Genomic DNA, 57,671 nt, shown 5'->3' with positions numbered 1-57,671 from the left:
CGCACCGATACGCTGCGCCGGAACCTGTTCGATGCGCTGGTTTTCCTTACCGCGCTGCCGCTGGCCGAGGTCATCAACTGGCTGCACAGCAACGGACATATGCTGAAGATCGCGCTGTTCTGACACCGGGCGCGACGGGACATCAGGAACAAGCATGCGGCGGGCTGAAAGGTCCGCCGCATTTGCATTTGGCGCAACGTCCGGAAGGAGGAACCGGCGCGATGCGTCAGAATCGCAAACGGCCCGCCAGACAGCAGGCCACGGCGTCGGGCGCCAGCAAACATCAACGATTTCAAGGAGAAGGATGGTACCGCTTCCCCGGCTCGAACGGGGGACCTCTAGATCCACAATCTAGCGCTCTAACCAACTGAGCTAAAGCGGCACTGGCGCTCTACTATAACCGGATTCCGGGGGATGCAAGCCCGACTTGCCGGAAATCTTCACCCGATGTAAGGATTTTTTCATCACCACCAACAGAAGCCGGAAGGGCCGATCATGGGCATCAACAGCGAAAGCGAAATTGCGGCGAACATCCAGATCGGGCCGACCGATCGTGGCATGGTCCGCATCTATATCGAGGCTGAGGGCGTCGACCTTCCTTTGGATTTCGATCCCGAGGAAGCCGAGGAAATCGCCGAAGAACTGCTGGCCGCAGCAGAGGCCGCCCGCGACATGGCGGGGCAGAGCGGCAAGCCGGGCAAGAAGCCTAAGCGCTGAACCCCATCGGGTCGGTCATCGCCAGCAGACGCGCGGTCGAGACCCGAGCAATATCCCGCAGGATACGGCTGCGCCGGGCTCCGGCCAGCCGAACCTCGGGGGCCATGCGCAACAGCTCGGCCCCCCAACTGTCGGCGCGGATCAGGCCGCAATCCTCGGGCAGCAGATCATCGGGGAAATCGGTGTCGACCGCCCAGAAGAAGCGGTCGCAGTAATCCAGATAGCCCTGCCACTTGCGATCTCCGATGAAATCCGCCCGGCAGCTTTTGCATTCGACCACCCAGATTTCACCCTTGGGTGAAATCGAGATCACATCGACCCGCAAGCCGCCCACCGGCACAAACTCCGGCAGCGCTGCGTGACCCAGTGCCGTCAACATCCGTGCCACGCCGCGTTGCAGCCTTTGCCCCGGTCGGGCAGTGGGCAGATCGTCGGGGATGATGGCGGGATCGGTCATGGATCAAACATGAACCAAGCGCGAACATCCTGCAAGCTTCCGCCGCCCGGCTTGCGAAGGCGCGGCCATCAGCCTATCTAGGGGGCGGCGGGTTTCTGCTCTTCGCGTGTGTGGCCTTTTTTTCCACTGGCCTATAATTTCACCGAGGGGGCTGGCTCTGACGAGGCCCTGGTTTCGTTACCTGGTCCCCACCTGGACATCCAGGCTTTCGGGGAAACCTGCGCTGCCACGGTTGCAGCGGTTCCCGCCACCCTTCCCAGACAAAAAAGGACGGCCCGAAGGCCGCCCCAGATGGTGTAGAGAGAAGGGAATTTCGGGACTTAGAACCCGTAGACCAGCGACACGCCCAGCGTGTTGTCGGTGCGGATCGCACGATCCGACACATATTCGGTCTTGTACGAGATCCGGGTCGCGAAAGCGTCCGACATCTTGAAGTTCACACCCAGTTCGTTGGTCGCGGTGTCGTTCGCGTCCGAGGTCAGGTAGTCGGTGTCGTTGGTCAGGAACACCGTTTCGTTGAAGCGGTGGTAGAAGCGCGACGACACCAGGTAGCCGACGCCGGTATCCGAGTCGGTTTCCAGAGTTTCGGCGACCGGATCGATCACGTTGACCTGCTTGGTGTAGCGAATACCGACAGCCGCCTGAACACGCCATGCGGTGGTGTCGTTATTGATGATGCGGTAGCCCGGACCGAAGCCGAAATAGGCATCCCGTTTCATCCGACCATCGAGATCTTCGAAGGAGTCGCCCTCGTCAAGGCTCACCGGATCATCGGCCAGCGCATCGGTCGTCAGGCGACCAAGGGCAAAACCATAGAAGCGGTCATTGATATTGTAGAGCCCCTCATAAATGGTCGAGGTTTTTTCGGTATCGGTGGTGCCGCTATTATCCTCGCCATATTCAAGCAGGATGCCGACCGATTGCGAGAACGCGCCCGCATTGCTGGACAAACGGCCCGACAGGCTGAAATCCTGGTTCTCGGAATTGCCGGAGCGGCCGACATAGCTTAGCGCGACCGAGCCGTAGACGCCTTCCTGCCGTTCGGGGGGGCCAAAACGCTGCGCGTCAGCGGAGCGGTCGAAATCATCGCGGACGGCTTCTTCAACGTCCTTCATGCCCTCGTGAACATCCGAAATGCCGGTTGCATTGGCGCCGGTGGCGATCTCCGACTGTGCAAAGGCGGGCGAGGTAAAGGCCATGGCCATGGCGGTTGCGCCAGCGAGATAAGCAAGTGCTTTCATCGTCTCAGTCCTTTTTCTGAACCGTGTTCGTGTCCGTGGTGCCTGTTTCATTAACCACGAGCATCTCTGCTGGGACAGAATTAGACCTGAGGGAGGGTTGCATAAAGGCTTGGGCGAAATTCCGCATATCTCTCGAAAACGTGAAAATTGCGCGTCATTTCTGCATCAGCGGAAAATGGCGCGCGCGATTTCGTGATGAAACCATTTAGTTTACTAATGTATTACATGAAATATTTTTTGATTCCGGTTAATTATGATTAACAGTGATGTTCACGCTTTGTGTGTTGATTGAAACAACCGCGCGGCGAGTGCCGCAGTGATGCGTGATTAGGCATCAGGGTGGCGTTGCATAAGCGCCATGATTGTTGCGCCAGGAACACAATTTTTCATGAAAGGCAGGGGGCGATCTGGAACCAGACGCGGCCAAGTTGTGTTGCCACGGTCGATCCGGGCATTTGTGCCACCCTTCCAGCGCCCTCCGGCAAGGCCAGATCGGAACTGGAACGATCCGTCTTTTGCATGATAGGGGCGGGCAGGCGTCTTCGGACGCATCGGTTTGCGAGGGGATATGTCGTCGGAACGATTTCTGATCGAGGGTGAGCTTTCGGCTCCGGGCTTTCAGCGCTGGCTGCAAGGTCACGCCCGGCGCATCGGCATCTCGGCGCAGATCGGCCGGGCCGATGCGGATGCGGTGCTGGTCACCGTGGACGGGCCGCCCGCGCTTCTGGACGCGATGGAGATGGCCTGCCTGCTGGGACCGATCGATGTGTGGGTCGAATCCGTCACGCGCGAGGCGGCGTAACCGGGACACGCTTCGCGGGTGGTCTGCCCAATTATTGCGCAACCCGTCGCGAGGCATCACAGAATTAATGACAAACTGCGACAGTTTGTCATGGCCTTTCTTGCGTCATTGTGATGAGAGGCGCCCTGTTCAACACGCAATAAGTTAGAGTGCCATGAACTGGACCCCTGCCGCGCTATCCCAGGACATTCCCTCAGGCAGCGCCGCGCCCGGACAGCTGGGCGACAAGGACATCGTGATCTGGCGCAGCGCCTCGGGGCGCATTGCCGCCTGGTCGGATCGCTGCCCCCATCGCGGCATGCGCCTGTCGCATGGTTTCGTTCGCGGCGAATTTCTTTCCTGCATCTACCACGGCTGGCGTTACGGCGACGGCGGCCAGTGCCACCGCATCCCGGCCCATCCCGAACTCACGCCGCCTGACGCGATCAAGGTTCCGGTTTTTGCCGTGACCGAAAGCGATGGCGTCGTCTGGGTTGCCCAGAAGGATGCCGAGCCCGAGGCCCCTCCGCCCGGGTTGGCCGGCTTTTCACCCTTGCGCACCCTGCGCCTGTCGGCCCGGCCCGAGACCGTTGCCGCGGCCTTTGGTGGCACGGGGCTTGACCTGCGCGGCGAACTTGGTGGCTGCGCGGTTGTCGTCCTGATCCAGCTGCTGCAGGGCGATCAGTGCAACCTGCATGCCCTTGCCGCCAAAGGTGCCGATACAGCGACGCTGGACCGCGTGTCCGCCGCGCTTGAAGCATTGCGCCGTCAGGCTGAAACCGCCGAGGAGATCGCAGCATGAACGGTGAAGCCATGCGCGACCAATGGTATCCCGTGGGTATTGCGGCGCAGCTGACCCCGGCAGGCCGCGACAGCCTGTTGCTGGCCGAACCTATCCACATCGCCTGTGACGCCGATGGCGCGGCTCTGGTCACTGACGGGGCAGGGCGCGTCCTGCCGGTCATCACCCGTTTCGGCCATGTCTGGACCACTCTCGGCCAGCCCGAGCGCGACCTGTTCACCATCCCCGAGGCCGATCAACCCGGTCGCCGTCTGGTCGATGTCGGCACGGTTCTGGTGCGCTGCTCGCCGCTGCGCGCGGTCGAGAATTTTCTTGATATCGCGCATTTCCCCTTCGTCCATACTGATATCCTTGGCTCGGAACCCCATACCGAGGTCCAGCGCTACGAGGTCGAGATCCGCGACGATGTCGATGAGGTCTGGGCCACCAAGGTCAGCTTCTACCAGCCGCAGGCCGCGAAATCGGCGCAGGGCGGGATCAATGCCGAATACATGTACCGTGTGCCCGCGCCGACCTGTTCGGTGCTGTACAAGACCTGCCCGGCGCGGCCCGAGGAATGGGATGTCATCACCCTGTTCGTCCAGCCGCTGACCGAGACCACCTGTCAGGTCTGGCCATGGATGGCGCTGTTCGACGAAGACAGCTCCATGACCGACATGATCCATTTCCAGCAGATGATCTTTGTTCAGGACCGCTCGATCCTTGAGAACCAGATCCCGGCGCTGCTGCCGCTGGATCCGGGGATGGAGATTCCGACCCGCGCCGACATGACCTCGATCGCCTATCGGCGCTGGCTGAAACGGCACGGCTATACCTACGGCGCGCAACTGGTGGCGGCATGAGACTTTACGATTATATCCTGTCGCCCTCGTGCTACCGCGTCCGGCTGATGGCGGCTTTGGCCGGGATCAAGCTGGACCTGCGCGCGGTCGATTTCCATCCCGGTGCCGAGCATCGCGGGCCGGAACTGCTGGCGCTGAACCCGGCGGGGACGATCCCGATCCTGACCGATGGCGATCTGGTGCTGACCCAGTCCACCGCCATGCTGACCTATATCGCGGCGAGCCACGCCCCGGAATGGCTGGGCGACGATACCCCGGCCATGCGGGCACAGGTGGGGCAATGGCTGGCCTTTGCGCAGCGCCTGACCGACAGCGCGGGCGCGGCCCGTCTGCATGACATGCTGCAAATGCCGGGCGACATCGTGGCGCTGCGCCGCGCGGCGACCCGCACCCTGCGCGAGCTTGAGGCCGCGATCAGCGCGGCGCGCCGTCGCGGCGGCATCTTCCTTGTCGGGGACCGTCCGACAATCGCCGATATTGCCTGCTTCCCCTATGTGGCGCTGGCACCGGACGGAGGTCTGCCGCTGGACGCCTATCCCTCGATCCGGCTGTGGATGCGGGCGATCCGCGGGCTGCCGGGTTTTGTCGAGATGCCGGGCATCCACCGTCTGCATGAGCTGATGCCCGAGCCCGGCCCCCAGCCCGATGTGATCCGCAAGGAACGCGCCTGACATGACTGGCACCCTGCTGAAAGATTGCGCCGCCGTCGTGACCGGGGATCAGGTTCTGCGGGATGTCGACATCCTGATTAGCGGCCCCGCCATTCACGCCATTGGCAAGGATCTTTCAGCAGCCGCGCCGCCCGGCACGCAGGTGATCGATGCGCGCGGCTGGTTTGTCTATCCGGGCCTCGTCAACACGCATCACCATTTCTTCCAGTGCTTCGTGCGCAATCGCGTCGATCTGGATTGGACGCGGCTGTCGTTGATCGAGTGGCTGGACCGGATCTATCCGATCTTTGCGCGCCTCAGCGAGGATTGCTTCTATCACGCCTCGGTCACGGCGCTGGCGGAATTGGCCAAGCACGGCTGCACCACGGCCTTTGACCACCAATATTGCTACCCGCGCAGCGCGGGCAAACGCATCATCGATCGCCAGTTCGAGGCCGCCGAAAAGATCGGCCTGCGCTTCCATGCCGGGCGGGGCGTCAACACGCTGCCGAAATCCATGGGCTCGACCATCCCCGATGAGATGCTTGAGACGACCGATGAATATCTGGCCGATTGCGAACGCCTGATCGCGGCTTATCACGACGGCGGCCGCTTCTCGATGCGGCAGGTGGCACTGGCCCCCTGCCAGCCGGTGAACTGCCACAAGGAAACCTTCACCGAGTCCCTGTCTCTGGCCCGCCAGCACGGGTTGATCCTGCATACCCATGCGGGCGAGGGCGAGAGCGAGGTCATCCGCGCCCGTCACGGTCTGCGCACCGTGGATTACCTTGAACAGATGGGCTTCTGCGGGCCTGACACCTTCTATGCGCATGGCTGGGAGCTGACCGAGGGTGAGTTGGCCCAGCTGGCCGCCTCGGGGACCGGCATCTCGCATTGCCCCGAACCGGTCTATCTGGTGGGCGCCGAGGTCACGCCGCTGCCCGCAATGCAGGCGCTGGGTGTGCGGATCGGTCTGGGCTGCGACGGCGCGGCCTCGAATGACAATTCGAACCTGATGCACTGCCTGCATTCGGCCTATATGCTGCAATGCCTTGTCGCATCGGGTCGCAGCCATCCGGTGCCGCTGCCCGCAGATTTCCTGCGCTATGGCACCTCGGGCGGGGCTTCGCTGCTGGGGCGCGCGGATATCGGCAAACTGGCACCGGGGATGGCGGCGGATCTGTTCGCCATCGACACCCGCCGCATGGATTACGTCGGCACCCGCCACGATCCCGAAAGCCTGATCGCCCGCGTCGGCATCGGCATGCCGACCGACCTGACCATGGTCAATGGCCGGATCGTCTGGGACGGCGAAGGCTTCCCCGGCCTCGACGAGATGCAAATGGCGGCCGAAGCAGAAGCCGCCCTTGCGACCATCCAATTCTGACAAGGAGATGAACCGATGACCTCCACCCTGAACCGCCGCAACTTCCTGCGGACCACTGCCGCGATGGGCCTTGCCGCTGGCTTCGCGCCCGCCATGGCACTGGCCGAAGACGGCACGCTGGGCATCACGCTGGTCCTGCCTTCGCCGCTGGGAGATGTGGGCTGGGGCCGGGCGCTGGCCAACGGGCTGGAACCGGTCAAGGCCGCCTATGGCGACAAGGTCAAGGTCACCATCCTTGAAAACATCATGGAAGGCCCGGATGCCGACCGCATCATGACCAAGACGGTCGCGGATGGCAGCAAGTTCCTGATCGCGGGTTCCTTCGGCTACCAGAACGGCGCGCTGCAGATCGCGCGTCGCAATGCCGATGTCAGCGTGTTGCACGCCTCGGGCTTCATGGTCGCGCCGAACTTCACCCCCTTCGCCGCGCGCAACTACGAGGGCACCTACCTGCTGGGCATGGCCGCAGCGGCGCTGTCGAAATCGGGCAAGCTGGGCGTGGTCTCGGCCTTCGCCATCCCGGAACTGATCACCTCGATCAACGCGTTCACGCTGGGCGCGCAGGCGATCAACCCGGCGGCGGAAGTCGCCGTGGTCTGGGTTAACTCGTGGTTCGACCCGGCCAAGGAGCAGGAATCCGCCAAGGCGCTGATCGCGCAGGGCTGCGACGTGATCTTCTCGAACGCGCAGGATACGCCCTCGGTCGTGGATGTCTGCGAGAAATCGGGCGTCTATGTCTGCAACCTGAACTCGTCGATGAAGGCCTATTCGGCGACGAAATATCTGGGTTGCGCGGCCACCGACTGGTCGCCCTTCTTCCTTGAGCAGGTGAAGGCGCATTTCGACGGCACCTTCAAGGGCCACAACGCCTTCCTCGGCATGGCCGAGAAGGTCGAGAAGGTCGTGGACTGGAGCGCCGACATCCCTGCAGATGTGATGGAAAAGATCAAGGCGCGCGAAGCTGGCATCACCTCGGGCGAGGCTCCGGTCTTTGCCGGGCCGATCGCCAAGCAGGACGGCTCCGAAGGCGTCGCTGCCGGGGCGGCCATGAAGGATGAGGAAATCGTCGCCATGGATTGGCACGTCAAGGGCGTGACCACGCCGCTGCCGAACTGATCCCATGCCCGCGCCGCTTCTGTCCCTTCGCGGGTTGACCAAGACCTATGGCACCGTCCGCGCCAATCGCGGCATCGACCTTGATCTGGCCGAGGGTTCGATCCATGCGATTTTGGGCGAGAACGGCGCGGGCAAATCGACGCTGATGAAGCTGATCTACGGCGTCGAAACCCCCGATGCCGGCGAAGTAATCTGGCGGGGGCAGCATGTCGCGCTGTCTTCGCCCGCCGAGGCCCGCCGTCAGGGCATCGGCATGGTTTTCCAGCATTTCTCGCTGTTCGAGACGCTGACCGTCGTCGAAAACATTTCGCTGATCGTGCCGGGCAGCAAGGCCGAGCTGACCGCGCGCATTCGCACGCTGGGGCAGGAATACGGGCTGGAGGTCGAGCCGCGCGCCCATGTCCATGCGTTGTCCGTCGGCGAACGCCAGCGGGTCGAGATCATCCGTTGCCTGATGACCGATCCGAAGCTGCTGATCTTGGATGAACCGACCTCGGTCCTGCCGCCGCAATCGGTTCAGCGCCTGTTCCAGACCCTGACGCGGCTGCGTGATCGCGGCGTCTCGATCCTGTTCATCTCGCACAAGCTTGAGGAAATCCGCTCAATCTGCGATCGGGCGACGATCCTGCGCGATGGGCAGGTGACCGGGAATATCGATCCGCGCGAACATGACGCGCATGATCTGGCGCGGATGATGATCGGCCGCGACATGCCCGAGACGCGCCCCGCGGTTGCGCGTGAGCCGGGCGAATTGCGGCTGGAATTGGCAGGGCTGGACCATCAGCCCGACGATCCCTTTGCCCAGTCCCTGTCGGGGATCAACCTGCAGCTTCGCGCGGGTGAGATTCTGGGCATCGCCGGCGTGTCCGGCAACGGTCAGGGCGAATTGGCCCGGCTGATCTCGGGTGAGACCACCGATCCCGCCGCCTCCGACCAGATCCGCATGATGGGCCGGCCGGTCGGGCATCTGAACGCCGCCGCGCGGCGCAGGCTGGGCTTTGCATTCGTCCCCGAAGAGCGTCTGGGGCGTGGCGCGGTGCCGGAAATGTCCCTGGCCGACAATACGCTGCTGACCGCGCATCGGCAGGGGCTGGTGCGGCGCGGCATGATCAATCGTCTGCGCGAGGCCGCCTTTACCGCGCGCTGCATCGCCGATTACGACGTGCGCACCCCCGGCCCGCAGGCCGAGGCCGGGGCGCTGTCGGGCGGCAACCTGCAAAAATTCATCGTCGGCCGCGAGATCATGCTGGCGCCCAGGCTGCTTTTCGTCTCGCAGCCGACATGGGGCGTCGATATCGGCGCGGCCAGTGCCATCCGCCGCCGCCTTGTCGATCTGCGCAATGACGGCGTGGCGGTGCTGATCATCTCTGAGGAAATCGAAGAATTGTTCGAAATCTGCGACCGCATCCAGGTCATCCGCGAGGGGCGGCTTTCTGCCGCGCTGCAGGTGTCCCAGACACGCGTGGAAGACATTGGCCGCTACATGATCGGCGCCGAAGAACGGGCAGGCGTCTGATGTCCGTTCTTTCTGCCTATCGGCTTGTCCGGCGCAGCAGCGCCTCGCGCAAGGTCGCGGTGCTGGCGCCTTTGGGCGCGCTGGTGGCGACCATCGTCCTGAACCTGTGCCTGTATCTGGCCATGGGCAAGGATGCGGGCGCGGTGTTCCATGCCATGCTGGTCGAGCCGCTGGTGTCGTGGTCGTCCTTCTCCGAGGTGCTGCTGAAGATGACGCCGCTGCTGCTGATCGCGCAGGGGCTGGCCATCGGGTTTCGCGCCAATGTCGTCAATATCGGGGCCGAGGGGCAGTTCATCCTTGGCGCGATCTTTGCGGCCTCGATCCCGGTCTGGTTCCCGCAGGCCACGGGCGGCTGGATCTGGCCGCTGATGCTGCTTCTGGGTGGGATCGGCGGCGCGCTTTGGGCGGTGGTCCCGGCCTTCTGGCGGGTGCGGCTGAACGCGTCGGAAATCCTAGTGACCCTGATGATGAGCCTGATTGCGACGCAGCTTCTGGCCTATCTGCTGGTCGGGCCGTGGAAAGACCCGATGGGCTTCAACTTCCCGCAATCGGTGATGTTCCAGATGGACGCGACCCTGCCGCTGCTGATCCCCGGCACGCGGGTCAACGTCGCGCTGGTGTTGGCGCTGGTGGTGACGCTGGCGGCATGGGTTTATATGCAGCGCAGCTTTCAGGGCTATCAACTGGTCGTCGGCGGGCTGGCACCGCAGGCCAGCGCCTATGCCGGTTTCTCGGAAAGCCGCGCCGTCTGGTTGTCACTGCTGATCGGTGGCTTTGCCGCCGGTCTGGCCGGCGCCGCCGAGGTCGCGGGTCCGCTGGGGCAGCTGCAACGCTCGGTCGCCTCGGGCTATGGCTATGCGGCGATCATCGTGGCCTATCTGGGCGGGTTGAACCCGATCGGCATCCTGTTTTCGTCGTTGCTGATCGCCATCCTTTATATCGGTGGTGACAACGCCATGGTCTCGGCGGAATTGCCGGTGGCAGCGGTGCGGGTGTTTCAAGGCTCGTTGCTGGTCTGCTATCTGGCCGCGATCACGCTGGTCCGCTACCGGCTGGTGCGAGTGAAATCCGAGGTGCGGGCATGAACGCACTGACCTTCGTTCTGGCTGGGATGCTGGCCGCCGCGATGCCCTTCCTGCTGGCCGCTCTGGGCGAGCTGGTGGCCGAGCGTTCGGGCGTCATGAACCTTGGTATCGAGGGGATGATGGCGGTCGGCGCGGTCATCGCCTTTCTGTCGGTGCATCATTTCGGCACCCATGCCCTGGGCTTTCTGCTGGCCGGTCTGGCGGGTGCGGCGTTGTCGCTGGTCTTTGCCTGGCTGGCCCTGACGCTGCGCGCCAATCAGGTCGCGGCGGGGCTGGCGATCGGCATTCTGGGGCAGGGGCTGTCCGCGCTGTTCGGCAAAAGCTACGAAAGCCGCACCGTTGCGGGCCTGCCCAAGCTCTCGATCCCCAGCCTGTCCGAAATTCCGGTGGTCGGCGGGCTTTTCTCGCAGGATGCGGTCGTCTGGCTGGGGTTGCTTGCGACCCTGACGATCTGGGCCGCGCTGCGCTTCACCAAGCTGGGGCTGGTGATCCGTGCCGTGGGCGAAAACCCCTCGGCCGCGCGCTCGCTGGGCTATCCGGTGATCGCGATCCGCTATGGCTGCGTCATGTTCGGCGGGCTGATGGCGGGTTTCGCCGGGGCCTATGCGGCGACCGTCTATACCCCGCTTTGGGCAGACGGGATGATCGCCGGGCGGGGCTGGATCGCGCTGGCGTTGGTGGTCTTTGCAACCTGGATGACCGGACGGGTGTTCTTTGGCGCGGTGCTGTTCGGGGCGGTGTCGCTGGCGCAACTGGCGGCGCAGGCGGGCGGGGTGAACCTGAACTCGCAACTGCTGGCGAGCCTGCCCTATATCGTCACCATCCTCGTGCTAGGCGTGATCTCGTCGAACCGACGCCTGCTGAAGGTGAACGGCGTGGCCTCGCTGGGCAAGACCTACATTCCCTAAGCAAAGGGGCGCGGCTTTGGACCGCGCCCTTTCGCGTCTTCAAGCCGCGCCGACAAGGATAATGTCGCTGTCGCGGCGCTGATTTTCGGCAAGGGCCGCGTAATCCGCGTAATCCGTCACGGCGAGCAGACGGCAGCTGCCACCGTCCCTTGCGGCCTTGAGGTTCTGCGCGCTGGTCTTTTCCAGATCGCCCAGATTGACCGGCAGGGCCGAGGCGATGAACAGCGACTTGACCTCGAACACCTTCGCGACAAATTCGTTGTAGCCCTCAAGCGTCCAGCTGGTCGCGGCATTGTGGCCGTCGCCGTTGACGATCAATTGCATCGACCATTCTCCACGGGCATTGGTCGTGGCCTCGACCTTCTGGGTCACGATGCGCATGCCGTCGTCGAACACATCCGAACCGCTGAGGGTCGCAATGATCTTGCCCTGCGCGATGGGCGAAAGGGTGGCGTCGACAAGGACGCCCGAGACTGTGGCTTTGTTCGGCAAGGTCATCTCATCGGGATGGCTGATCGGCGCCATTATCCGCCTTGAGGTCAGGCGTTGCGGGGATGGGGCTTGCAACGTGCGGGAAGATTTCCCGTTGAGCACCGGCCTCAGCCTGCTTCGTTGAACGTGCTCATTTTTTCGAAACGCACGCCTTATTTATTCAGCGCGATCGCTGGCGGATATCGACCGTTGCCTGCGCCAGTTGGCAGCGCTTTCCGTTTGTCTTCAGGGCAGCGGGTGAAGGAAAGTGCAGTCCAAAGTCGAGTGCCAGCGACATGGGCTGTTCCGTGGCTCGATCTTTCGCCGAATGTCCGACATCAACTCGTGACCAGGCGGAAGCCGAGCGTCCTGCCGATTGTGGGCACGCATTCTCGCTTCAGTCCCGCGATCGATCCGCGCTTCAGTCTTGTGGAGGGGATGTCGCCCAGACCTTGGAAAAAATCTGCCAAGCCTCGGACGACCCGAGGACGATCTGGGTAGATCAGCGCATTGACCTCGCCGTCTGACCTCGAACCGACACTTTCTTCTTTATATGCGTACGGACAAGGACCAGCCCGCCGGTCATTAAGCGGGTACCTCGGCCCAAGCGCTGAATGGGATTTGCCGGACTGGTAGCTAAGACGAAAGATGTGCATGCTTCGTCATGCTGCGATGCAGTATGATCAAAGTGTGATGAAGTATTTACACCTACAAGGTTCTGTCTTATCGTTTTGCTGATCTAACCGGCGCGAGCGAGGGGAATTTGACCGAATTTGAGCGGCATGAAAAGATTCTCTCGCTGCTTGATGAGCGACCTTTTGCATCGGTGCGCGATCTTCAGCATCTGATTGGCGTGTCGGGGGCGACGATCCGGCGCGATGTCGAAAAGCTCAACGAAGCGGGACGTGCGCGCAAGGTCTATGGCGGCGTGGCTGCGGTTGAGCGGGGCGGTCGTGCGGCCTCATTGCCCTTTGTCGAAAACCGCGACATCGCCGTGTCTGCCAAACGCTCGATCGCGCGCGAGGCCGAGAGGCTGGTCAAGGATGGCAGTGCGATCATCATCCATGGCGGTTCGACCTGCTTTCATTTCGGCTGTCGCATCGCCAACCGCAATGTCCGGGTCTTTACCAACTCTCTGCCGCTGGCCGCCTATCTGGGAGAGTATGGTACCTGCCAACTGACGGTAGGTGGCGGCGATCTGCACCGCGAGCCGGGAATCCTTTACGATGTCTCGGCCACGGAGCATCGTTTCTATGCCTCTCAGTTCTTTGTGGGCGCGCTGGGAATCAGCGAACATGGCATTCTTGAACAACACCCGCTGCTGGTCCGTCTGGCCGACGAGATGAGCCGCACCGCATCCGAAGTCATCCTGCTGGCGGACAGCCGCAAGTTCAGCATCCATCCGCCGACCGTTTCGCTGCCGTTCTCGCGCATTTCGCGCGTGGTCACTGATGATGGCCTGTCCGATGTCCATGCCCGCATGCTGGAGCGCGCCGGGGTCGAGGTCATCATCGCCCAGATCGAGAGGGAACAATGAGCCAGTCTCCCATTCTGGAGATGCGCAACATCTCGAAGACTTTCGGTGCCGTGCGGGCATTGAAGGATGTCAGCCTGTCGGTCCTGCCCGGAGAGTTGCATGCCCTGATGGGCGAGAACGGCGCCGGGAAATCCACACTGATGAAGATCCTCTCGGGGGCCTATACCGCCGATCCGGGCGGTACCGTGATCATCGAGGGGCATTCCCGGACCGAGGCCGCTGGCAGTGTCGCGGTGATCTATCAGGAACTGTCGCTGGCCCCGAACCTGACCGTGGCCGAGAACATGTTCCTTGGCCGCGAGATCGCCAATCGCGGCATCCTGAACCGCAGCGCCACGCTGGAGCGCGCCCAACCCATTCTGGATCGTCTGGGCGTCCATTTCGATGCGCGCAGCAAGGTCGGCGACCTGTCGCTGGGTGAGCGCCAAATGGTTGAGATTGCGCGTGCCCTGACGACGGATGCGCGGCTGATCGTCATGGATGAGCCGACCACCTCGCTTTCCGCACGCGAAACCGAGCGCCTGTTCGAGGTGATCGCCCGGCTGAAATCGCATGGCATCGCCATCATCTATATCAGCCACCGCATGGAGGAGGTCTATGCGCTGGCCGACCGCTGTTCGGTCCTGCGGGACGGTGTGTATATCGGGACTTTGGACCGGTCCGAGCTGTCGGCCCAGAAGCTGGTTTCGATGATGGTTGGCCGCGATCTGGATAGCTTTTACAAAAAGGGCCACATCGCCTCACCCGATCATACGGGCACGCCGCTGCTGTCGGTGCGCGACATGTCGGATGGCGGGTTGGTCAAGGGCTGCTCCTTTGACCTGTATCGCGGCGAGGTGCTGGGCATTGCCGGGCTTGTCGGCTCGGGTCGTACCGAACTGGCGCGGCTGATCTATGGCGCGGACCCGCGCACCAGCGGGACGGTTGCGATTGACGGCCGCGACATCGACACCTCCAGCCCGCGTGCGGCGCTTGATGCCGGGGTCGCCTATCTGACCGAGGACCGCAAGAAGCTGGGTCTTTTCCTCGACATGTCCATCTCGGACAATGTCAATGTCGGCGTGATCGAAAGGGATGCGAAATCCGGCGGCAGGCTGGATTTCCGCGCCGCGGCGCGCCGTGCCAATGACGCGATCAAGGCGCTGGCCGTCAAGGCACCGACGGCCCGGATGCCGGTGGGCGGACTGTCAGGGGGCAACCAGCAAAAGGTGCTGATCGCGCGGCTGCTGGAAACCGGCCCCAAGGTGGTGATCCTGGACGAACCCACCCGCGGCGTTGATGTCGGGGCCAAATCGGAAATCTACAAGCTGATCGACGGTCTGGCGCGCAAGGGCGTCGGCGTCGTCATGATCTCAAGCGAACTCGCCGAGATCATCGGCGTCGCTGACCGGGTCTTGGTCATGCGCGAGGGGCATATTGCCGGGCAGGTGCCCGCGCAGCTTGGACAGGCGATCAGCCAGGAAGCCATCATGGAGCTTTCGACCGGCTCGGTTTCGGAACCGGCCACGGCGACGGAAGGAGCAATGCAATGACGGATACAAATTCAGCCCCTGCCTCGGCCGCGGCCAAGCAGCGCCTGCGCACCATGATGAGCATCGTCGGGATGCTGCCGGTGCTGATCCTGCTGGCAGTGGTGTTCGAACTGATGAGCGGGCGCTTCATGAGCGTCAACAACATCTCGAACGTCATGCAGCAGGCCTCGATCAATATCGTGCTCGCCTCGGGGATGACCTTCGTCATCCTGACCGGAGGCATCGACCTGTCGGTTGGCTCGATTCTTGCCACCTCGGCGATGGTGGCGGTGATCGTCTCGTTGATCCCCGGCATTGGCTGGCTGGGTATTCCTGCCGCCATGGGGGTAGGACTGGCCTGCGGTCTGGCGAACGGTATCCTGATCTCGGCGCTGAACCTGCCACCATTCATCGTGACCTTAGGCTCATTGACCGCAGTCCGAGGCATCGCCCGGCTACTGGGCAATGACACGACCGTTTTCAACGCCGACCTGCCCTTTGACGTGATCGGCAATGGCAGCCTGTTCGGCATTCCGTGGCTGGCAATCATCGCCGTCGCCGTGGTGCTGCTGTCATGGTTCATTCTGAAGCGGACAGTGCTGGGCACGTGGATCTATGCCACCGGCGGCAATGCCGAGGCGGCGCGACTGACCGGGATCAAGGTGCCGCTGGTGCTGCTGTTCGTCTATGGCGTCTCGGGGTTGTTCGCAGGGCTGGGCGGCGCAATGGCTGCGGCACGGCTGTACGCCGCGAACGGGCTGCAGCTGGGGCAGGCCTATGAGCTGGACGCCATCGCCGCGGTCATTCTGGGTGGCACCAGCTTTGTCGGCGGCGTCGGCTCGATCTGGGGGACGCTGATCGGCGCGCTGATCATCGCCGTGCTGTCGAACGGGCTGATCCTGATCGGCGTCTCGGACATCTGGCAATACATCGTCAAAGGCCTCGTGATCATCGCGGCCGTGGCACTGGACCGTTACCGCCAGACCGGCGCGCGGACCTGATCCAATTCGAACCACGCATAAAATGGGAGGAAACCACATGCGTCTTGCGAAAACCTTGGCCTCGGCACTTGCGCTGGCGGCAGTTTCGGCGGTGCCCGTCGCCGCAAAAGACCTCAACAGCGTCGGCATCTCGGTCGGCCTGTTGGGCAACCCGTTCTTCGTTGCCACCATCAAGGGCATCGAGGACGCGGCCAAGAAGATCAATCCGAACGTGCAGGTGACCTCGGTTTCGGCCGATTACGACCTGAACAAGCAGGTCGGCCAGATCGACAGCTTCATCGCGGCGGGCGTCGACATCATCATGCTGAACGCGGTTGATGCTGCAGCCATTGCGCCCGCGGTGAAACGAGCACGGGATGCCGGCGTCGTCGTCGCGGCCTTCGACGTGTCGGCCCCCGGTTCGGACGTGACCGTGATGACCGACAACGTCATGGCCGGCACCAAGGCCTGCGACTACATCACGGAACATCTGGGCGGCAAAGGCAATGTGGTCATCGTGAACGGCCCGGCCTCGTCCTCGATCCTTGACCGGGTCAAGGGCTGCAAGGAGGCCTTTGCCAAGCACCCCGACATCAAGGTGCTGTCGGATGATCAGAACGCTCAGGGTTCGCGCGATGGCGGTCTGAATGTCGGCCAGAACCTGCTGACCCGCTTCGATAAGATCGATGGCGTCTTTGCCATCAACGATCCGACCGCGATCGGCTTTGCGCTGGCCGCGAAACAGGCCGGTCGCAGTGAGTTCATCATCACCGCGGTTGACGGGGCGCCCGATATCGAGGGCGAACTGAAATCGGGTGACGGGCTGATCAAGGCCTCGGCCTCGCAGGACCCCTATACCATGGCGGGTCAGGCGCTGGATCTGGGCTACAAGGTGCTTCAGGGCGAAAAGCCCGAAAAGGACACCGTCCTGCTTGAGCCCGAGTTGATCACCAAGGACAATATCGAAGGCTACAAGGGCTGGACCTCGCCCCGCTAAGCCAAAAGGTCGCGCGGAGAAATCCGCGCGACCGCTTCCGGAATTTTTCAAGGCGCTCCCATGACTGACGAAACCCTTCGCGCTGCCGTTCTGCAGGCCAATCTGGACACCGTGCGATACGGGCTGGTGCTGTCGACCTTTGGCAATGCCAGTGGCATCGACCGCGAAACGGGGCGCATCCTGATCAAGCCCAGCGGCGTGCCCTATGACAGCCTGACGCCCGAGGACATGGTGCCCTGCGATCTGGACGGGCGGGCGCTGGACAACCGGCTGCGGCCTTCGTCGGATCTGGCGACGCATGCGGTGCTTTACCGCGAATTTCCGGGCATCGGGGCCGTGATCCACACCCATTCCACCTATGCCACGATCATGGCTCAGGCCCGCCGCCCGATCCCGGCTTTGGGCACGACCCATGCCGATTATTTCTACGGCACGATCCCGGTGACACGCGATCTGACCCCCGACGAGATTTCCGAGGACTACGTCCTGAATACCGGCAAGGTCATCGTCGAGACATTCGCGGGTATCGACCCGCTGAGCATTCCCGCCGTGCTGGTTGCCGGGCATGGCCCCTTCGTCTGGGGGCGCACCCCCGATGAAGCCGTCCATAACGCCGTGATCCTCGAAGAGGTGGCGCGCACGGCTTGGCATGTCATGGCGCTGAACCCGGAGCCGCAGCCGATCTCGCAGGCGCTGCTGGATCGTCATTATCTGCGCAAGCATGGTGCGCAGGCGACTTACGGACAAGGAAACTAGGCGATGATCGTTGCCGGTGTCGATTTCGGCACGCTCAGCGTGCGCGTGACCCTGATGGAAACCAAGACAGGTGCGACGCTGGCGGGCGCGACCGCGGGCTATCCGTTGAAACGCAGCGCGGCCGACCCGCTTCTGGGGGCGCAGGCCCATGCCGACCACATGACCGCCTTGGCAGCCGCCATGCGCGAGGCGATTGCCAAGGCCGGTATCGACGGCAGGCATGTTGCCGCGCTGGCCTGCGACACGACAGGCTCAAGCGTGGTGATGGTGGACGCTGACCTGCAACCGCTGGCCGATTACTACCTGTGGTGCGATCACCGGGCCCATCACGAGGCCGCCGAGATCACCGCGCTTGGCCGGGCCGAAGGGCTTGAGGCGCTGAACTGGTGCGGTGGCACCTATTCCCATGAATGGGGCTATGCCAAGGTCCTGCATTTCCTGCGCCACAATCCAGACCTGCGGGACCGTTTCGCGACCGCGCTGGAACATTGCGACATGGTGGCGGCGACGCTTTGCGGCATCACCGATCTGCACGAACTGCCGCGCAGCATCTGCGCTGCCGGTCACAAATGGATGTATGGCGCGCGCTGGGGTGGTCTGCCGCCGCAGGATTTCCTCAGCCGCGTTGATCCGTTGTTTGACGGCATCAATGACCGACTCGCGGGCCGCCACGTGACCTCGGATGCGATTGCCGGGCATTTGTCGGCGGAATGGGCCGAGAAGCTTGGCCTCAGCGCCGGCATCCCGATCCCGGTGGGCGCATTCGATGCGCATTGGGACGCGATCGGGGCAGGGGCGCGACCCGGCGATATCGTGAACGTGGTCGGGACATCGACCTGCATCATCGGCATGGGACCCGAGGGCTTTCCGCCGGTGCCTGGTCTTTGCGGCGTCGTGCCGGGCAGCGTGTTGCCCGGCTGGACCGGGATCGAGGCCGGGCAATCCGCCACCGGCGACGTGTTCGAGGCGATCGCCCGGCGTGCCGGCAGCGATGTCGCGACGCTGTGCGAAGGGCTGGAATCCGTGCCACCGGGCGGCAGCGGGCTGATGCGGCTGAACTGGGACAATGGCGATCGCACGGTTCTGGTCCGCTCGGACCTTGGCGCCGTCACGCTGGGCTGGGACCTCAACCACACCGCCGCCGATGAAATGCATGCGGCCATCGAGGGCATGGCCATGCATGTGCGCATCGTCACCGAGCGCATCGAAAGCGGCGGGGCCCCAACCGCGCGCATCGTCAATGCGGGCGGCATTCCGCAAAAGAATGCCGTCCTGAACCAGATCTATGCGGATGTGCTCAATCGCGAGGTGCATGTGCCCGCGACCTCGCCCGTAGGCACTGGTTCCTGCATCTTTGCCGCCGTGGCGGCGGGCGCTTTCGAAAGCTTCGAGGCCGCCCAGCAGGTGCTATGCCCGCCCAGTCGTGTCTTTAGCCCCCGCCCGGAAGCCCGCCTTGGCTATGATGCGCTGTTCGCGCTGTTCCGCGAACTCTATTTCGGCTTTGGCGAGGGCAGGCCCGTTGATCTGGGTGCGGTGCTGCCGCAACTCCGCGCAAATCGTCTGGCCGGAACTGCGCGGATCTGACCGGTCTCAGACCCGCGCGGCATCAAAGCGTGGCGGCCTCGACCTTCCAGATATCGGCCATATAGCCCCGGATCGTGCGGTCGGACGAGAAGAAGCCCGATCGCGCGATGTTCAGGGCGGCCATCCGGTCCCAGTCGCGGGCATCGCGATAGGCGGCGTCGACCTTGCGCTGGCAGGCGAAGTAGCTGGCGAAATCCGAGGCGACCAAGAAGGGGTCGTCGTTCCATGTCCGGTCGAGCAACGAGAAGTAATGCTCGGCCCGGCCGAAGCGCCCCTCGGCGATCAGTTGCAGGGCAATCTTCATGTCTTCGCTTTTTTCGATGGCGGCGCGGGCATGGCCGGGCTTGGCCTTCTCGGTGGCGGCCTCGTCGGCGGTCAGGCCGAACAGGAAGAAGTTCTCGGGTCCGACCTGCTCGCGGATTTCGACATTGGCACCGTCCAGCGTGCCGATGGTAAGGGCGCCGTTCATGGTGAATTTCATGTTGCCGGTGCCCGAGGCCTCTTTGCCGGCGGTCGAGATCTGCTCGGACAGGTCGGCGGCGGGGATCAGATGCTCGGCCATCGAGACGTTGTAATTCGGCGGATAGGCGATCTGCAGATAGGGCGCGGTCACCGGGTCCTTGTTGATGGTTGCGGCCACGTCATTGATCAGGTGGATGATCGACTTGGCCATCCAATAGCCCGGCGCGGCCTTGCCGCCAAAGATCTTCAGGCGTGGCGTCCAGTCGCCGTTCGGGGATTCGTGGATGCGGTGCCATAGTGCGATCGCCTCAAGGATGTTCAGAAGCTGGCGCTTGTATTCGTGCATACGCTTGACCTGCACATCGAAAATCGCATCCGGGTCGGCCTTGATCCCCAGCCCGGCCAGCAGCCCGTTCGACAGCGCCACCTTGTTCAGGCGTTTGGCGGCGCGCAGGGCGTGAAGGAAGGCGGGGTCATCGGCATGGGCCTCAAGCCCTTTGAGCTGATCCAGATCGCCGGTCCAGCCGGTGCCGATGGACTGGTCGAGCAGCTTCGCCAAGGGCGGATTCGCCATGCGCAGCCAGCGCCGCGGGGTCACGCCGTTCGTTTCATTGACGATGCGGTCGGGATGCAGCTTGTGCAGATCGGAAAAGACCGTGCTGCGGACAAGGTCGGTATGCAGCGCCGAAACCCCGTTCACCTTGCCCGCCATGATGAAGGCCAGCTCCCCCATCAGCACCTGATCATGTTGCAGGATGCTGACATGGGTGGGGCGGCCTGTCGTCGCGCGATGCTCGGCGTCGATCATCTCGATGATCTGCAGGTGGCGGGGCAGAACATGGCCCATCAGCCAGGTCGACCAGCGCTCGAGCGCCTCGGGCAGCAGGGTGTGGTTGGTGTAGTTTAGCGTCCGCCGGGCAAGGCCAAGGGCCTCGGTGAAGCCGAAGCCGTGCTCATCCATCAGGATGCGGATCAGTTCGGGGCCAGCGATGGCGGGGTGGGTGTCGTTCAGCTGGATGGCGACCTTATCGGGCAGGTGGGCCAGATCCTCGCCATGCTCGGCGACGAAGCGGCGGATGATGTCCTGCAGCGCGGCCGAGGTCAGGAAATACTCCTGTTTCAGCCGCAGCTCCTTGCCGCTTTCGGTGGTGTCGTCGGGATAAAGCACGCGCGAGAGGGTGCGGGCCAAGGCCTCGGGCTCGGCGGCGGCGGCATAGTCGCCCGCATTGAAGCGATGCAGGTCGAACAGGTTCGTCGGCTGCGCGCCCCACAGGCGCAGGGTATTGGCCCAGTTCCCCTCCCAGCCGATGACCGGCGTATCATAGGCCCGCGCGATGACGCTTTCGCCGGGCCTCCAGACGCTTTTGCCGTCGACGGTCTCGACATGGCCCTTGAAGCCGACCGTGTAGCTGTAATCGACCCGGACGAATTCCCATGGATGGGGCTGGTTCAGCCAGTCCTCGGGGGCCTCGACCTGTTGGCCGCCCTCGAAGCGCTGGCGGAACAGGCCGTGTTCGTAGCGGATGCCATAGCCAAAGGCGGGGACGCCAAGGCTGGACAAAGATTCCATGAAACAGGCTGCAAGCCGGCCAAGGCCGCCATTCCCCAGCGCGGCATCCGGTTCGTCCTCAAGGATCTCGGTGCGGTCCAGACCCAGCGTGGCCAGCGCCTGATCCATCTGCGCATCAAGACCCAGATTGATGATCGCGTCGCCCAAGATTCGGCCGATCAGAAACTCCATCGACAGGTAATAGACCCGCTTCAGCTTGCCATCGCGCGATGCGCGGTGCCCGGCCATCCAAGGCGTGACGATCAGGTCGCGGATGGTGTAGCTGACCGCCAGCCGCCAGTCGAAGACCGTGGCGAATTCCGGCCCCCGGCCCTGAGTATGCGTGAGGTGATGGAGGATCTGCTCGGACAGGTCTTGCGCGGTAGGAAGCTGGGACAATTCTGGCCTCATGGCTGAGAGGAAGACAGATCGCGCGGGCAGCAGCCCGTATCTTGGTGGCAGCTTTCCGGGGCATTGCCTAGCAAGGCGTGGGCCGGGGCTGGGCTGGGTCGCATATTGCCCGGATTTTGATGTGATTGCCCGCCAATGAGGCCCCTTCATTACCGCCCCGGCGCATCGGAAAGGACAAAGGCCACCACACTGTCGGCGGCGACGGTCTCGGTGTCGCGGGCGGGTTCGTCCACCGGGCCAAAGCGGCTGCTGTCAAGCTGCCTGCGCCAATTGCCGCGCTGGCTGGTATCGGGCAGGTGCACTTCGGTCTGGGGTCCGGCGTTCAGGACCAGAAAGACCGCACCGCGCAAGGCGGCATATTCTGGCGTGCCCGATGCCATGCGCATTTCCGCCGCGACAAGGCGCAACTCTGGGTCGGACCAGTCCTCGACCCGCATTGGTTGACCATCGGCGCGGCGCCAGAACAGGTCGGGAATGCCGTCCTGTTCGCGGGCATGACTGTGCAGGAACCGCTTCTGCCGCAGGATAGGATGGGCCTTGCGAAAGGCGACAACCCGCTGGCAAAACTCAAGGAAACCGGCATCGGCATCGTCCCAGTCGATCCAGCCGATCGGGTTGTCCTGACAATAGGCATTGTTGTTGCCCTGCTGGCTGTTGCCCAGTTCGTCCCCGGCAAGGATCATCGGCGTGCCTTGCGACAGCAGCAACGTCGCCATCAGGTTGCGACGGCGGCGGGCGCGGCGCTCGGTGATGTCGGGGTCACTGCTCGGCCCCTCGACCCCGCAATTGTCGGACAGGTTGTGGTCGTGGCCGTCGCGATTGTCTTCGCCATTGGCCTCGTTGTGCTTCTGGTCGTAGCTGACCGTATCCATCAGCGTGAAGCCGTCATGCGCGGCGATGAAATTGACCGAGGCGGTTGCCGCCCGCCCGTCATGGTCAAAGCGCGCCGCCGATCCGGCGATGCGCTTGGCCAGCTTGCCGATCAGCCCCGGATCGCCCCGCCAAAAGCCGCGGATCTGGTCGCGGAAACGGTCGTTCCATTCGGCGAAGGGGGCAGGGTAGTTGCCCAGCTGATAGCCGCCCTCGCCGATGTCCCATGGCTCGGCGATCAGCTTGACGCGGTTCAGGACCGGGTCCTGCCGCACCGCGCGAAAGAAGGACCCGTCCCGGTCAAAGACCCCATGCGAGCGGCCCAGAACCGAACACAAATCAAAACGGAAGCCGTCGACATGCATGACCTGAACCCAGTAGCGCAGCGAATCCATCACCAGCCGCAGCGCGAAGGGGTTATCAAGGTCCAGCACGTTTCCCGTGCCTGCGTCGTTGACGTAGAAGCGGCGATCCTCGGCCAGACGGTAATAGGCGGCATTGTCGAGGCCGCGAAAAGACAGGGTGGGGCCGCGTTCGTTGCCTTCGGCGGTGTGGTTATAGACCACGTCGAGGATCACCTCGATCCCGGCCTGATGGAAGCGCGAGACCATCTGCTGGAACTCGGCAATGTCACCGTCGCGCATGTAACGTGGCTCGGGGGCGAAGAAGCCATAGGACATGTAGCCCCAGTAGTTCCGCAGGCCCTTCTCGACCAGAAAGGCGTCATCGGTGAAGGCTTGGACGGGCATCAGTTCGATCGCGGTGATGCCAAGGCGGGTCAAGTGGTCAAGGATCGGGTCCGAGGCCATGGCCAGAAAGGTACCACGATCGGGAATGTCGGCGCGCGCTGCCGTCAGGCCCTTCACATGGGCCTCATAGATGATGGTCTCGGTCAGGGGAAGGCGCGGGGGGAAGTCGTTGCCCCATGAATAGCTGGGATCGATCACCACCGAGCGCGGCATGAAGGGAGCGCTGTCGCGCGGATCAAAGCTAAGATCGGCACTGGGGTCGCGGGTCTTGTAGCCGAAGATCGCGTCATGCTGGATCGGGCTGCCGGTCAGGCGCTTGGCATAGGGGTCGATCAGCAGTTTGTTGGGGTTGAAGCGATGGCCCTCTCGCGGCTTGTAGGGGCCATGCACGCGATAGCCATATTGCTGCCCCGGCCGCAGCCCCGAGATATAGCCGTGCCAGACGTGGCCGTCGCGCTCGGGCAGGTCCAGCCGGGTCTCGCGGCCCTTGGCGTCGAACAGGCACAGCACCACCCGCTCTCCATGCTGCGAGAACAGCGCGAAATTCACCCCGGCCCCATCGAAGGTCGCACCCAGCGGCGAGGCGTATCCGGCAGTGATCGCGTGTCCTGCGGTCATTTTCCGGCCGCCAGCCGGTGATAGAGCCGGGCGTATTCCCGCGCCGACTGGTCCCAGCCGACCGGCTGGCTCATGGCGTTACGTTGCATTCGGGCCCAGATCTTGGGCTGGGCGTAGAGGTCGCAAAGATGCGCCAGCGCGTTCCTGAGTGCCTCGACCGTGACCGGGGCGAATTGCAGCCCGGTCGCCACACCCTGCGCCATCGCGGCGGGTGAGGCATTGATCACCGTATCGGCCAGTCCCCCGGTCAGCGCCACCAGCGGCAGCGTGCCGTAGCGCAGCCCGTAAAGCTGGGTCAGGCCGCAGGGCTCGAAGCGCGAGGGGACAAGGATCGCGTCGCCCCCCGCCATCATGCGATGCGACAGGCCCTCATCATAGCCAATGCGGACGGCGACATTCGGGTCCTGCCCGGCGGCATTGCGAAAGGCATTTTCAAGCTCGCGTTCGCCCGAACCCAGCAGCGCCAGTTGCCCACCGCGTGCGGTCAGGGCGGGCAGGGCCTCCAGCAGCAGGTCCAGCCCCTTCTGAAAGGTCATGCGCGAGACGACGATGCAAAGCGGTCCGGCGGCCTCGGGCAGGCCGAATTCGGCGCGTAGGGCGGCCTTGTTCGCCAGCTTGCCCGCGGGCTTCTCATAGGGCGTGACCAGCGGGTCTTTGGTCGGGTTCCAGACCTCATGATCGATGCCGTTCAGGATGCCGCTGAGATCGTCGCGGCGATGGCGCATCACCCCGTCCATGCCCATGCCGAATTCCGGCGTCATCAGTTCCTCGGCATAGCGGGGCGAGACGGTGGTCAGTGCATCGGCCCCGACCAGCCCGGCCTTCAGCGCCGAGATCATGCCCCAATACTCAAAGCCGTCATGGGTGAAGCGCGACGGGTCCAGCCGCAGCGCGCCCAGACGATCCGCGCCGACATTGCCGTGGAAGGCGATGTTGTGGATGGTCAGCACGGTTCGGATCGCGGGGGCATCCATACCGCGCAGATATTCGGTCATCAGCCCTGCCTGCCAATCATGGCCATGCAGGATCTGCGGGTGCCAATCCCCGGCACCATGCGCCGCCACATGGGCCGCGACCCATGACAGCGCGGCGAAGCGTTCGGGATTATCGTGCCAGTCGGTGCCGTCCGGCGCGTGATAGGGACCGCCCGCCCGATCATAAAGATGCGGGGCGTCGATCACCAACAGGTCCAGCCCCGCAGCCATGCCCGCAAGCAGCCGTGCGGGCCCGCCGAACAGATCGTCGAAATCGATGACCGGTGCCACGTCCTCCAGCGCCGCCATGACAGCGGGATAGCCGGGCAGCAGGACGCGCATCTCGACGCCCTCGGCGGCCAGCGCGCGGGGCAGGGCACCAGTGACATCTGCCAGTCCACCGGTCTTGACCAGCGGCGCGCATTCCGAGGCGACGGACAGAACCCGCATCAAAGGCTTGCCGCCCGCTTGTCCAGCATGTCCTGCGTGATCAGCGTCACCCCGCGAGGGCTGACGCGGAACCACTTGGCATCCTCCAGCGGGTCCTCGCCCACGACCAGCCCCTCGGGGATCACCACGCCCCGGTCGATCACCACCTTGCGCAACCGGGCCGAGCGATGGACCGTGACATAGGGCAGCACCACCGCGTAATCCAGAACGGCATAGCTGTTGGTATGGACCTCGGTGAACAGAAGTGAGTTGCGGATCTCGGTCCCCGAGACGATGCAGCCGCCCGAGACCATCGAGGAGATCGCGACGCCGCGCCGGTCCTTTTCGTCATGGATGAACTTGGCCGGGGGCACGCTGATCGCATTGGTCCAGACCGGCCATTCCCGGTCCCACAGGTTCAGCTCGGGGACGAAATCGGTCAGGTCGATATTGGCCTGCCAGAAGGCGTCGATGGTGCCGACATCCTTCCAATAGGCGGGCGCGCCTTCGTCCCGAACGCAGGAGACATCGAAGCGATGTGCCATCGCCTTGCCCTTGGCGACGATGTCCGGGATCAGGTCATTGCCGAAATCATGGCTGGAATTCGGGTCCTCGGCATCCTTCAGCAGCAGGTCGCGCAGGAAGGCCCAGTTGAAGACATAGATCCCCATCGAGGCCAGCGCATGTTTGGGATCGCCCGGCATGGCGGGGGGATCCTTCGGCTTCTCAAGAAAGGACGTGATGCGCCCGGTTTCATCCACCGCCATGACGCCAAAGGCGCTGGCCTCGGCCAGAGGCACGGTCAGGCAGCCGATGGTCACGTCCGCGCCGCTTTGGACGTGCTGGCGCAGCATGATCTCGTAATCCATCTTGTAGATGTGGTCGCCCGCCAGAATGATGATGTGATCGACATCGTAGCTGTCGACGATGTCGATGTTCTGGGTCACGGCGTCCGCCGTGCCGCGATACCAATGTTCGTCCGAGGTACGCTGCGAGGCGGGCAGGATATCCAGAAACTCATTGCGTTCGGCGCGAAAGAAGCTCCAGCCGCGGTGGCAATGCCGGATCAGGCTATGGGCCTTGTATTGCGTGGCGATGGCGATCTTGCGGATGCCGGAATTGACCGCGTTCGACAGGGCGAAATCGATGATCCGGGTCTTGCCGCCGAAATAGACGGCGGGTTTCACGCGGCGGTCGGTCAATTCGTGAAGTCTGCTGCCGCGCCCACCGGCCAGCACGAAGGCCATTGCCCGGCGTGTCAGTCGCCCGTTCTCGACCATTGAACAATCCTCCCCAATTCCCTGATAAACATCACTCTTCGGCTATCAGCACCACAACCGAAAGCGGCGGCAGGGTCACGCTGGCCGAGGCCGGTTGGCCGTCCAACGATTTCGCCTCGGCCGTGACACCGCCAAGGTTGCCCTGACCGCTGCCACCATAGATCGTGGCATCGGTATTGATGGCCTCGCGCCAAGCGCCTGCGTGGGGCAGGCCGATGCGGAAGCCGTGGCGCGGCACCGGCGTCATGTTGCACAGCACCGCGACCGGCGGATGTCCCGCCCCGCCAAGGCGCAGATAGGCAAGGATCGACTGCTCGGCATCGCTGCGCAGCCACTGGAACCCCTCGGCTTCAGCATCCAGCAGATGCAGCGCGGGCGTGTCGCGGTAAAGGTGGTTCAGATCGCGCACCAGTCGGCTCAGGCCCGCATTCAGCGGTCGTGCGGCGGCCTGCCAGTTCAGCTCACCATTATGGTTCCATTCCTCGGGCTGACCGAATTCGCAGCCCATGAACAGCAGTTTCTTGCCGGGATGGGTCCACATGAAGCCGTAATAGGTCCGCAGATTGGCAAATTGCTGCCATTCGTCGCCCGGCATCTTGCGCAGCATGCTGCCCTTGCCATGCACCACCTCATCATGGCTGATCGGCAGCACGAAGTTTTCGGAAAAGGCATACATCAACCCGAAGGTCATCTGGTCGTGATGGTATTTGCGATGGATCGGCGCGCGGGACATGTAGCGCAGAGTGTCGTTCATCCAACCCATGTTCCATTTGTAGCCAAAGCCAAGGCCGCCCGCATCGACCGGGGCCGAGACCTTGGGAAACGAGGTGCTTTCCTCGGCCACGGTCATGATGCCGGGGGCCTCGGCGTAAGCGGCGATGTTCATGTCCTGCAGGAAGGCGATGGCCTCATAATTCTCGCGCCCGCCATCCTTGTTCGGGACCCATTGGCCGGGCTTTCTGGAATAGTCGCGGTAAAGCATCGAGGCCACCGCATCCACCCGCAGCCCGTCGACGTGATATTCCTGAAGCCAATAGACGGCATTGGCGATGAGGTAGTTTTTGACCTCGGTCCTGCCGTAATTGTAGATCAGCGTGTTCCAATCCTGATGGAAGCCTTCGCGCGGGTCGGCATGTTCATAAAGCGCGGTGCCATCAAAGCGGACAAGGCCATGCGCATCCGTCGGGAAATGTCCGGGCACCCAGTCCAGCAGCACGCCCAGCCCGGCTTGATGCGCGGCATCGACCAGATCGCGGAATTCATGCGGCGGGCCGAAGCGGATGGTCGGCGCGTAAAGGCCGACCGGCTGATAGCCCCATGACCCGTCAAAGGGAAATTCGCTGACCGGCAGAAGCTCAAGATGGGTAAAGCCCATCTCGACCGCATAGGCGACCAGTTCCTTGGCGAGTTCCTTGTACGAAAGATACCGTCCACCTTCGTCACGCTTGCGCCGCCAACTGCCCAGATGCACTTCGTAGATCGAGATCGGCGCGCCGCGGTCCTGCGCCTTTGCCCGTCGGTCCATCCAAGCAGCGTCATGCCAGCCATAGCCCGCGATGTCGCGCACCATGCTGGCCTTTTCCGGCGGGTGCTGGCTGCCAAAGCCCACGGGATCGGCCTTCAGGATCAGGTCGCCCTGCGCATCCAGGATTTCGAATTTGTAAAGCGCGCCTTCGCCGATGCCGGGCAGGAAGATCTCCCAGATGCCGCTGCCGTCGCATCGGCGCATGACATGGCGCCGCCCGTCCCAATTGTTGAAATCGCCGACCACCGAGACCCGCCGGGCATTGGGCGCCCAGACCGCGAAATGTGTGCCGGACGCGTCCTCATGCGTCCTGATATGCGCGCCAAGTGCTTGCCACAGGCGATGATGCGTCCCTTCGCCGATCAGATGCAGGTCGATCTCGCCCAAGATAGGGCCGAAGCGATAGGGGTCCTCGAATTCCCATTCCCGACCCGCGCCGTCCTGCGCCCGCAAGCGGTAGGGACCGGGCGGGATCGGGCCGGAAAACACATCCCCCTTGAGGCGTGGCAATTCCTGCGGCCCGTCGGCGCAGATCGCATGCACCGCCGCAAGGTCGGGATGAAAGACGGTCAGCCGCCGTGCTGCGTCGGTCACATGCGGACCAAGGATGCGAAATGCGTCGCCGCATCGCCCCTGTTGCAGGGCGATCATGTCGTCATTGCTTGGAACTGTAGGCGATTTCAGCTTTCCCATTGCGATCACTCTAGCAAGGCCGAAGATTCGGGCAATCCACTCAGACAATTAGACAAGATGTTTTGCGCAACGGCCGTGTCATGTTTCAGTGGCGGCAGGATCCGGGATGAAAAAGAGGGCAGAGATGGCGGAGTGGTGGCGCGATGCGGTGATCTATCAGATCTATCCGCGCAGTTTTCAGGACAGCGACGGCAACGGCATCGGCGACCTGCGCGGGATCACCCGACGGTTGGATCATGTCGCGGGCTTGGGCGCGGATGCGATCTGGCTGTCGCCGATCTTCACCTCGCCGATGAAGGACATGGGTTATGATGTGTCGGATTACACGGGTATCGACCCGGTCTTTGGCAGCCTTGACGACTTCGATGCGCTGATCGCGCGGGCGCATGAACTGGGCCTGAAGGTCATCATCGATCAGGTGATCAGCCATTCCAGCGACCAGCATCCGTGGTTCGTCGAAAGCCGCAAGGACCGCACAAACCCCAAGGCCGACTGGTATGTCTGGGCCGATCCCAGACCGGACGGGACGCCGCCCAACAACTGGCCCTCGGTCTTTGGCGGCCCGGCTTGGGAGTGGGAACCGCGTCGGCGGCAATATTACCTGCATAATTTCCTGAACGAGCAGCCCGACCTGAACATGTGGAACCCCGACGTGCAGCAGGCGCTGCTGGACGCGATGCGCTTCTGGCTGGAACGCGGCGTGGACGGGTTCCGGCTGGACACGGTGAATTACTACTTCCACGACAAGGAGTTGCGCGACAATCCTGCGAACCGCAAGCATACCGGCCCCGACACCTACGGCTTCCAACGCCATATCCATTCGAAAAACCAGCCCGAGAACATCGCATTTCTGCAGCGCCTGCGCGCGCTGACCGATCAATATGACGACCGGATGATGGTGGGCGAGGTGGGCGATGGCGGTCAGGCCGCGATCGACATCATGGCCGAATATACCGCCGGTTCAGGGCGGCTGCACATGTGCTACTCATTCGAGATGCTCAGCCCGGAATTCACGGCAAAGCACTTTCGCCGGGTCATCGAGGGCGTCCGCGATGGCGCGCCGGACGGGCATTCCTGCTGGAGCTTCTCGAATCACGATGTCGTGCGTCATGTCACCCGCTGGGCTGAATACGGCGTCGGGTCATCGGAACTGGCGCAGCAAGCCATCGCAATGCTGGTCTCGTTCCCCGGCACCATCTGCCTTTATCAGGGCGAGGAGCTCGGCCAGACCGAGACCGAGCTGCTTTACGAGGAACTGACCGATCCGCAGGCATTGCGCTTCTGGCCCGAGATCCGGGGCAGGGACGGCTGCCGCACACCGATGGTCTGGGAAAAATCGGCGCCCAATGCGGGTTTCTCGACCGCGCGTCCCTGGCTGCCAGTCAAGCCCGAGCAGGCGGCCCGGGCGGTGGATACCCAATCCGCCGATCCCGACAGCGTGTTGTCAGCCTATCGGGCCACCTTGGCGTTTCGCAGGTCGCAACCGGCGCTGCGCTGGGGCGAGATCGAATTCATTCGCACCCGCGAACCACTTCTGGCCTTTCGCCGCAGGTTCGAAGGGCAGGAGGTGACCTGCGTTTTCAACCTGTCGAAGATGCCAGCGCAGTTTGTCGCGGGCGAAGGCACACGCCTTCTTGGACCATCCCGCGCCACATTGGACAAGAAGCGGTTGAAGCTGCCCGGCAATGGTTTCGCCTGGCTTGAGCCAGGGGAGGACATGTAGCGCTCGGGTTATTGTATCGGCATAGAGCCTCGAAAGCGAAAGTACTCCCGGGGTGAAACCTGTTTGCTCAAGCTGGCCTACATTTCACACCGGCCAGTTTCGTATCCGTGGTGTGTAACCGTCTCCTGACAATGCCGCGCCGGATGTGCCACGAACAACCGGGAGAGTATGAATGTCATTGGAGCGTCTCTGACTGCTTCAAGGCACCGCCACTGTTCTGGCAACATTCTTCCCGCCTAGCCTTCCCGGACGCGCGGTCCAGATCGCGCCGTCTTCGATCTCTCCGGTGGGCTGGCGATCTATGTTCAGCCGATCGATGCCTGACTTAAACTTGCCGTCGACCAGATCAACCAGAAGGGCGGGCTGCTGGGGCAGCAGATCGAGGTCAGACCCGCAATCGAGCATCTGGCTTTACACCCAATACCGTACCGAGGCTGCGACCGCGTTGCAGGCAGTAGCTGAAATCACCCCCGGAAACTGTCCAAGGATCGGGGCGTAGCTCACTTTGTGCTTCTTCCACTCTTTCGTTAGGCACGAGAGCCTGGCGCAACAGGGGTTGGTTGCCGTCCAGAGTCTTTTGACGCCGCCCCATTTACGAACAAGTGCCATGCGCGCTCAAACCAGATCGTTCGGTTCTCTTCCGTGGACAGTGTCGTCCCTCCCATGAGGGCTTCGTTGCTGGGTCCCAGCACGACGGCCGCGATCAACTGCCGCGCCATGAATTCCGGATCGGGTGCACAGAGTTCGCCTGCCTCATGTGCCTTTGACACCGCATCGGCAAGCAAGGGCGTGAACCGATCATCGCCGACAAGAGGCCGGGCGCGCATTGCCTCGATCAAGGCCTCGCGCTGCAACGCCAGCAACTCCTCGTCCAGATTGGCATCCAGAAACCAGCGTGCCAGATGCTTGACGCGCGCGAGCGGCGCTGCGGGGCTCGCGGCATCGGCTTCGTTGAACCAGGCCAGGGCGCGCTGGCGCGCCTTGTCGGCGATACAGGCAAACAGCGCCTCCTTGGTGGGGTAGCGGCGATAGAGCGTGTCCTTGCCAATGCCGCAGGCGTCGATCACCTGCTCCATCGTGGTGGCTGCGAAGCCTTGAGTGACGAACAGGTCCCGCGCGGCAGTCTCGATCTCGGAGGCGATGCGTTCGGAATCCTCTTTGGTCGGCCTTCCGCTGCGGGTGGTGCGCCGAGTCGTGGTCGTCATGTCTGTCCGAACTTTCTCTAGGTCGCCGGTATTATGGGCAAAATTACCGGATCTCTTCAACCACTGGGAATTGTTAAGTGAATTAATCAGAAAATATCTGGACGTAAACGTCCCGTTATTGCTAAAGCGGCGCCAAGCGAATTTTGGAGATCCCGCATGAAACGCAAGGCCGCAGCATTGAGCACCGCAATGGGCATCGTGGCTTCGGCCGCGGCTGCACAGGTGGTGAAGCTTGACACCATCGTGCTCGAAGCCGACGTGGCGGAGACCGCAAGCTCATACGCCCTGCCTGAAATGCGTTCAGCGACAAAGACCGATACGCCGGTGGTCGAGACTCCGCAGGCCCTGACGGTGGTGACGCGCAAGCAGTTCGACGACCAGAATACCCAGACGGTGGGTCAGGCGTTGCGCTATACATCGGGCGTGCTGTCGGAAATCGACGCCTCGACACGTTATGACAGCGTCTTCCTGCGCGGCTTTGGCGGTTTTGGCACCTCGTCGCAATTCGTGGGCTTTCTTGATGGATTGCGTCTGCCGCGGGGTCAGGGATTTGCGCAATCCGCGATCGATCCTTTCCTGCTTGACCGAGTGGACGTGCTGAAGGGCCCCTCGGCGCTGCTCTATGGCCAGTCGGGTCCGGGCGGGCTGGTGAACATGGTAAGTCGCAGCCCCGATGGCAGCACCGGAGGCGAGGCTCGTCTGGAATTCGGCAACCATGACCGCGTTCAGGCCGGTTTCGCCCAGCAAGGCGTGCTGGATGAAGAAGGGACCCTGCAATACAGTGTCTCTGCCATGGGTCGGGTTGCGGGATCGCGCTACGATCATGTCGACGAAGACCGTTTCGCAATCGCGCCCAACCTTGTCTGGACGCCCAGCGATCAGACACGCTTGACCGTCGGTGCCTATTGGCAAAAAGACCCGGAAGGCGGCTATTTCAACTCGATCTATCCGACCCAATTGGCCCCGGAATTCGCGGGCGATCTGGACCGCGATCTGAATGTCGGCGACCCGAATTTCGACTCATTCGAGCGCGAGCAATGGGGCGTCTATGCCGGGATCGAGCATCTGATTTCGCCCTCGCTGACCCTGCGTTCGAAACTGCGTTTCAGCGGTGTCGATGCGGATATGCAGGGCATCCAGATGGCTGCGCCGATTTCCCCCGAGGGTGTTCTGACCCGTCTCGCCGTCCGTTCGCATGAGGAAGTGCGCGGCTTTGCCTGGGACAGCAATCTGGAATACGGGCTTCGGACCGGGGCCGCCGAGCATCGCCTGCTGGCCGGGGTCGATTTGCAATGGAACGAAAGCGACTGGCAATACGAATACACGCTTGCGCCGCCGCTTGACGTGACCAACCCGGTCTATGCGGGCGTGTCGGGTCCGTTCTTCCCGCTGACTGACAGCAAGCAGACCGTCCGCCAGAACGGGGTATACCTCTCGGACCAGATCACCATGGGTCGCCTGCATGCCGTTCTGGGCGCGCGCTACGACTGGATCGAGACGGAAAGCGAGAACCGCCTTGCCGGAGCCACGACCAAGCAGGACAGCGAGGCTGCTTCGTATCGCGCGGCGCTGCTTTACCATTTCGACAATGGGGCCGCCCCCTATCTTAGCTATGCGACCTCGTTCGAGCCGGTGATCGGCGTCGATGCAGCGGGCCAACCCTTTGAGCCGACCCGCGCCAAGCAATGGGAGTTGGGCCTGAAATACCAGCCTCAGGACGTCGAGGCGCTGTTTACCGTCGCCGCCTTCGACATCCGGCAGGAAAACGTCCTGACCCCAGGCGAGATGCCGGGCTTCTCGCAGCAGACCGGCGAGATCCGCTCGCGCGGGCTGGAGTTCGAGGCGCGTGGTCAGGTGACGCCACAGCTTGAAGTCATTGCCGCCTATACGCTGCTTGATACCGAAATCGCCCGCACGACCGTTCCCGGCGTCGAGGGCAACCGCCCGCAGGCCGTGCCCGAGCATTTCGGCTCGATCTGGCTCAACTATGCCTTTGCCGGCGCGATGGAAGGGTTCGAGCTGGGCGGCGGCGTCCGCATGGTTGGTTCCAGCTATGGCGACGATGCCAATGAGCTGAAATCCGATGGCTACACGCTGGTCGATCTTGCCATGCGGCAAGATATTGGCGCGACGAACCCCGCTTTGGAAGGGCTAGAGGCCACGCTGAACGTGCGCAACCTGCTGGATGAGACCTATTACTCCAGCTGCAGCTACAACTTCTATTGCCAATACGGAGAGGGCCGCACGATCACCGCGGGTCTGCGCAAGACATGGTGACGCGGCGCACGGTTCTGGGGCTGGGGACGGCGCTTGTCGCGGCCCCTCGTTTTGTCTGGGCCGGGGGCATTCAGGCGACGGATGTGCTTGGCAATGCCATCTCGCTGCCAAAAGCGCCCGAGCGGATCATCTTGCTTGACGCGACGGACCTGCTGACCATGGCGGCCCTGCTGCCCGATCCGGGGGCGCGCGTCGTGGGCATGGCCAGCGCCGCACGGCTGGATCTGGGGCTGCTGACCCCGAAATTCGTCGGCCAAATCCCCGAGGTGGGGCAGCTGTCGCCGGATACGGTCTCGGTCGAGGGGATCATCGGGTTGAAACCCGATCTGGTGGTCGCCAGCGCCTATATGCTGCCGCCCGAGGGATCGCTGCTGGTCCAGCACCTGCAAGCGGCGGGCATCCCGGTCGCCTGGACCAGCGGGCATGACGGTGCATTGCCCGCAGCCGAACAGTTGACCCGCGCCATGGGCTTCTGGGGCGCGGTCCTGCAACGACAGGATCGGGCGGCGGAACTGACCCGGTTCGGCCTGTCGCGTCTGGATGCGGTCCGGGCTTGCGCGCAGGGCGCTGACCGGCCGCGAGTCTATATGGAGATCATGTCCACCTTTGACGATTGCTGCTGGTCTGCCGGGCGGGCCTTTTGGGGCGATCTGATCGGCATGGCCGGGGGTGACCTGATCGCCAGCTCCGACGGTTGGAGCGCGAAGCTATCGACCGAAGGATTGCTTGCCCAGCAACCGCAGGTCTATGTCGCCACCGGGGCAGGCTTCGCGCCGGATATGCAGCCGGGAATCGGGCCGGGGCTGGACCCCGCAAAGGGCCGCGAAGGATTGCGCAGGGCGGCCATGTGCCCGGCCATTGCCGGATCGGCGGCGCTGCGTGACGGGCGCGTCCACGGCATCTGGTCCGGGCTGATCACCTCGCCGCTGCTGGTCCCGGTTCTGGCCGAATGCCTGGGCAAATGGCTGCAACCCGGTAGCTGTGCCGCGCTGGACCCGGAAAAGACGCTGGCTGCGCTGAACGCCTATCTGGTCCATCCGTTGCCGGGGCCGCTCTGGCTCTCACTCGGAGACGACTGATGCAGGCCCATGCCAGGATCGCTTTCCCAGCCGTCGAAGACTATTTTCAGACCATCCTCGACGCGCTCGACGCCCATATGTTGCCCACCCGCCGCATCGGCCCGCATGAGGCCGTGGCTGGCACACAGGACGAAATCCACCTGTGCATTCAGGACGGCCGTTTGGACGTGGACATCCGCTCGGATGACCCGGCTCAGCTCAATTCGATGCGTTACTCGGTCACCAGCCTAATCGATTTCAACGCGCGCGAGGCGGCTTTGACCATCGCGTGGCAGGGCGACATGGCGGGCGACACGCTGCCCGCCGAATTGCAGGTGCTGCATGTCGTTGGGACCGAGACCCTTGGCCCCAATTTCCGCCGCATCTGGTTCACGGGTGCGGACCTTGCCCGCTACGACACGGTCGCGCAGCTGCATTGCCGGCTTCTTTTCAAGCGGGGACGAGGGGTGCCCGAAGCATGGCCGATGATGACGGATGCGGGTCGCATCCGGTGGCCCGAGGGTCGCGCCCTGCTGGATACCCGCCTGTTCACCATCCGCCATGTCGATCTGGCAGGGGTGCGGCTGGCGGTGGATTTCCACCTTGGCAGCCATGCTGGCCCCGCGACCGACTGGGCACGCGGGGCCCAGCCCGGCGACGGCGTGGGCTTCATCGGCCCGGCCGCGCAGGGCTTGGTCGAGGCCGAGTTCCACGTCTTTGCGGGCGATGAAACCGGCCTGCCGGGCATCGCCAGATGCCTCGCCGCACTTGGGCCGGAGACAAAGGGGGCCGCCCTGATCGAAATCGACGGCCCGCAGGACGAGCAGATCATCTGGGCACCGCCGGGCTGTGATATCCGCTGGCTCCATCGGCAGGGTGCTCCTGCAGGCACGACCCGCCTGCTTGCCGATGCCTTCGCCAATATAGACTGGCCGCAGGATCTTGCCCGGGCGGCCTTCTGGTGCGGTGCCGAAAGAGATGCATTCGTGGAATTGTCGCGCGCAGCCCGCGCGCTGGGGTTGCCCCGTGACAGGATCACCGGCTACGCCCATTGGCGTCGCGGCATGAGCGAGCCGGAAATCGCCGCCGCGGGAAGCAGCGCCATCCGCGAATGAGGCATTGAGCAAGCTGGCCAGCACCTGCCCACGCCTTTCCCTTGGTAAAGATAAAGGTCACATCACGCGCGCTGCACTCACCGGCAGCTTTCAGACTGCATCCAGACGCGCCCGCTATAAATGCGAAGATCCCCCGCCACCGGCAGCAATCCGCCCGGCTGGATCGTGCCCCTCAGCTTTTTACTGCGCACCGCCTGAGTGACCGGTCCACGCATCGCAGCTGATCTGACCTCATTTGCCGCGCTGGTCGAGGCGGTCAGGGGAAGCGCAGGCTGGGCCGTGCTGCCTGATTTCATCGCCCGTCCCGCAGGGCTCGTGCCGGGACTGATTGACCTGCCGCCCCTCGCGCCGAATCTATGGCTTCGGGCCATGAACAGGCTCTGGCCCTGTAGGGTCCAGTGGGTGAGAGATTCTGTTGCCGCTACGCTGACGCCAAGATTTTCTGCCTGAGCATCGCAGGATGAACGGCAGCAAGGACCGTCACGCTGCAGACCCAGAATGTCCGCCCGGTCACCCGGGCCTGTCAAAGCAGAGCGGCCCCGAAGGGCCGCCCGAAGATTACGCCTGATGGTCAGTCAGGATCATGTCGGCGGCCTTTTCGGCCACCATGATCGTCGGTGCATTGGTATTCCCCGCCATGACGAAGGGGAAAATCGACGCATCCGCGACGCGCAACCCTTCGATCCCGCGCACACGCAGCTTCGGATCGACCACTGCCGCCTCGTCCACACCCATTTTGCAGGTGCCGTTCTGGTGGTGATAGGACATCACCGCCGAGCGGGCGTAATCCGCAAGCTGCTCGTCGCTTTGTACCTCCGCACCGGGATAGATCTCGCGCCCGCGCCATTCGTCCAAAGCCGATTGCTTCGCGATCTCGCGCATCTGCTTGATCGAGCGGACCAGGATATCGACGTCATATTGTGTCTGCAGCACCTGCGGATCTATCTGCATGACGTCATCCGGATCGGCCGAGGTCAGGCGGATCGCACCGCGCGAGGTCGGACGCACCCCCGATGCCATCAGGCTGAACCCGTTCATCGTCGGCTTCTCTTGTTCGGGCGCGTAATAGGGCACGAAGAAGAACAGCGGCTGCATGTCGATGCCCGGCAGTTCCGGATCGGACTTGGCGAAAAGATGCGCGTGCAAAGGCGTGATCGTCAGATCCGTGGGAGCGGGCAGTTCCTTGGCACCCTCATAGATCACCGGGCAAAGCGTGTGGTCATGCAGATTCTTGCCGACGCCCGGCAGGTCCAGCTTCACCGGAACACCGATTTTCTCAAGCTCCTCCTTGGCACCGATTCCGGACAGCATCAGGATGCGCGGGCTTTCGACTGCCCCGCCCGAGACCACAACCTCGCGCGCGGCCGCGACTGTATGCAGCTTGCCGTCTTGCATATAGGTCACGCCGGTCGCGCGATTGCCCTCGATCTCGACGCGGTGGACGCGAGCATTGGTAATCAGCGTCAGGTTCGGACGCTCCAGCGCCGGGCGCAGGAAGGCCACCGCGGTCGAGGCGCGCTTACCGTCCTTGGTGTTCAGATCGACATAGGCGACGCCGTCCTGTGCCCGGCCGTTGGTATCGTCGTTATATGTGTGGCCAGCCTGGATGGCGGCCTCGACGATGGCCTTGGTGACCGGATGCGGTTCGTAATCCGCGGTCACATGCAAAGGTCCTCCCGCACCGTGGAACTCATCCTCGCCGCGCGAGAAATCCTCGGATTTTCGGAAATAGGGCAGGACCGATGCATAATCCCAACCCTCGCAGCCGAATTCATTGGCCCACTGATCGTAGTCCGAGGCATTGCCACGAACATAGATCATGCCGTTCAGCGAGGAGGAGCCGCCCAGTGTCTTGCCACGTGGCCAGTAAAGCACGCGGTCATGGGCATGCTGCTGAGGCACGGTGCCATAGCCCCAGTCGTATTCGGTTCCCCAAAGCTCGATCAGGCGCATCGGCGTCGAAATCATCTCGCTGCTGTCGGGTCCACCCGCCTCGATCAGCAAGACCGAAGCACCATTCGCCGACAGTCGGTTCGCCAACACACACCCTGCCGAGCCCGCGCCGCAGATAACATAGTCGTAGGATTTTTCCGTCGCATCGGCAGGGTTCACGCTGGCACCCCACAATCCGCCGCCAAGGCTAAGAACGCCCGAAGCCACGGCAGTGCGCCCAATGAAGCCGCGCCGGCTCATCCCTTTTTCTGTGCTGTCCCTCGTCATCCGTTCCTCCTGCGATTGACACTCTGCGGCCTGCGGCAGGATGGGACGGGGGCAGGTCTTGAGTCTTGGTTCATCGCGCCAACTGGATTGGCCGTGCGCGCCAGTCTGAGCGTGGGGTCACCCCTGCTTTCAAATAATCAAAAAACAGTCGGAGCGACGCCAGCTTTGCGAGGTACTGGCGGGAGACAGCAAGTGCTTCTGGCCAATCCGGACACGGCAAGCGTTTTTCCCTGCTCCGCTATCAAGATGCATGTCACGGACATACGTGTCACGGTGATGCGGGTCCTATCGCCGACGACCAGCACCGCTCATCACGCTGCCATGATCGAACCTGTCGGCGCGGTCATGTGATATGGCGCAGTCGGCATCGCGCTCGTCGATGCTGGCGAGCGCCGACGATAGATCTGCGAGGTAGACCACTAGGCGTTGCATTTCCTCGTGCGGTTTCAGGTAGCGGTCGGCATGGCATTCGCTGCGAAAACCCAACTCGTCGGTGATCAGGTCATGGCGGATGGCGGTCCTGCATGAGAGTGCGCGGCATTCTGTGTGTGGCTGATTGGGTCCATGCTTCTTGAGGGGGGCAAGGGCGATGACAGAACGAACTGCTGGACGGGTCACTGAAGGGCTGCAAGCGACCTGAGTATATACTGAGCGACACAGGGCTGATGAAAGAGCTGAAGGTCCGGCTGATAACGCAGATGCCGGGGGCCGAATTGACGGCATCTGGGCTATGAGGCCGACGCGGGCCGCCCCCTGAACAGACCGACCGGCGGATGGTGTTGCCACGAAGCGGGTGAAGTGCCGCTTTCGGTGCTTCGCGACCGGGACGGCAGTTTCGAGCCGGAATTGGTTCAGAAGGGCCAGACCCGGATCGACGATCTCGACGACAAGATCATCGGTCTTTACGCTGCAGGGCTGTCGGTGCGCGTAAGGGTGGCGGAACCGCGCCTGAGCCGTTCATCAGCGTGATCGGTGGTTTGCTACCGTCCCAGATCAACGACGTGCCCGATCGGCGACGCATCTCCCAGAGGGCTGGTTTGTCTCGCGACCAAACCCGGCCTTCGCTGCATTGCCACTGATATGCGTCCCTCCATGCAGGGTTCTGGTGCAGAACTCAGGTTGGACATTCGACGAAATTTTCCACCTCGATCCCCGGACTTGATACCTCAATCGCCGCGCCGCTGGGCGAACTGAACAGCCGTTTCAGCGGCGAAGTATCCTGACAATCTGGCCATGGCCTTCATGGGCACGTTCGAGGCAAGGCTACAGATTCAGCGCCACGGTCGAAGCGCTGTATTGCTGCTCGCACGGCGTCCGTGGTCGTGTCGCTTCGCGACGGACTTGTCCCATATGGCTTCCATTCATTCGAAAGGATCGCACCATCAAACCGTGGGACAATACCTAGCTTGCCGAGCCTTCGGGGGCAGCGAGACCGGCAATGCCAAATTTTTCTTTCTTCCGATTAGAGCAAGGACATGGTGATACGATCGACATTACCGCGCCTGAAAGGCTTCGGTTTTCCTCGTCAAATCATCGCCTATGTCGTCTGGCTGTATCACCGCTTTGCGCTAAGCGCTGCCGATGTCGAGGACCTGCTTGCGGAGGCGATGTGACGGTCAGCCGGGATACATTCGCCAATGGGTAAACTGCTTCGGCCGCCATTTTGCTGCCTGCATCAGGCGCGACAGGCTCGGTGCGGCTGACAAATGGCATCTCGAGGAGGTCGTCCCCGATCAACTGGCGGAAATGCTGGCTGTGGCGGGCAATGGATGCGAGCGGGGCGTGCTGGATATTCTTGTCTAGCCACAGCGCAATGCCAAAGCCGCAAGGCGCTTTCTGACAAAGCTGATCGCCCGGTTCAGCGAGCCACGTGTTTTCAAACCGGTTCGTGAAATTGTGCCAGGTGCGGGTCGTCGCGCGCACAAGGGCATGAACAACCGGATCGAGGGATCGTACAGGCCAACCCGAAGGCCCGAGAAGATCATGGGGCGGTTCAACTTACCCAGGCAGGCCCAAAGGTTTCTGGCAGCTCACGACCAGATCAACACCGTCTTTCGCCCGCTGCCTCGTACCGTCATGCCAGAGCCGATGCTTTCGGCCTCTGGAGCGGCTATGCGGCCGAAATGAGCGCCCTGACAGACCGGAGGCTCACGCGGCTCAATCATGCCCAAAAAAGCTTGCCAATCCCTCTTCTCGACGTCGTTCATCTGGGGAGTTCGGGCGCGATGCAGGCCAGCGCGGCACGTAAGGTCGGCCTTCTCATCGCAGCCTGCCCGCGCCCGGATCAAACTCCATCGTTTGTCGCTTACGCCGTCGGCCTCGCCGCTTGCCATTTTGGCAGGTAGCTGAGCGCGTTCAACGCCTCGGGGCCCGTGGGCTGGATGCCCGCCTTGGCCAGCACCGGCAACAGATCACCGCGATCATGCTGGGCCAGCAGATCGGTTGCGCCGCCGATATGGGTCCCGCCGATGAAGACTTGTGGGATCGTCGGCTGCCCGGTCTGCTGGTGCAGGGCCCGCCGAATTTCGGAAGCGCTGGCTTGCATCTCGACCGAGTCGAGATCGACCGAACGATAGGTCACGCCAAGATCCTGCAGGAAGCGTCGGACCGACCACGAAAACTCGCACCATTCCAGCGCGAACATTACCACGGGCTGATCGCGCGAGGTGATCGCGGCCTCGACGAAGGCGCGCGCCTGCGCCGAGGGGTGCGGGATCGGCTGGGCGGCGATTGCGGGCCGCGCTGCGGGCGCGCCGAAACGGCATAGCGGCGTCGATTCCGAAATCGCCCGTTCTTCCTTGTCCATCTCTTGCCCGATCTGTTCGAAAAGCGGGGTGGACAGGTAGCGTTCTCCGGTATCGGGGACCATGAACAGGATACGGCTGCCCGGCTGCGCCGTCCGGGCCACGACCAATGCCGCGGCAAGCGTCGCCCCGGCCGAGATGCCGCAAAAGATCCCCTCTTGCCGCGCCAGTTCGCGCGCAAGCCGGATCGCCTCGGTCCCCGAGACCGGCTGGACCGCATCGACCCATCCGGCCGCGATCGCGTCGCGAGTCAGGTCGGGGATGAAATCCGGCGACCAGCCTTGCATCGGATGGGGGCGGAAATGCGGATGGCTCTCGGGCCTGCCATCCGGGCGATAGGGTTGGGCCAGTCCGCTGGCCAGCATCGGGGCGTTTTCGGGTTCGGCCAGAATGATCCGTGTCGCCGGGCTTTCCGCCCGCAGCACCTTGGCCACACCTTTCAGCGTGCCGCCGGTGCCGGACCCGGTGACGAAATAATCCGGTCCGTTTCCGCCGAAATCCCGTAAAATCTCGCGGGCGGTGGTGCGGCTATGGGTCTGGGCATTGGCCTCATTGTCGAATTGCCGGGTCCAGAACCAGCCATGGGTGGCGGCCAGCTCGCGCGCCTTGTCGACCATGCCCGAGCCCTTTTCCGAGGCCGGCGTCAGCACCACCTTTGCGCCCAGAAAGCGCATCAGCCGACGCCGCTCGACCGAGAAGTTTTCGGCCATGACCACGACCAGCGGATAGCCCTTGCGGGCGCAGACCATGGCAAGGCCGATGCCGGTATTGCCGCTGGTCGCCTCGATCACGGTCTGACCGGGGCGCAGGGCACCGGTCCGCTCGGCCTCATTGATGATGCCCAAGGCCATCCGGTCCTTGACCGAACCGAGGGGATTGAAGGCCTCAAGCTTGGCATGGATTTCGACGCCCTCGGGGGCCAGCCGCGCAAGGCGCACGACCGGCGTGTTGCCGATGGTGTCCAGAATGGATGCATGCAATCCGGTCATGTCCTGTTCCTTTCGATCAGATGTCCGGTGGAATCAGCGATTGTGGAAACTGCTTCCGATAAGTTCCGAGCGATGAAGGCCGATATCCTTCAGCCCCATATCCGAGAGCCGCGAAAGGGTGCGCCGGGTCGCCGCGATCTGATGGCGGTGTCGCCAGCCTGCCCATACCCGTGCCAACAGACCGAAGCCGGGTAGGGACATCTTGGCAGACGCGCCACCCGCAACCACCGCCCCGATGGAAAGCAGGCCCGCGCCGCCCGCCTGCCAAGGGCCCGGCGCTTCATGCAGGACCAGCGCGGCGATGATGACCGAAAGGCCGGGCACAAGCGCCGCAAAGACCGAGGCCCGCGCCGCGCCCAGCAGGTGGACGGCGCGGCTGAAGCAGTAAAGCGCCGCGATTGCGGAAAGCAGGGATTGATAAACGGCCTGCAACATCAGGTCGGATGGCGCGGCGGCCATCAGGGTTCCGGGTCCGCGCAGGATCATCCAGCCCGGCAGATACAGCAGCAGCGAGGCCAGACAGACCACCGCCGCCGCGACCATCGCCGGCAGGCCCGAGCGGCGCATCGCCACGGCATAGCCCGACCACATCATGGCCCCGAGGATGAAAAGCCCCAGCCCCGCGCGGCCATGCGGGCCACCTATGCTTTGCAATGCAATACAGGCGACGCCGGTCAGAATGCAGCCTAGCCCCGCGACTTGCCCGCGTGTCATCCGCTCGCCCAGCAGGGGCACGGCCAGCGCGGCCGTGAACAGCGGCATCAGCCCGACGGTGACCGCGCCTCCGGTTCCGGCCGAGGCCAGCCTGACCCCCGTTGCCGCCACCAGCGCATAGGGCGCGCCAGCCCCGACGGCCATGAAGAACAGGTTCGCGGCACCCGCCTTGCGGATCTTCAGGCGCATGCGCCAAGCCAGCGGCAGCAGCAGCACCCCCGAGATGCCAAAGCGCAACGCGGCAAGGTCGGGGGCGGGCAGGCCGTCGCTTGCGCCGATGCGGGTGACGGTCCACCAACCGCTCCAGATCACGGCGGCGCCAAGGCCCCATAGCCAGCCTTCAGGCCGCGACCTGCGGCACGCTGCTGGCGGGACGGGTTCGAGAACCGGAACGGCAACCGCCACGCCTGGGATGACGGGAAATGATGGTCGAACATGACGGGTCATCGGGATATCCTGTCGCTGTGCAACGCGGCCCTGCCGCATGCCCAAGGACCTACATCCGGGCCTCGCCCAGCGTCCTTATCAGCGCCTGATCTTTGGCGTATCATCAGCGCATGGGTCCGCCCGCCCGGGACAATCGCCATGATCCACAGTTTCGGCGCCTTCGAACTGGACGAGGACGCGCGCAGCCTGCGCCTGAATGGGGCCGACCAGAAGGTGCAGCCCCTTGTCTTCGACCTGCTCGCACATCTGTTGCGCAATGCGGGCCGGGTCGTACCCAAGGATGAGCTGATGGACGCGCTGTGGCCGGATGTCATCGTCACCGAGGCCTCCTTGCAGCGCTTGGTCAGTCTGGCGCGCCGCGCGCTGGAGCCGGGCGGCATGGGCGATGCGATCCGCAGCTTCGTGCGCCATGGCTACCGTTTCGCGCTGGATCGGCCCGGGCTGGCGCATCTGGAGGCGATGACCGACCCGGTTCCGGACAACCGGATTGAGGCCGCAGACCTCGCCCGCCTGCACGACTGGGCCGGACTGGTCCATCGGTTCGAGGCGCTGGACGGGCAGGGCGGTCTGGGCGGGGCGGATCTTGATCTTTGGGCCTTCGCGGTGGAATGCCGGGGCCGCCCCTTCGAAGCGATCCCGGTGTTGATCCGCGGGGTTGCCGCGCATCTGTCCGAGAACCGCCCCGAGCTTGCCGCGCGGGCAGCGGTGACCATCGCGAAGCTGGAACTTGAGCGCAGCGCCGCCGCCGCCGCCGCGGGCTGGCTTGATCGGGCCGAGGCGCTGACGGGCAGCCATCAGGATCCGCGTCTGGCCGCCTATCTGCTGTGGATGCGCTCGCGCCTTGCGACCTTCTCGGGCCGCGCGGATGAGGCCTTGTCGCTGTCGATGCGCGCCAGCGAAGCCGCCCGCATCTGTGGCGATGCCGGTCTGATCGCGCTGACCCTGACCTATGAGGGCTTCTACAACATCGCGCTTGGCGATACCGCGCAAGGGATCGACCAGCAGAACCATGCCGCCGCCATCGCGCTGTCCAGTCAGGTCGATCCCGTGACCGGCAGCCTTGTCTATTGCAATATCCTGTGGAGCTGCCGGACCTTCTCGGATTGGGCGCGGGCACGGCAATGGAGCATTGGCTTTGAAAGCTGGTGCGCCGCCAGCTTTGCCGAGGTGCCCGGCTCATGTGATTTGCACCGCGCCGAGATCCTTGGCACGCAGCGCCGCCTGCCCGAGGCCTTGCAGGCGATCGAAACGGCGATCCCGAAGCTTTCCGACGAAGAGGCCTTCTCGATCGGGGAAGGTTACCGCGTGCGCGGCGATCTGCGCGCGATGATGGGCGATCTGGACGGGGCGCGGGCCGATTACGCCGCCGCCTATGCCAGCGGCTGGGATGCCGAGCCGGGCAATGCCTTCCTGCTGGCCGAAACCGGTCAGCACGACCCGGCATTGGCCGCGCTGGATCGCACGCTGTCGGGGGCGACGTGGTATCACCTGCAACGGCGCGGCATGCTGCTGGCGCATAAGGCGCGGATCGCGGCGCTTGCTGGTCGCGGTGATGTGGCGCGTGCCGCACTGGATGAGTTGCAATCCCAGCCGGGCCGCTGGAGCCAGCCCGCCGCGCATGCGCTGATGAACGAGGCCCGCCATTGGCTGGACCCCGAAGACCCCGAGGCCGCGCGTTTCCTGATGCTGGCGCGCCAGCTTTGGACCGGCGCCGGGATTGAATATCACGCGGCACGGGTGCGGCTTGACCTTGCGCGGCTGTATCTGCGCGCGGGCGACGAGACGGCGGCGCGGGCTGAAATCTCGGCCTGTCTGCGCAGCGCCGAGCGCATCGGCTCACCCCGGTTGCAGGTCGAAGCCGCGTCGCTGGCGGCACCTGTCACGAACTGATGCCCGCAGGCGCGCCGAGCAGGATCGGCCAAGGATCAGCCGGCGATAAGGATTAGCGGCGGCCCTCGCTGATATTCTGGTCTCTCGCGTCAATGGCGCGGTTGAACCGCAACGGCCGGAATTTCCGGCCCGACAAGGGAATAGTCACATGCAGCTATACGTCATCCGCCGCCCCAGTGCTTGGGCCACTCTTGCGGATCTGGAAATGGCCGGGGCAAAATCGGCCCGGATCGGCAATGATGAGATGTCCGATCAACTGCGCTGGATCCGCAGCTATGTGGTTCACGAACCAGACGGGCGCATCGGCACCTTCTGCATCTATGAGGCGATGAACGGCGAGGCGATCCGCGAACATGCCCGCCGCGTCGGCATGCCGGGCGAGGAGTTCTATCCGGTGGCCACCACCGTCATCGTCCGTCCCGACCCCGCCGAGTCCGTCCCGGCCTGAGAGCAATACGCCTAACCATTATCTGCTTGCCATGCGGGGGGTCACCTTCCCGCGTGGCAGGAATTGGATTGTCCTCGACACATTTTTGTTCCGGAGGCGACCTGACCGGCATGCTGGTCAGCAGATCGCCAATCCGTCACCCTGACCGGTAGGAATTCAGAAGCAGGGTGGTCTGTCGTCTGACCACCGATTTCAGCGCCTCGTTCCGCGCTGAGGTGATCTCGGTCCAGCCCAGCATGTCCTCGACATGATCGCGGGCCAGATGAACGATCATCAGCTGGCCATTGACCGTGGTCGAGACGATCTTACTATCCTCAGAAGAAAGGCGACCGTCAGCAATCCGCGCGACCACGGCGGCGCAGCAATCCTGAATCCGACGACCGGTGGCCTGCTGACCCGAAGGCGTGCTTTTCTGCCAGTTCGTCAGGGCGCGGTGCTGGGCCACGAACAGCGCACGGCTGCCAGCGTCGGGCATGGCGAACAGGAAATCCGCAAGCCTTTCCAAGATCCGGCAATAGCCGTCGATCAGCCTGTCGCTGTCGGCCTTGTCCGCCAGCAGGGTTTCAACCGCGGCAATGACCGGGCCGACCGCTTCCCAGGCGGACATGTGCAGATTGTCGACACAAGCTTGGTAAAGCCCTTCCTTGTTCTCGAAATAATACTGGATCGAGGGGGCAGGCACACCCGCTGCACCGGCAATCTCACGGGTCGAGACGCCCGCAAAGCCCTTCTCTCCAAAAAGGGTGATCGCGGTCTGGATGATCTTTGCCCGCGTTTCCTCGCCACGAGCATAGCCGCTTTCGGCGTTGCGTCTTCTTAAACTCGTCATGACACCTCCTTGCAGGGAGAAGGGTAGCACGGGCCGAGAAATTATTCCAAGTGGAAAACTTTTGCCAATTGACAGAAATGTTCCAACTGGAATAATTCAGCCGATCCCGTCAATGTCAGGCCAACCGCAGATGAACGCAAACCCATCCCCGCAATCCATCACTGCGGCCCAGACGGCGATTCCGCAAAAACGCAGCCGGGTGCGGCAAGTTCTGGCCGTCCTGCTGGTCCTTGCCGTGATGATCGGCGGGTTCTTCTTCTATGATTGGTACGCGAACGGGCGCTTCATTGAGCGCACCGACAACGCCTATCTGCGGGCCGACAAGGTTTCGATGGCGCCGGTGGTCTCGGGCAAGATCGACCAGATCTATGTCGCGGATAACCAAGAGGTGGTCGCAGGCCAGCCCTTGCTGAAAATCGACCCGCGTCGCTACGAATTCGCAATGCGCGAGGCTAGGGCCACCGTCGATGGCCGCAAGGCCGAGCTGGTGAAAAGTCAGGCCGATCTTGCAAGTCAGGCGTCGGTCATTGCGCAGGCGCAGGCCGATCTGGAAAGCGCCGCCGAGGATGCCAAGCTGGCCCAAAAGGATTTCGACCGGATGTCGCCTTTGGCGGCCCGTGGGGTCGAAAGCCAGCAAAAGGTCGAGCGGGCACGGACGGCGCTGGATCAGGCCGGGTCCATCACCCATCTGAAGCAGGCCGTATTGGACGAGGCCCGCCAGCAGACCACAGCCCTGAAGGCGCAGGTCGAGAAAGCTCAGGCCGACCTTGCCGCTGCCCGCGAAAGCCTTGGGCGGGCCGAGATCGACCTTGAGGACACGGTCCTGCGCGCTGCCATCTCGGGGAGGTTGGGCGACCGTACGGCGCAACTTGGGCAGTTCGTCCAGCCCGGCACGCCGCTGCTGACCATCGTGCCGACCGACGACATCTATCTGGTCGCGAATTTCAAGGAAACGCAGATCGCGGATATGCGCGCGGGCCAGCCCGTCCGCATCGACATCGACGCCTATCCCGATCTGAAACTGACCGGGATCGTTGACAGTTTCGCCCCCGGAACCGGGGCGCAATTCGCGCTGCTGCCGCCCGAAAATGCCACCGGCAATTTCACCAAGATCGTCCAGCGCGTTCCCGTCCGCATCAGGCTTGAGCCCGGCCCGACCGGTCTGCCGCCGTTGCTGCCGGGCCTGTCGATCGAGGTCTCGGTCGATACCGGCGCGACCGAGCATGTGAAGCTGGCATCAGGACAATGACCGGGCAGATGACCGCCCCGACCGGGCCCGGTCCCGAAACGGCGGGCCTGACCGATTGGATCGCCGTCGTCGCCGGAGCCGTCGGCGCGCTGATGGCGACGCTGGATATCTCGATCACGAACACCGCCTTGCCGCAGATCCAAGGCGCGATCGGGGCCAGCGGCACCGAGGGCACGTGGATCGGTACCGGCTATCTGGTCGCCGAGGTGATCATGATCCCGCTGACGGCATGGTTCACACGCCTGCTGGGGCTGCGGACGCTGCTGTTGGTGACCACCACGGCCTTCGTGCTGTTCTCGATCTTCTGCGGGCTGTCGGGCAGCCTGCTTGCGATGATCATCGGGCGCATCGGGCAGGGCTTTTTCGGCGGCGCGCTGATCCCGACCGCGCAGGTCATCGTCCGCACCCGGTTACCCGCGCGCCAGATGCCGGTCGGGATGAGCATTTTCGGCATCATCGTCCTGATCGGCCCCATCCTTGGGCCGGTGCTTGGCGGCTATCTGGCCGAAGAGGTTAGCTGGCGCTGGTGCTTCTTCCTGAACCTGCCGGTCGGCATCGCGCTGGCCGTACTGCTGCTGGTCGGCCTTCCCCGGCAAAGGGCCAATCTGGGCCTTTTGGCGAAGGCGGATTGGTGGGGCATTCTTGGCATGACGCTGGCCTTCAGCTGCCTGACCGTCGTTTTTGAAGAGGGCCAGCGCGAAGGCTGGTTTGAATCCCCGACCATCCTTGGCCTGACGCTGGCCTCGCTGCTGGGTTTCGCCATTCTTCTGCTGGCGCAAAGGACAAGCGCCGACCCGGTCATCAAGCTGTCCCTTCTTGGGAACCGCGCATTCTCCAGCGCCGCGCTGATCGCGATGGCGGTCGGTGCGGCCTCCTATGGCGCGACCTTCATCCTGCCGCAGTTTCTCAGCACCATCGCCGGGTATAATCCGCGGCAGGCCGGTGCAATCATGGCGCTTTCGGCAGTTCCGGTGTTCCTGCTCGTGCCCATTCTGCCCCGCGTCATCGGCCGCTTCGATGCGAGGGTCATGGTCGCGCTGGGTCTGGTCTGCTACGCGGCAAGCTGCTTTGTCGATATCGGGCTTAGCCCCGACAGCGCCGGGTCGGATTTCACCGTCTCGCAATTGCTGCGCGGGATCGGCCAAATTCTGGCCTCGATGCCGCTTAATCAGGTGTCCATGGCCGCCATCGGACGCGAGAATGCCGCCGACGGGGCAGGCATCTACAGCATGGCGCGCAATCTGGGCGGCTCGATGGGCCTGGCGTTAAGCGGCGTCGTCATCGACCAGCGCAGTGCGGTTCATTCGGATGCCATTCGCGAGACGCTGACCGCGAATTCGCTGGCCGGACAGGCGCGGCTGGCCGCGGACGGGGTAAGCCAAGGCATCGACGCGGCCACCGCGAAGCTGCGCGCCGTCGCCCAACTGTCCAGCCTGATCGAGCGGCAGGCGCTGGTCATGACCTATAGCGATTGCTTCTGGCTGATGGGGGTCATGATCCTTGCGATGACACCCGTGGTCTTGCTGCTCCGCCGTCCGAAATAGTCGCGTGATTTCTGTTGGCTAAGCCGTGGGCCATATCGCCGGAGTGGCCGTTTCTTATTCCAGACCTTCCGCGACGAATCCGGTCGTCGAGCGGACATCGTCCACAATCTTGTCGGCAAGGTTTTGGGCGGCGGGCGACAGGCGCTGATTTCGCAGCGTGATCAGCGCCATGCTGCGGGTGATGGTCGGCTCGGTGATATCAAGGATCACCGTTGCCTTGAGATTGCCCTTGGCAAGACGCGTCGCGGGCTGGACGGCAACCCCAAGACCAGCCTCGGCCATCGCCATGATCGTCTCGGCCTGAATGAACTGATAGCGTGTCGGCAGGTCCAGACCCTTGGCGCGCATGGCCGCGTCCAGCATTCTGCGCACTGCCGTCGCCTGAGTTTGCACGAGCATCGGCAGTTGTGAAAGCTCGGCCAAGGTGATGCTGTCGCGCGGCCCGTCAAGGAAGTGATGCGGTACCAAGGCCTGCAACGGCTCGACCATGATCGTGGTGAAATCGAAGGCCTCGTCCTGATCCTCGGGGCCGACGGCGAAATCGACCTCTTTCTGCCGTAGCGCCTCATACAGGTCTTTCGACGTCAGTTCCCTGACGGTGACGGCAATGCCGGGATAGGTCCGAACGAATTCGGTCAGCACCGGGGGCAGGTGGATCGAGGCCATATGCGACGAACAGGCCAGGGACAGCTGGCCACGCTTGGCATCGTTTTCCTCGCGGATGCGGCGCAGGCCAAGATGGATCTCGTAGAACGCCTTTCTGGTGCTGTCGCGCAGATGCGCTCCTTCCGGCGTCAGCTTCACGCTGCGCGTCGTGCGTTCGAACAGGGCGACGCCAAGCTGGGCCTCGATCTGCATGATCTGAGCGCTGACCGCCGAATGCGAACGGTGCAGCTTCTCGGCGGCGGCGCGGAAACTGCCTTCCTCGGCCACCACCAGAAACGTCTGCAACACCTTCATGTTGACATTGCCGATGATGTCCACGGGGCCCCCATTCTATTGGTTTGCAAACCAGACCAATCGTGATGATTTTGTGGTTTGTTCTGCCAGAAGGCAATCGCTAGGCTTCATCTTGTCGCGGGTGTCCGCGAATTGTCATTCGGTCGAATGTGCTGGGAGGAGAAACCGGCGGGGGCGTTCGACCCGGGAGGAAAACATGGGTTCGAACATGAGGGGCGTGACCCGTCGCGCATTCGCGATCGGTTGCGCAGCACTTCTGACGGCATCGCAATTTGCGATCACCGCCGCGCAGGCATCCGACTATCCGGCCAAGGACATCCAATATGTCGTGACCGCCGGCGTTGGCGGCGGCAGCGACATTCTGGCGCGCACGCTGGCCAAGGTCATTCAGGAAAAGCAGCTTATTCCGGTGAACATTCTGGTCGAGAACCGCACCGGCGGGTCGGGTGCGGTCGGCTACAGCTACATCAACGCGCAAGAGGGGAATTCCTATACGCTTGGCGGCGTCGGCGTCAGCTTCTTCACCACGCCATTGCTGGGCAAGATGCCGATCAACTACAAGAATTTCACGCCGCTCGCGGCCATTGCGCGCTCGCCCTATATCCTTGCGGTGGCCAATACCTCGCCGATCAAGACCATCGACGATCTGAAGGCCGCCAAGGGGCTGAAGATCGGCACGGCGGGCGCCGTCTCTGACCCGGCAATCCTTGCCCATATCACCAACAAGCAGCTCGGCACCGATATCAAGGTGGTGCCCTATGATGGCGAGGGCGAGGTTATTGCCGCGATCCTTGGCGGGCATCTTGATCTGCTTTACGGCAATCCGAACGAGATCCTTGAGCAGGTTAAGGCGGGCACGCTGCGGCCTCTGGCGGTGACCTCGCCCGAGCGGATGACCTCGCTTGCCGAGGTGCCGACCTTCAAGGAACTGGGATATGACATCGTCCACACGCAGCTGCGCGGCATCATCATGCCCTCAGGCGTGCCCGCCGAAACCGTCGCCTATTGGGAAGGCATCTTGAAGACCGTCGCCGAAAGCCCGGAATGGCAGGCCCAATATGTCGACCGCTTCAACGAAACCCCGCTTTATCTGAACAGCGCCGAATTCGGAGCCGCGATGGTCGAGACCAGCGCCCGCTATGAAAGCGTCATGCGCGACCTTGGACTGGCCAAGTAGGCCGGACAGGATCGAAGCGGCCGGCCAGCTTGGCCGGTCGTCACCGCAGGGAGGATAACATGGTCAAAATTCGTCACGCCGACATTGCCGTTTCGGCGCTGCTCATCCTGTTTGGCGCCTATGTCGCCTATCAGGGCATGGGCTACGGCTATATCGAGGAAGGCAACCCATCCGCGGGCTTCTTTCCCTTCTGGATCGGGCTTGGCATTCTGATCTTCTCGGGCGCAAATCTGTTCAACGCAGTCCGGCGCTTGGAGCTGATCGAAACCATCGGCAAGGCCGAGATCGTCCGGGTCGCGCTTTGCACCGTCGCGATGATCGCCTTTGTCTGGCTGTCTGGCCTTATCGGCATGATCGCTGCCGGGTTTTTGCTGATGCTTGCCATTGGCGCGATCTTTGGCCCGCGAAATTCAAGGTTCTACAGCATTCTGGCCGTCGTCTCGGCGGCGATGACCGCAATCCTCTACGTCGTTTTCGGCAGCCTGCTTGCCGTCCCCCTGCTTTAAGCGCGGAAGGTAGACCATCATGTTCGAGGCTTGGGGACTTCTTTTCAACGGGCTGGCGGCCGCGTCCGAGCCCTCCATCCTGCTGGCCATCTTCATCGGCTCGGTCATCGGCCTGTTCATTGGTGCGCTGCCGGGACTTGGGCCGACTGCCGGCGTCGCGATCCTGTTGCCGGTCGCCGTCGGATTTGACGGGACGGCAGCCATCGCGGCACTTGGTGCGGTCTATTACGGCGCGCAATATGGCGGTGCGGTGACCGCGATCCTGCTGGGTATTCCCGGCGATGCCTCGGCGACGATGACCGTGATCGACGGCTACCAGCTTGCGAAGCAGGGCAAGGCGGGACCGGCACTTGGCATCAGCATTGCCGCATCCTTCGTGGGTGGCCTGATCGGGCTGCTGCTGCTGACGGCCTTCGCCACGACCATTGCACGCGCCGCGATTGCCTTCGGCCCGATCGAGATGACCGCGCTGATGATCTTTTCGCTGTCGCTGGTCAGCGTGCTTGGCGGAAGGGACCCGATCAAGGCTGGCGTTTCGCTGTTTGGCGGGCTTTGGATCGGAACGATCGGCCTTGATCCGATCATGGGCGTGCCCCGTTTCGAATTCGGCAGCATCTACCTGTTCGATGGCATCGAGTTCTCGATCCTTGCCGTCGGGTTGTTCGGTCTGGCCGAGATGTATGCCACAGCCCCCCTATCGGAGGATGAGACAAATCGTGCCCGCTTCCGGTTCCGCGAGCTTTTGCCGAATGTGCGCGAGACCCTGCGCTGCTGGCGCGAGCTGATCTCGGGTTCGCTCATCGGCTTCTTTGTCGGCGTGCTTCCGGGTGCGGGCGCGACGGCGGCGACGATGATTTCCTATGCCTTCGCCAAGCGCTTCGCCAAGAATCCTGAGCGTTTTGGCAAGGGCGCGATGGAGGGCGTGGCCGCGCCCGAGGCCGCCAATAACAGCGCCTCTTACGGCAATATGATCCCGATGTTTGCCCTGGGCATACCGGGCTCGGGGACGACTGCGGTGCTGATGGGGGGCTTGCTGATGATCGGGCTGCAGCCGGGCCCGATGCTGTTTCAGACCCAGTCCACGTTCGTCTGGACGATCTTTGGCAGCTTCTACATCGGCAATCTGGCGTTGGTCGCCATCACCATTCTGCTGACGCCGATCCTTGCCACCGCCGCCTTCGTGAAACCGGGTTTCCTGTTCCCTGCGGTGATGTCGATCGTGATGTTCGGCATCTATTCGATCGACAATTCGATGTTCCAGGTCCTGCTGGCCATTGGTTTCGGGGTCGTCGGTTATATCATGATGAAGCTGGATTATCCGCCGGTGCCGCTGGTGCTTGGCATGATCCTTGGTCCCATCCTTGAACGCGGCATCCGCCGCACGTTAATCGGCTCCGACGGCGATGTCGGCGTGTTTTTCCAAAGCCCGATTGCGCTGGTCATCTTCGCGCTTACGGCCGCCTTGATCATCCTTCCGTGGTGGATGAACCGGCGCGCACGGCACGCGCCTGCCGACCACCCTGAACTGACGCCGAAGGTCGGTCCCTGACCGTCCTTCGCTTCCCGATCCCCCTCATCTGAAACCAGAGCGGAGACCGATGCCATGGTCTATCACCACCTTTATTCGAAATTCGCCAAAAAGGACCATGTCCGTGCGGGCGTCATCGGTGCGGGAAATTACGGCACCGCGATTGTCACCCAAGATCCCCATACGCCGCTTCTTTCCGTTGTCGTGGTTGCAGATCTGTCGCTTGATGCCGCCAAGGGCGCTTATCTGAAGGCCGGGTTCGATCCGTCCTTGCTGGTCTATGCCGACAGCGCCGAGGCCGCCCAATGCGCCATCGATGACGGCAAGCGGGTCTATACCGACAAGCCATTGTTGGTGGCGGACCTGCCCTCGGTCGATATCGTCTGCGAAAGCACCGGCATCCCCGAGGCAAGCGTGGTCTATGCGCTGCGCGCGATCAAGAACGGCAAGCATGTCGCGATGATCACCAAGGATTGCGACGTGACGGTCGGGCCGATGCTGAAGAAATTGGCGAAGGAAGCGGGCGTCGTCTACACCCCCGTTGACGGCGATCAGCACGGTCTGCTGATCCAGCTTTACGAATGGGCGAAATCCGTCGGCCTGTCGGTGATCAGCGGCGGTAAGGCGACGGATGGCGAGTTCATCTACGACGCCGAAACCGGCGAGGCCCGCATCATGACCGACAAGCCGATCCACGCGCCCTATCAGGCCTCAATCATCGTCGCGCCCGAGGATCGCGAATTCCTGCAGATGATCCCTCAGGGGCGCACGGCCGAATATGTCGCGCAGCGCGCCAGAATATTGGCCAAGCTGCCGCAGCCCGGCTCATATGATCTGTGCGAAATGACGATCGCCGCCAATTATACCGGGCTGGAACCGGCGGTGGATACGCTTGTTCATGCGCCGCTGCGCGTTACGGAAATTCCGGTCGCCTATTGCGAGCAGGCGCATGGAGGGGTTTTCGACCGGGCGGGCAAGATCGACCTTGCGACCTGTCTGCGCGCGCCTGCCGAGTCGGGCCTTGGCGGCGGTGTCTTTCTGGTGGTGCGCTGCGACAATGCCTATTCGAACCATGTGCTGACGACCAAGGGCCAGATCGCTAATTACGACGACACCGCTGCCGTCATTTACCGGCCCTATCATCTGTGCGGCGTCGAGACATCAAGTTCGATCCTGATGGCCGGGTTGCTTGGTATCGATACCGGCTCGGACGACTATCTGCCGCGCTACGATCTGGTGAAGGTGGCCGCGCGCGACATCAAGGCGGGCGAGATCTTCGGCAATGACCACAGCCCGCAACTGACAGCCCGCATCGTCCCCGCAATTCCGGTCGCAATGGGCAATGCGGCCTGCGCGCATCTGCTGGTCGGCAACCGCGCCATCAGGGACATCCCCGCAGGCACGCTGATCACCTATGACATGGTCGAGGAACCCGAAGCTTCGCCGCTTTGGGCGCTAAGACGCCAGCAGGATCGGACCTTCCTGACATCCGCAACAATGGCCCCGACCGACCCGTTGGAGACCGCCTGATGCCCGCCCCGCGCATTGTCCTTTTTCACGCGACGCCTGTTGCAATGGAGCCGGTGAACCAAGCGATGGCGCGGCACTGGCCCGAGGCCGAGGCAGTAAACCTGCTCGACGACGCATTGAGCATCGATCGCGCCAAAGAGGGGGCCGACCTGTCCGAGGGGCTGATTGGCCGCTTCGTCGATTTCGGTCGCTATGCGCACCGGATCGGTGCGGATGGCATTCTGGTGACCTGCTCGGCCTTCGGTCCGGCGATTGATCGCATGGCTAAGGCGCTGCCGATCCCGGTGCTGAAACCCAATGAGGCGATGTTTCGTGCGGCCATTGCGGCGGGGGGCAACATCGGGATGCTCGCGACCTTCGCACCGGCGGTTCCGACGATGATGGCTGAGTTCGAGGCCTTCGTCTGTGAGGTTGGAAGCAAGGCGATGCTCAACACCATCGTCGTCGGCGAAGCCATCGATCATCTGAAAAATGGCGATGCCGCAAGCCATAACCGGCTGGTGGCGGCGCGCGCGCATGAGTTGGAGCGCCATGACGCGATCATGCTGGCGCATTTCTCGACCTCGCGCGCGGCCGAGGCGGTGCGGGCGGTCGTGAGCGTGCCGGTGCTTTCTGCCCCCGACGCGGCGGTGACCCGCATGCGCGGGTTGGTGACAGGGGACTGACCATGCTGCTGGGGGTCATTGCCGACGATTTTACCGGAGCTGGCGACATCGCCAATACTTTGGCCAAGGGGATGCCCGACGTGACGGGTCAGGCTGGGGGGCTGGTCGTGGCGCAATATATGGGCGTGCCGGACAGGCAGGCCGATCCGGCAATCGAGGCCGGTGTGGTGTCCCTCAAGACCCGGTCGATCCCCGCCGATCAGGCAGTGGCGCAGTCGCTGGCGGCGCTCAAATGGTTGCAGGCCCAAGGCTGTCGGCAGATTGTGTTCAAATATTGCTCGACCTTCGATTCAACGCCAGAAGGCAATATCGGTCCGGTTGCCGAGGCACTGGCCAATGCGCTCGGCGTCGCGGGCGTCATTGCCTGTCCCGCTTTTCCGACGCTTGGCCGCACCGTGCATCAAGGCCATCTTTTCGCGCACGACCGCCCGTTGAACGAATCCGGCATGCAGAACCATCCACTGACGTCCATGCGCGACGCCGATATTCGCCGCTGGCTTGGCCGTCAGTCAAAGGCCCCGGTCGGGCTGGTGCCTGCCGCTGTCGTGCGCGCCGGTCCCGAGGCTGTCGCCACGGCCCTGCGCGCGGCGGCCACGAAGGGTGAAACGCTTGCCATCGCCGATGCTGCCACCGACGAAGATCTGGTCACATTGGGTCGGGCGGCGGCCTGGGCCCCCTTGATCACCGGCGGCTCGGGTATCGCCATCGGTCTGCCCGCGAATTTCATCCGGGCCGGGCTGGAGGCAGGGACGGCGACCCGCTTCGAAGGCGTGACCGGTCCCGAGGCCATTCTCGCCGGCTCCTGCTCGGGTGCCACCCGCGACCAGATCGAGGTTCATCGGCGCGACCATCCGGCTCTCGCCATTTCGGTCGACGATGTGATGAATGGCATCACGACGAGCCATGATCTGATCGGTTTCTTTCGCCAGAATGTCGGCAAGCAGCCATTGGCCTTTTCCTCTGGCAATCCCCATGAGGTCGCCGCTACCCAGACGCGATATGGCCGGGAAGCCGTCGCGGGCAGGTTGGACGAGCTGTTTGCCGACACGGCCCGGCAGCTCGTTGACGGCGGAGTCAGGCGCCTTGTCGTCGCCGGTGGCGAAACCTCTGGTGCCGTGGCCCAAGCGCTCGACCTTGGCGATCTGCGCATCGGTCCCGAGATAGATCCCGGCGTGCCGATCCTGATCAGCCAGAAACGTGGCATCGCACTGGCATTGAAGTCCGGGAATTTCGGCAGGACCAGCTTTTTCACCCATGCGCTAGATGCACTTAGCGGCAGCGCATCCGATAGGAGACAATGACTATCGCGATCCAAGCGAGAGCATGGCCCAGAAGCGGATGCATTTCAGACTCTTGCGATATGAACGCCGCTTGGCTCATACCAACGCAGGTGGCCTCACGGTTCGGCTCACTCTCCTCATGTCGACCAACTCCTGCCTAGGCTTCGACGACGCTCAACACATCTCCAAGAAGACCTTCTCTCACCTCGCCCTCTACCGGGATAGTAATGTCGATCCTTGATGGAGGGTTTAGGTTGGCAGGGAAGCGTGCCCCAAAATATCCTCACCAAAATGCACGCAGTGAAACTGCTGCTGCCCCGCCAACCGATTTGGGAACGCCGGGAACTGGAGTTTCCGGGCTTCTGCGCTGCTCCCCGCCCTTGGACCGCCGGATGCTGGAGTTCTTCCGGCTTTGCCCTGCCTACCAATTTTGGACCATCTAAAGCCGGAGTTTCCGGCCTTGGTCATGGCGGCGGGCTGGTGACGCCGCCGGGAAAGTGCAGCGCGCTCGGGACGTTGTATCCGATGGCGCTGTGGGGTCGGTCGTCATTGTAGTGTCTGCGCCAATCCTCCAGCTTTTCGGCCGCGTCCGCAAGGCTCATGAACCAGTGTGCG

The 57,671-nt window shown here is 63.2% G+C and carries 47 protein-coding genes, 1 tRNA gene and 2 pseudogenes (1 of these 50 running past the window's edge); 33 read left to right on the top strand and 17 right to left on the bottom strand.

Annotation, left to right across the window (positions count from 1 at the left end):
- Positions 1 to 123: the end of an isoprenylcysteine carboxylmethyltransferase family protein gene (locus IB235_RS17510; protein WP_192337780.1), read on the top strand. It extends 504 nt beyond the left edge of the window; only the last 123 of its 627 coding nucleotides appear in the window; its start codon lies beyond the left edge, outside the window; the stop codon is at positions 121 to 123.
- A gap of 182 nt (positions 124 to 305) precedes the next feature.
- Here IB235_RS17510 and IB235_RS17505 read toward each other — a convergent pair.
- Positions 306 to 382 (bottom strand) — tRNA-His (locus IB235_RS17505).
- A 113-nt stretch (positions 383 to 495) separates the two neighbouring features.
- Between IB235_RS17505 and IB235_RS17500 the strand changes: the two genes are divergently transcribed.
- Complete coding sequence (locus IB235_RS17500; protein WP_192337779.1) at positions 496 to 717, top strand: DUF6324 family protein; 222 nt, start codon at positions 496 to 498, stop codon at positions 715 to 717.
- Here IB235_RS17500 and IB235_RS17495 read toward each other — a convergent pair.
- Both IB235_RS17495 and IB235_RS17490 read right to left on the bottom strand, forming a co-directional pair.
- Entirely contained in the window at positions 707 to 1,174 is a 468-nt protein-coding gene (locus IB235_RS17495; RefSeq protein WP_192337778.1) for an MmcB family DNA repair protein, read from the bottom strand. The genes IB235_RS17500 and IB235_RS17495 overlap by 11 nt on opposite strands.
- Before the next feature lie 320 nt (positions 1,175 to 1,494).
- Entirely contained in the window at positions 1,495 to 2,415 is a 921-nt protein-coding gene (locus tag IB235_RS17490; protein WP_155040560.1) for a YdiY family protein, read from the bottom strand.
- A gap of 568 nt (positions 2,416 to 2,983) precedes the next feature.
- Here IB235_RS17490 and IB235_RS17485 point away from each other — a divergent pair.
- The 9 genes from IB235_RS17485 (at position 2,984) to IB235_RS17445 (ending at position 11,502) form a co-directional block, all read left to right on the top strand.
- Complete coding sequence (locus IB235_RS17485; protein WP_155040559.1) at positions 2,984 to 3,217, top strand: acylphosphatase; 234 nt, start codon at positions 2,984 to 2,986, stop codon at positions 3,215 to 3,217.
- A gap of 154 nt (positions 3,218 to 3,371) precedes the next feature.
- Positions 3,372 to 3,998, top strand: coding sequence for a Rieske (2Fe-2S) protein (locus IB235_RS17480; protein ID WP_192337777.1), 627 nt, complete (start codon positions 3,372 to 3,374; stop codon positions 3,996 to 3,998).
- On the top strand, positions 3,995 to 4,840 hold the full coding sequence (locus tag IB235_RS17475) for an aromatic ring-hydroxylating dioxygenase subunit alpha (protein ID WP_192337776.1): 846 nt from the start codon (positions 3,995 to 3,997) through the stop codon (positions 4,838 to 4,840). Before IB235_RS17480 ends, IB235_RS17475 begins: the two co-directional genes overlap by 4 nt.
- On the top strand, positions 4,837 to 5,511 hold the full coding sequence (locus IB235_RS17470) for a glutathione S-transferase family protein (protein ID WP_192337775.1): 675 nt from the start codon (positions 4,837 to 4,839) through the stop codon (positions 5,509 to 5,511). The genes IB235_RS17475 and IB235_RS17470 overlap by 4 nt, the downstream gene beginning before the upstream one ends.
- A gap of 1 nt (position 5,512) precedes the next feature.
- Positions 5,513 to 6,877 carry an amidohydrolase gene (locus IB235_RS17465; protein WP_192337774.1) on the top strand — a complete coding sequence of 455 codons (1,365 nt, stop codon included), beginning with the start codon at positions 5,513 to 5,515 and terminating at the stop codon, positions 6,875 to 6,877.
- A gap of 15 nt (positions 6,878 to 6,892) precedes the next feature.
- Entirely contained in the window at positions 6,893 to 7,993 is a 1,101-nt protein-coding gene (locus IB235_RS17460) for a BMP family ABC transporter substrate-binding protein (protein ID WP_192337773.1), read from the top strand.
- Positions 7,994 to 7,997: 4 nt separating this feature from the next.
- A complete protein-coding gene (locus tag IB235_RS17455; protein WP_192337772.1) occupies positions 7,998 to 9,509 on the top strand; it encodes an ABC transporter ATP-binding protein in 1,512 nt (503 codons plus the stop codon).
- A complete protein-coding gene (locus IB235_RS17450; RefSeq protein WP_192337771.1) occupies positions 9,509 to 10,594 on the top strand; it encodes an ABC transporter permease in 1,086 nt (361 codons plus the stop codon). Before IB235_RS17455 ends, IB235_RS17450 begins: the two co-directional genes overlap by 1 nt.
- Positions 10,591 to 11,502, top strand: coding sequence for an ABC transporter permease (locus IB235_RS17445; RefSeq protein WP_192337770.1), 912 nt, complete (start codon positions 10,591 to 10,593; stop codon positions 11,500 to 11,502). Before IB235_RS17450 ends, IB235_RS17445 begins: the two co-directional genes overlap by 4 nt.
- A 39-nt stretch (positions 11,503 to 11,541) precedes the next feature.
- On the opposite strand, the gene IB235_RS17440 is transcribed toward IB235_RS17445, so the two are convergent.
- Positions 11,542 to 12,027, bottom strand: a complete 486-nt coding sequence (locus IB235_RS17440) for a hypothetical protein (protein WP_225612430.1) — start codon at positions 12,025 to 12,027, stop codon at positions 11,542 to 11,544.
- Positions 12,028 to 12,736: 709 nt separating this feature from the next.
- On the opposite strand from IB235_RS17440, the gene IB235_RS17435 reads away from it, so the two are divergent.
- From IB235_RS17435 to IB235_RS17410, 6 genes are read left to right on the top strand one after another with little or no spacing between them, the layout of a single operon-like run.
- Positions 12,737 to 13,510, top strand: coding sequence for a DeoR/GlpR family DNA-binding transcription regulator (locus tag IB235_RS17435; protein ID WP_155040550.1), 774 nt, complete (start codon positions 12,737 to 12,739; stop codon positions 13,508 to 13,510).
- Positions 13,507 to 15,042, top strand: coding sequence for a sugar ABC transporter ATP-binding protein (locus tag IB235_RS17430; RefSeq protein WP_155040549.1), 1,536 nt, complete (start codon positions 13,507 to 13,509; stop codon positions 15,040 to 15,042). Before IB235_RS17435 ends, IB235_RS17430 begins: the two co-directional genes overlap by 4 nt.
- Positions 15,039 to 16,022, top strand: coding sequence for a ribose ABC transporter permease (locus IB235_RS17425; RefSeq protein WP_155040548.1), 984 nt, complete (start codon positions 15,039 to 15,041; stop codon positions 16,020 to 16,022). Before IB235_RS17430 ends, IB235_RS17425 begins: the two co-directional genes overlap by 4 nt.
- 37 nt (positions 16,023 to 16,059) lie before the next feature.
- On the top strand, positions 16,060 to 16,998 hold the full coding sequence (locus IB235_RS17420) for an ABC transporter substrate-binding protein (protein ID WP_192337769.1): 939 nt from the start codon (positions 16,060 to 16,062) through the stop codon (positions 16,996 to 16,998).
- Between the two features lie 60 nt (positions 16,999 to 17,058).
- Positions 17,059 to 17,754 carry an L-ribulose-5-phosphate 4-epimerase AraD gene (araD, locus tag IB235_RS17415; protein ID WP_155040546.1) on the top strand — a complete coding sequence of 232 codons (696 nt, stop codon included), beginning with the start codon at positions 17,059 to 17,061 and terminating at the stop codon, positions 17,752 to 17,754.
- Positions 17,755 to 17,757: 3 nt separating this feature from the next.
- Positions 17,758 to 19,338, top strand: a complete 1,581-nt coding sequence (locus tag IB235_RS17410; RefSeq protein ID WP_192337768.1) for a ribulokinase — start codon at positions 17,758 to 17,760, stop codon at positions 19,336 to 19,338.
- A 22-nt stretch (positions 19,339 to 19,360) separates the two neighbouring features.
- Here the strand turns inward: IB235_RS17410 and IB235_RS17405 are convergent, their stop codons facing one another.
- From IB235_RS17405 to glgB, 5 genes are all read right to left on the bottom strand, one after another.
- Entirely contained in the window at positions 19,361 to 21,760 is a 2,400-nt protein-coding gene (locus IB235_RS17405) for a glycogen/starch/alpha-glucan phosphorylase (protein WP_192337767.1), read from the bottom strand.
- A 149-nt stretch (positions 21,761 to 21,909) separates the two neighbouring features.
- Complete coding sequence (glgX, locus tag IB235_RS17400) at positions 21,910 to 23,997, bottom strand: glycogen debranching protein GlgX (RefSeq protein ID WP_192337766.1); 2,088 nt, start codon at positions 23,995 to 23,997, stop codon at positions 21,910 to 21,912.
- On the bottom strand, positions 23,994 to 25,424 hold the full coding sequence (gene glgA, locus IB235_RS17395) for a glycogen synthase GlgA (protein WP_225612428.1): 1,431 nt from the start codon (positions 25,422 to 25,424) through the stop codon (positions 23,994 to 23,996). The genes glgX and glgA overlap by 4 nt, the downstream gene beginning before the upstream one ends.
- The gene (glgC, locus tag IB235_RS17390) at positions 25,421 to 26,680 is read right to left on the bottom strand and encodes a glucose-1-phosphate adenylyltransferase (RefSeq protein ID WP_155040541.1); all 1,260 of its coding nucleotides are present in this window, start codon (positions 26,678 to 26,680) and stop codon (positions 25,421 to 25,423) included. Before glgC ends, glgA begins: the two co-directional genes overlap by 4 nt.
- A 31-nt stretch (positions 26,681 to 26,711) precedes the next feature.
- The gene (gene glgB, locus IB235_RS17385; protein WP_192337764.1) at positions 26,712 to 28,856 is read right to left on the bottom strand and encodes a 1,4-alpha-glucan branching protein GlgB; all 2,145 of its coding nucleotides are present in this window, start codon (positions 28,854 to 28,856) and stop codon (positions 26,712 to 26,714) included.
- A 166-nt stretch (positions 28,857 to 29,022) separates the two neighbouring features.
- Between glgB and IB235_RS17380 the strand changes: the two genes are divergently transcribed.
- Entirely contained in the window at positions 29,023 to 30,621 is a 1,599-nt protein-coding gene (locus tag IB235_RS17380; protein ID WP_192337822.1) for an alpha-glucosidase family protein, read from the top strand.
- A gap of 527 nt (positions 30,622 to 31,148) precedes the next feature.
- On the opposite strand, the gene IB235_RS17375 is transcribed toward IB235_RS17380, so the two are convergent.
- Positions 31,149 to 31,826, bottom strand: a complete 678-nt coding sequence (locus IB235_RS17375; RefSeq protein ID WP_192337763.1) for a TetR/AcrR family transcriptional regulator — start codon at positions 31,824 to 31,826, stop codon at positions 31,149 to 31,151.
- Between the two features lie 156 nt (positions 31,827 to 31,982).
- Here IB235_RS17375 and IB235_RS17370 point away from each other — a divergent pair, with 156 nt between their 5' ends.
- Genes IB235_RS17370 through IB235_RS17360 form a run of 3 tightly spaced genes read left to right on the top strand, consistent with a single transcriptional unit; the run spans position 31,983 to position 36,276 of the window.
- Entirely contained in the window at positions 31,983 to 34,103 is a 2,121-nt protein-coding gene (locus IB235_RS17370; protein WP_192337762.1) for a TonB-dependent siderophore receptor, read from the top strand.
- Complete coding sequence (locus tag IB235_RS17365; RefSeq protein WP_192337761.1) at positions 34,100 to 35,182, top strand: ABC transporter substrate-binding protein; 1,083 nt, start codon at positions 34,100 to 34,102, stop codon at positions 35,180 to 35,182. The genes IB235_RS17370 and IB235_RS17365 overlap by 4 nt, the downstream gene beginning before the upstream one ends.
- A complete protein-coding gene (locus IB235_RS17360) occupies positions 35,182 to 36,276 on the top strand; it encodes a siderophore-interacting protein (RefSeq protein ID WP_192337760.1) in 1,095 nt (364 codons plus the stop codon). Before IB235_RS17365 ends, IB235_RS17360 begins: the two co-directional genes overlap by 1 nt.
- 558 nt (positions 36,277 to 36,834) lie before the next feature.
- On the opposite strand, the gene IB235_RS17355 is transcribed toward IB235_RS17360, so the two are convergent.
- Positions 36,835 to 38,469: a GMC family oxidoreductase gene (locus IB235_RS17355; RefSeq protein ID WP_192337759.1), complete on the bottom strand. Its 1,635-nt coding sequence runs from the start codon at positions 38,467 to 38,469 to the stop codon at positions 36,835 to 36,837.
- 825 nt (positions 38,470 to 39,294) lie between these two features.
- Here IB235_RS17355 and IB235_RS25205 point away from each other — a divergent pair.
- Both IB235_RS25205 and IB235_RS17345 read left to right on the top strand, forming a co-directional pair.
- Entirely contained in the window at positions 39,295 to 39,465 is a 171-nt protein-coding gene (locus tag IB235_RS25205) for a transposase (RefSeq protein WP_370576925.1), read from the top strand.
- A gap of 506 nt (positions 39,466 to 39,971) precedes the next feature.
- Positions 39,972 to 40,628 (top strand): annotated as a pseudogene (locus IB235_RS17345) (transposase); the annotation flags it as partial.
- Between the two features lie 173 nt (positions 40,629 to 40,801).
- On the opposite strand, the gene IB235_RS25200 reads toward IB235_RS17345, so the two are convergent.
- From IB235_RS25200 to IB235_RS17335, 3 genes and pseudogenes are all read right to left on the bottom strand, one after another.
- Positions 40,802 to 41,140: a glutaredoxin gene (locus tag IB235_RS25200; RefSeq protein ID WP_225612439.1), complete on the bottom strand. Its 339-nt coding sequence runs from the start codon at positions 41,138 to 41,140 to the stop codon at positions 40,802 to 40,804.
- Between the two features lie 123 nt (positions 41,141 to 41,263).
- Positions 41,264 to 42,289, bottom strand: a pseudogene (locus IB235_RS17340) (PLP-dependent cysteine synthase family protein); the annotation flags it as partial.
- Positions 42,290 to 42,322: 33 nt separating this feature from the next.
- Positions 42,323 to 43,450, bottom strand: a complete 1,128-nt coding sequence (locus IB235_RS17335; protein WP_192337757.1) for an EamA family transporter — start codon at positions 43,448 to 43,450, stop codon at positions 42,323 to 42,325.
- A 138-nt stretch (positions 43,451 to 43,588) separates the two neighbouring features.
- On the opposite strand from IB235_RS17335, the gene IB235_RS17330 reads away from it, so the two are divergent.
- Both IB235_RS17330 and IB235_RS17325 read left to right on the top strand, forming a co-directional pair.
- On the top strand, positions 43,589 to 45,340 hold the full coding sequence (locus tag IB235_RS17330) for a winged helix-turn-helix domain-containing protein (protein WP_192337756.1): 1,752 nt from the start codon (positions 43,589 to 43,591) through the stop codon (positions 45,338 to 45,340).
- Positions 45,341 to 45,488: 148 nt separating this feature from the next.
- Positions 45,489 to 45,788 (top strand): nickel-binding protein, encoded by a 300-nt coding sequence (locus IB235_RS17325; protein ID WP_192337755.1) that lies wholly within the window; start codon positions 45,489 to 45,491, stop codon positions 45,786 to 45,788.
- A gap of 136 nt (positions 45,789 to 45,924) precedes the next feature.
- Here IB235_RS17325 and IB235_RS17320 read toward each other — a convergent pair whose 3' ends face one another.
- Entirely contained in the window at positions 45,925 to 46,617 is a 693-nt protein-coding gene (locus IB235_RS17320; protein WP_192337754.1) for a CerR family C-terminal domain-containing protein, read from the bottom strand.
- A 130-nt stretch (positions 46,618 to 46,747) separates the two neighbouring features.
- Here IB235_RS17320 and IB235_RS17315 point away from each other — a divergent pair, with 130 nt between their 5' ends.
- Both IB235_RS17315 and IB235_RS17310 read left to right on the top strand, forming a co-directional pair.
- Positions 46,748 to 47,866 carry an HlyD family secretion protein gene (locus IB235_RS17315; RefSeq protein ID WP_192337753.1) on the top strand — a complete coding sequence of 373 codons (1,119 nt, stop codon included), beginning with the start codon at positions 46,748 to 46,750 and terminating at the stop codon, positions 47,864 to 47,866.
- Between the two features lie 8 nt (positions 47,867 to 47,874).
- Entirely contained in the window at positions 47,875 to 49,410 is a 1,536-nt protein-coding gene (locus tag IB235_RS17310; protein ID WP_192337752.1) for a DHA2 family efflux MFS transporter permease subunit, read from the top strand.
- Between the two features lie 54 nt (positions 49,411 to 49,464).
- Here IB235_RS17310 and IB235_RS17305 read toward each other — a convergent pair whose 3' ends face one another.
- Entirely contained in the window at positions 49,465 to 50,394 is a 930-nt protein-coding gene (locus IB235_RS17305) for a LysR family transcriptional regulator (RefSeq protein WP_192337751.1), read from the bottom strand.
- A gap of 172 nt (positions 50,395 to 50,566) precedes the next feature.
- Here IB235_RS17305 and IB235_RS17300 point away from each other — a divergent pair, with 172 nt between their 5' ends.
- From IB235_RS17300 to otnK, 6 genes are read left to right on the top strand one after another with little or no spacing between them, the layout of a single operon-like run.
- On the top strand, positions 50,567 to 51,547 hold the full coding sequence (locus tag IB235_RS17300) for a tripartite tricarboxylate transporter substrate binding protein (protein ID WP_211595114.1): 981 nt from the start codon (positions 50,567 to 50,569) through the stop codon (positions 51,545 to 51,547).
- Between the two features lie 59 nt (positions 51,548 to 51,606).
- On the top strand, positions 51,607 to 52,053 hold the full coding sequence (locus IB235_RS17295; protein ID WP_192337750.1) for a tripartite tricarboxylate transporter TctB family protein: 447 nt from the start codon (positions 51,607 to 51,609) through the stop codon (positions 52,051 to 52,053).
- Positions 52,054 to 52,072: 19 nt separating this feature from the next.
- On the top strand, positions 52,073 to 53,602 hold the full coding sequence (locus tag IB235_RS17290) for a tripartite tricarboxylate transporter permease (protein WP_192337749.1): 1,530 nt from the start codon (positions 52,073 to 52,075) through the stop codon (positions 53,600 to 53,602).
- Between the two features lie 54 nt (positions 53,603 to 53,656).
- Positions 53,657 to 55,111 (top strand): NAD(P)H-dependent oxidoreductase, encoded by a 1,455-nt coding sequence (locus tag IB235_RS17285; protein WP_192337748.1) that lies wholly within the window; start codon positions 53,657 to 53,659, stop codon positions 55,109 to 55,111.
- The gene (locus IB235_RS17280) at positions 55,111 to 55,776 is read left to right on the top strand and encodes an aspartate/glutamate racemase family protein (RefSeq protein WP_192337747.1); all 666 of its coding nucleotides are present in this window, start codon (positions 55,111 to 55,113) and stop codon (positions 55,774 to 55,776) included. The genes IB235_RS17285 and IB235_RS17280 overlap by 1 nt, the downstream gene beginning before the upstream one ends.
- Positions 55,777 to 55,778: 2 nt before the next feature.
- Complete coding sequence (otnK, locus tag IB235_RS17275) at positions 55,779 to 57,077, top strand: 3-oxo-tetronate kinase (protein WP_192337746.1); 1,299 nt, start codon at positions 55,779 to 55,781, stop codon at positions 57,075 to 57,077.
- 443 nt (positions 57,078 to 57,520) lie between these two features.
- Here otnK and IB235_RS17270 read toward each other — a convergent pair.
- A partial coding sequence (locus IB235_RS17270; RefSeq protein WP_192337745.1) for an integrase core domain-containing protein occupies positions 57,521 to 57,671 on the bottom strand: 151 nt, incomplete at its 5' end.

Source organism: Paracoccus sp. PAR01 (assembly GCF_014851995.1).
GTDB lineage: Bacteria > Pseudomonadota > Alphaproteobacteria > Rhodobacterales > Rhodobacteraceae > Paracoccus > Paracoccus litorisediminis.
This window is presented reverse-complemented; position numbering and strand designations above follow the sequence as displayed.

Bases quoted from the DNA above. Each gene is read 5' to 3' on its own strand.
- IB235_RS17500 (WP_192337779.1), top strand. From the start codon at position 496: ATGGGCATCAACAGCGAAAGCGAAATTGCGGCGAACATCCAGATCGGG.
- IB235_RS17495 (WP_192337778.1), bottom strand. From the start codon at position 1,174: ATGACCGATCCCGCCATCATCCCCGACGATCTGCCCACTGCCCGACCG.
- IB235_RS17490 (WP_155040560.1), bottom strand. From the start codon at position 2,415: ATGAAAGCACTTGCTTATCTCGCTGGCGCAACCGCCATGGCCATGGCC.
- IB235_RS17485 (WP_155040559.1), top strand. From the start codon at position 2,984: ATGTCGTCGGAACGATTTCTGATCGAGGGTGAGCTTTCGGCTCCGGGC.
- IB235_RS17480 (WP_192337777.1), top strand. From the start codon at position 3,372: ATGAACTGGACCCCTGCCGCGCTATCCCAGGACATTCCCTCAGGCAGC.
- IB235_RS17475 (WP_192337776.1), top strand. From the start codon at position 3,995: ATGAACGGTGAAGCCATGCGCGACCAATGGTATCCCGTGGGTATTGCG.
- IB235_RS17470 (WP_192337775.1), top strand. From the start codon at position 4,837: ATGAGACTTTACGATTATATCCTGTCGCCCTCGTGCTACCGCGTCCGG.
- IB235_RS17465 (WP_192337774.1), top strand. From the start codon at position 5,513: ATGACTGGCACCCTGCTGAAAGATTGCGCCGCCGTCGTGACCGGGGAT.
- IB235_RS17460 (WP_192337773.1), top strand. From the start codon at position 6,893: ATGACCTCCACCCTGAACCGCCGCAACTTCCTGCGGACCACTGCCGCG.
- IB235_RS17455 (WP_192337772.1), top strand. From the start codon at position 7,998: ATGCCCGCGCCGCTTCTGTCCCTTCGCGGGTTGACCAAGACCTATGGC.
- IB235_RS17450 (WP_192337771.1), top strand. From the start codon at position 9,509: ATGTCCGTTCTTTCTGCCTATCGGCTTGTCCGGCGCAGCAGCGCCTCG.
- IB235_RS17445 (WP_192337770.1), top strand. From the start codon at position 10,591: ATGAACGCACTGACCTTCGTTCTGGCTGGGATGCTGGCCGCCGCGATG.
- IB235_RS17440 (WP_225612430.1), bottom strand. From the start codon at position 12,027: ATGGCGCCGATCAGCCATCCCGATGAGATGACCTTGCCGAACAAAGCC.
- IB235_RS17430 (WP_155040549.1), top strand. From the start codon at position 13,507: ATGAGCCAGTCTCCCATTCTGGAGATGCGCAACATCTCGAAGACTTTC.
- IB235_RS17425 (WP_155040548.1), top strand. From the start codon at position 15,039: ATGACGGATACAAATTCAGCCCCTGCCTCGGCCGCGGCCAAGCAGCGC.
- IB235_RS17420 (WP_192337769.1), top strand. From the start codon at position 16,060: ATGCGTCTTGCGAAAACCTTGGCCTCGGCACTTGCGCTGGCGGCAGTT.
- araD (WP_155040546.1), top strand. From the start codon at position 17,059: ATGACTGACGAAACCCTTCGCGCTGCCGTTCTGCAGGCCAATCTGGAC.
- IB235_RS17410 (WP_192337768.1), top strand. From the start codon at position 17,758: ATGATCGTTGCCGGTGTCGATTTCGGCACGCTCAGCGTGCGCGTGACC.
- IB235_RS17405 (WP_192337767.1), bottom strand. From the start codon at position 21,760: ATGAGGCCAGAATTGTCCCAGCTTCCTACCGCGCAAGACCTGTCCGAG.
- glgX (WP_192337766.1), bottom strand. From the start codon at position 23,997: ATGACCGCAGGACACGCGATCACTGCCGGATACGCCTCGCCGCTGGGT.
- glgC (WP_155040541.1), bottom strand. From the start codon at position 26,680: ATGGTCGAGAACGGGCGACTGACACGCCGGGCAATGGCCTTCGTGCTG.
- glgB (WP_192337764.1), bottom strand. From the start codon at position 28,856: ATGATCGCCCTGCAACAGGGGCGATGCGGCGACGCATTTCGCATCCTT.
- IB235_RS17380 (WP_192337822.1), top strand. From the start codon at position 29,023: ATGGCGGAGTGGTGGCGCGATGCGGTGATCTATCAGATCTATCCGCGC.
- IB235_RS17375 (WP_192337763.1), bottom strand. From the start codon at position 31,826: ATGACGACCACGACTCGGCGCACCACCCGCAGCGGAAGGCCGACCAAA.
- IB235_RS17370 (WP_192337762.1), top strand. From the start codon at position 31,983: ATGAAACGCAAGGCCGCAGCATTGAGCACCGCAATGGGCATCGTGGCT.
- IB235_RS17360 (WP_192337760.1), top strand. From the start codon at position 35,182: ATGCAGGCCCATGCCAGGATCGCTTTCCCAGCCGTCGAAGACTATTTT.
- IB235_RS17355 (WP_192337759.1), bottom strand. From the start codon at position 38,469: ATGAGCCGGCGCGGCTTCATTGGGCGCACTGCCGTGGCTTCGGGCGTT.
- IB235_RS25200 (WP_225612439.1), bottom strand. From the start codon at position 41,140: ATGTTCGCGCTGGAATGGTGCGAGTTTTCGTGGTCGGTCCGACGCTTC.
- IB235_RS17335 (WP_192337757.1), bottom strand. From the start codon at position 43,450: ATGACCCGTCATGTTCGACCATCATTTCCCGTCATCCCAGGCGTGGCG.
- IB235_RS17330 (WP_192337756.1), top strand. From the start codon at position 43,589: ATGATCCACAGTTTCGGCGCCTTCGAACTGGACGAGGACGCGCGCAGC.
- IB235_RS17325 (WP_192337755.1), top strand. From the start codon at position 45,489: ATGCAGCTATACGTCATCCGCCGCCCCAGTGCTTGGGCCACTCTTGCG.
- IB235_RS17320 (WP_192337754.1), bottom strand. From the start codon at position 46,617: ATGACGAGTTTAAGAAGACGCAACGCCGAAAGCGGCTATGCTCGTGGC.
- IB235_RS17315 (WP_192337753.1), top strand. From the start codon at position 46,748: ATGAACGCAAACCCATCCCCGCAATCCATCACTGCGGCCCAGACGGCG.
- IB235_RS17310 (WP_192337752.1), top strand. From the start codon at position 47,875: ATGACCGCCCCGACCGGGCCCGGTCCCGAAACGGCGGGCCTGACCGAT.
- IB235_RS17300 (WP_211595114.1), top strand. From the start codon at position 50,567: ATGGGTTCGAACATGAGGGGCGTGACCCGTCGCGCATTCGCGATCGGT.
- IB235_RS17295 (WP_192337750.1), top strand. From the start codon at position 51,607: ATGGTCAAAATTCGTCACGCCGACATTGCCGTTTCGGCGCTGCTCATC.
- IB235_RS17290 (WP_192337749.1), top strand. From the start codon at position 52,073: ATGTTCGAGGCTTGGGGACTTCTTTTCAACGGGCTGGCGGCCGCGTCC.
- IB235_RS17285 (WP_192337748.1), top strand. From the start codon at position 53,657: ATGGTCTATCACCACCTTTATTCGAAATTCGCCAAAAAGGACCATGTC.
- IB235_RS17280 (WP_192337747.1), top strand. From the start codon at position 55,111: ATGCCCGCCCCGCGCATTGTCCTTTTTCACGCGACGCCTGTTGCAATG.
- otnK (WP_192337746.1), top strand. From the start codon at position 55,779: ATGCTGCTGGGGGTCATTGCCGACGATTTTACCGGAGCTGGCGACATC.